Below are 57,671 nucleotides of genomic sequence, written 5' to 3' on the forward strand. Positions count from 1 at the left end.
GCCGCAACGCCCGGGATAACAATGCCAAACATGCCGCTGCGTTCAATGAGTTCGCGCGACCAGGCAGTCTTATCCACCACAATGGCTATGCGTGGTGGCTCAAACTCAACGGGCATTGACCATGCTGCTGCCATCACATTACGGCGTTCTGTCGTCGAGTCCCGACTGGTAATCAAAATGGTTGGGCCGTGATTCAACAGCCGACTGGCATGATGCAATTCAACTGGATGAAAATGACTCATGGCGACTCCTCTGAAAGATAAAAACAGCGTCATAATTAACGGTATTAGCGATTTTGTCATCCCACAACAAGACCCAGCGCACAAAATCGCCGGCGTAAAATTAAAAATGCGTTATAAGTACAACATTGAACAAACAGGAACGCTATATGACGCCTTTTTTAAAAGCCTATTTTTCCCGTATTGGCTGGTCAGGTACGCCAGCAGTCGACATTAACACTTTGAAGAGACTGCATTTACTGCATAACGCCGCTATTCCGTTTGAAAATCTGGATGTGTTGCTACCGCGAGAGATACAGCTCGACGATCTGGCTCTGGAAGAGAAGCTGGTGAACGCTCGTCGTGGCGGGTATTGCTTTGAACAAAACGGAGTACTTGAGCGAGCACTGCGGGAGACAGGTTTTACGGTGCGCAGTTTACTCGGACGTGTGGTACTGGCGAATCCATCAACCCTGCCGCCACGTACTCATCGCCTGCTACTGGTTGAGTTGCAGGGAGAGCAGTGGATTGCCGACGTAGGATTTGGCGGACAAACGCTGACGGCGCCTATTCGGTTGCAGGCTAACCTGGAACAGCAGACACCGCACGGTGAGTATCGCCTGATTCAGGAGGGGGAGGACTGGATCCTGCAGTTCCGACACCATGAACACTGGCAATCAATGTACCACTTTGATCTCGTCATGCAGCACCAGAGCGATTATGTGATGGGCAATTTTTGGTCAGCACACTGGCCACAATCGCATTTTCGTCATCATCTGCTGATGTGCCGCCATCTGCCGGACGGGGGTAAGCTGACGTTAACCAATTTTCACTTTACCCATTACCAGGACGGTCATGCGGTCGAGCAGATGAATGTACCCGATGTCGCCAGCCTGTATATGCTATTGCAGGAACGCTTTGATCTGGGTGTTGACGATGCAAAACACGGATTTACTGAGGCAGAACTGGCCACGGTGATGGCTGCGTTTGATACCCATCCGGAGGCAGGAAAATAGCGCGAAGCGGAATATAGCCGGATGACAGGGTAACACCTTATCCGGCTTATCTGTTTCGTCAGAGATTAATCGCCCATTCGGCATGAAACAGGATCACCGCAGCACCAGAGATAGTCACTTTTTCTGGTTGGTTATCGCGGATGGTCACCGCAATATCGACGATGCCGTCGCGTCCCAGCGCGCGACCCTGATGCCCCTGGACGCGCAATAATTTTCCGTCATGCACCATCAGATTATGATGCACCAGCCATGCTCCCATCGGACCGTTGGCATTGCCCGTCACTGGATCTTCCACAATACCGATCGCGGGTGAAAACATGCGACCATCAGTTTCGTATTTCCCAGGGCGGATCTGGAACGGGAAGAAACCGTTGCAGCCAATTTGCTGGCTGAGTGCTGTTAATGCCGACAGGTTCGGGGACAAGGCATCGATATCGACCTCTGGCTTCAGTGCGATCATTACTTTTGAATGACCAGTGGAGGCCACCTGAACAGGTACCCCTGGCAGCATATCGCTTTCAGTCAGGTGCAGGGCGCTGATGATTGCCGCACGCGTTTCGCCTTCCAGCGGGGGCTCAAAAACCGGCGCACCCTGTTCCAGAGTGATACGGTGATCGCCGCCTTCAGCGTGAATTTCAACCCGATGACGACCGGCCAGAGAAGTCTGCCAGACGGTGGTATTTCCCAGACCGAGCACTTTCGCCCGCACATAGTGAGCCGCGACGGTGGCGTGTCCGCAGATGGGTACTTCGATCGTGGGGGTAAAGTAGCGAATCCGGACATCACTGTCATCGCTGGAGAGCATGAATGCCGTTTCTGAATGGCGCAACTCCCGCGCGATCAGCTGCATCTGCGTATCGCTCAGGCCATCAGCATGCAATACAACCCCCGCCGAATTGCCGCGAAAAGGTTCAGAGGTAAAGGCATCGACGTGATAAATCTGTGGTTTCATTGATGTTCTCCCTGGGATGGAGAAGCATCATAGCGTGCAAAAATTCGTATGGCTAACGTATGCCCGGTTAGTGCAAGCACCACCGGGCATCGCAGAGCATTAGCGGCGAGAACGAACGATCTGATAGCGACGGGTAAAATATTCAACCGGCGCGCTCCACACATGGACCAGACGGGTGAACGGGAACAGCAGGAAGATGGTCATGCCTAATACCAGATGTACACGGAAGATCAATGCGACACCATCCAGATGCGCAGACGCGCCCCCCTGGAAGGTCACCACTGACTGTGCCCAGCCTACCAGTTTCAGCATTTCACTGCCGTCAGGATGTTGAGCGGAGAACGGTATAGTGGTCAGGCCGAGAATACACTGAATCAGCAATACGCACAGGATCAGAATATCGGCTGTGGATGAGGTGGCGCGAATTCGCGAGTTTGTCAGACGACGAACCAGCAAACCAGCTCCACCAACCAGCGTCAGCACACCACAGAGGCCCCCTGCAATCATTGCCATTTGCTGTTTGACTGCAACAGGCAGGAACCAGGCGTACATCCAGTGCGGGGTTAGCATGCCGAACAGATGACCGAAGAAGATCCCCAGAATGCCGATATGGAACAGGTTCGACCAAAGCACCATGCCGCGCTTATCGAGCATCTGGCTGGAGGAGGCGCGCCATGTATATTGCCCGTAGTCGTAGCGTAGCCAACTGCCAAGGATAAACACCGTGCCGCACAGATACGGATAGATGTCGTAAAAAAAGACGTTCAGATACTGTATCATTTCGGGCCTCCCGCACTGACGTCGACATACTGGGGGGCGACGTCCTGGCTAAAGCGTCGTTGATAGTTTTGTAACGGTGAACTGTCACAGGCAGTGGCGTTATCCTCAATGAACTTCACCTGTTCTTCTTCCCAGACCGCATCCAGCGCCTGACGGGTATCATCCCGGGATTCCGCACCCACCTGCTTGGTGACACTGTCACTTGAAAGTGGGCTTCCTGCTAAAGCCAGCAGGGCGTCAAACAGCTGATACCATGGTGCCTCTCGCTGCTTCAGGCGACCGCCAAGCAACGCCAGGATTGGCGCCACATTCTGTAATCCCTCTCTGGCTTCGGCTTCAGGCAAAACGCTTAAATACTCCAGATACAATGGCAGGTGATCCGGCAGTTCCCGACAGTCGAGTTGTAGCCCCACCTTTTCGTACTGAGCCAGCAGGTCAACCATCGCCTGGCCGCGATCGCGAGATTCAGCATGCACATGTTCAAACAGCAAAAGCGAGGTGGCGCGGCCCCGGTCAAACACCTCGCACCATTCAGCTTGTTTATCGAGTAACGGAGCGTTTAGCAGTTCCGTTGTAAACCTGGTAAGCACTGGCGCATCGCTGGCGATCAGTTGTAGAGCATCGTCTTTGCATTCCCATAGCAATTCGTCCGGATACTCCATCAGCAGTCCGATAATCTTAAGGATTTGCATTATTCACCCTCCGCTTTATCGCGCACTTCGGTGATATCGATAGCATCAATGCGGCTGCTGTTGAACAGGTTGAATTTGGTGTCGGAACCGTGACAGCCGTCGCCAAAGGTAAAGCCGCAGCCGTTTTTCTCCGGGAAGGCATCGCGAGCCATTTCACGGTGGCTGGTTGGGATCACGAAGCGGTCTTCATAGTTAGCAATGGCCAGATAGCGATACATCTCTTCGACCTGCTCAACGCTTAAACCCACTTCTTCAATAGCGCGGGTATCCGTTACGCCTTCTACTGTTTGCGAACGCATATAGTGACGCATTGCCATCATACGTTTCAGCGCGCGCAGTACCGGGCCGGTATCTCCGGCGCTGAGGTACTGCACCGGAATACGCAGCGACTCGACGGCCGGCAGAATATTGCCATTGTGCGGCAGGCCACCGGCGTCTGCGACTGACTGAATCGGTGACAACGGCGGCACATACCAGACCATCGGCAGGGTGCGGTATTCAGGGTGCAGCGGCAGTGCCAGCTTCCAGTCCATCGCCATTTTGTAGACCGGTGACCGCTGGGCCGCCTCGATGACGTTGTGCGGGATCCCCTGTTTCAGTGCTTCCTCAATTACCGCCGGATCGTTAGGGTTGAGGAACACATCACACTGGCGTTCATAGAGATCGGTCTCATGTTCAGTGCTGGCCGCCTCTTCAATACGGTCTGCGTCGTAGAGCAGCACGCCGAGATAGCGAATACGTCCGACGCAGGTTTCCGAACATACCGTTGGCTGACCGGATTCAATACGCGGGTAGCAGAAAATGCATTTTTCTGACTTGCCACTTTTCCAGTTAAAGTAGATTTTTTTGTATGGGCAACCGCTGATACACAAGCGCCAGCCGCGACATTTATCCTGGTCGATCAACACAATGCCATCTTCTTCACGCTTGTAAATCGCGCCGCTCGGGCAGGTTGCCACGCAACTGGGGTTCAGACAGTGTTCGCACAGGCGCGGCAGATACATCATGAAGGTGTTTTCAAACTGACCGTACATTTCTTTTTGTATCGCCTTGAAGTTACGGTCACGGGCGCGTTTTTCAAATTCCCCGCCAAGCAGTTCTTCCCAGTTTGGCCCCCAGATAATTTTGTCCATTCGTTTGCCATCAATTAGCGAACGCGGGCGGGCGGTGGGCTGATTTTTGCTCTCTGGCGCGCTATGCAAATGCTGATAGTCGTAGGTGAACGGTTCGTAGTAATCATCGATTTGCGGAATGACAGGGTTGGCGAAGATTTTAGTGATGACGCCCATCTTACCGCCCAGACGCGGTCTTATCTTACCGTTAACGTCGCGAACCCAGCCGCCTTGCCACTCGTCCTGGTCTTCCCAGTTTTTCGGATAACCAATACCCGGTTTGGTTTCGACGTTGTTGAACCACGCATATTCCATACCTTCACGTCCGGTCCAGACGTTTTTACAGGTGACGGAGCAGGTGTGGCAGCCAATGCATTTATCCAGATTAAGAACCATGCCTACCTGTGAGCGTATTTTCATTTTTTCGCCTCCTGTACCTGATCGCGACCTTCATCATCCAGCCAGTTAATATTTTTCATTTTTCGAATCATGATGAACTCATCGCGGTTAGAGCCGACCGTGCCGTAATAGTTGAAGCCGTAAGCCAGTTGCGCATAGCCGCCGATCATGTGCGTGGGTTTCGGGCACACGCGGGTCACGGAGTTATGAATGCCGCCGCGCATTCCGGTAACTTCAGAGCCAGGAATATTCATGATCCGCTCCTGAGCGTGGTACATCATCGTCATCCCGGGCGGCACGCGCTGGCTAACCACCGCGCGGGCAGTCAGTGCACCGTTGGCGTTAAAGGCTTCAATCCAGTCGTTATCCTCAATACCCAGCTCTTTAGCATCGGTTTCACTGATCCAGACAATCGGACCACCGCGCGACAGCGTAAGCATCAACAGGTTTTCACTGTAGGTGGAGTGGATACCCCATTTCTGGTGTGGTGTCAGGAAGTTCAGCGCTTTTTCCGGGAAACCGTTTGGTGGAATTTCGCGCATTTCACTCACGCTGCGGGTGTCGATTGGCGGACGGTAGGCCACCAGACTCTCGCCGAAGGCGCGCATCCACGCGTGATCCTGATACAACTGCTGGCGGCCAGACAGCGTGCGCCACGGGATCAGCTCATGAACGTTGGTATAGCCGGCGTTATAAGAGACATGCTCGCTTTCAAGACCTGACCAGGTCGGGCTGGAGATAATTTTGCGCGGTTGCGCCTGAATGTCGCGAAAACGGATCTTTTCGTCTTCTTTGTTTAGCGCCAGATGCGTATGGTCACGCCCGGTCATTGCGCCCAGCGCTTGCCAGGCTTTCACCGCCACCTGACCATTCGTTTCCGGCGCAAGCGCCAGGATCACTTCGGAAGCATCCAGCGCGGTGTCAATCAGCGGGCGACCTTTTGCCGCGCCTTCACGCTTGGTGTAGTTGAGCTTGACGAGGAAATCGACTTCCGTCTGGGTGTTCCAGGAGATACCTTTTCCGCCGTTACCCAGCTTGTCCATCAATGGCCCAAGCGATGTGAAGCGTTCGTAAGTGGCGGGGTAGTCCCGTTCCACAACGGCAATATTGGGTGCTGTTTTACCCGGAATAAGTTCGCATTCGCCTTTGCGCCAGTCCTGAATATCAAACGGTTGCGACAGTTCTGCCGGGGAGTCATGCAGCAGCGGTTGCAACACCACGTCGGTTTCCTGCCCCAGATGGCCGACACACACCTCTGAGAACACTTTGGCGATGTCCTTATAAATCTCCCAGTCGCTTTTTGATTCCCAGGCGGGATCAACCGCCGCCGACAGCGGGTGAATAAACGGATGCATATCCGAGGTGTTCATATCGTCTTTTTCATACCAGGTGGCGGTAGGCAACACGATGTCTGAAAACAGGCAGGTGCTCGACATCCGGAAATCCAGCGTCACCAACAGATCGAGCTTGCCTTCGATAGCCGCCGATTGCCACTCCACCTCTTCAGGTTTAATACCCTCGCTTGAGCCAAGCGCTTCACCCTGAATACCGCTTTCCGTACCAAGCAGATATTTGAGCATGTATTCATGCCCTTTACCTGAGGAGCCGAGCAGGTTTGAACGCCAGACGAAGAGGTTACGAGGATGGTTTTTACCGCTGTCTGGTTGCTCGCAGGCCATGCGGATATCCCCCGACTTCAGTGCCTGTGCGGTGTAATCCGCAGGTGACAAGCCTGCCTGTTCTGCCTTCGCTTTTACGGTTAACGGATTTAGGTTGAGCTGAGGCGCGGAGGGCAACCAGCCCATGCGCTCGGCGCGTACGTTGAAGTCAATCAGATGTCCGGTAAACTTCGACGCATCAGCCAGCGGGGAGAGCAGTTCCTGAGCAGTGACTTTTTCATAACGCCACTGGCTGGAGTGATTGTAGAAAAACGAGGTGCTGTTCATCTGACGCGGTGGACGGTTCCAGTCCAGTGCAAAAGCCAGGGGGAGCCAGCCGGTTTGCGGACGTAGCTTTTCCTGACCAACGTAGTGCGCCCAGCCACCGCCACTTTGACCGACACAGCCACAAAACACCAGAATGTTAATCATCCCACGGTAGTTCATGTCCATGTGATACCAGTGGTTGACGCCGGCACCGAGGATAATCATCGATCGACCGTGGGTTTTGTGTGCGGTATCCGCAAACTCCCGGGCGATTTGTTCGATATGGCGGGCTGGCACACCGGTAATTTGTTCGCCCCAGGCCGGGGTATAGGCTTTGATTTCGGTGTAATCATGAGCACTGTGAGCGTCATCCAGACCGCGATCGAGGCCGTAATTTGCCAGCACCAAATCGTAAACGCTGACTACCGGACAAAGTGTGCCATCGGCAAGCGTAAGGTGTTTTACCGGCAGCTTACGCACCAGTATCGGCTCCTGCTTGACGCTACGAAAGTGTGGGTTTTCATTACCGCCAAAATAGGGGAAGGCCACCCCGGCAACTTCGTCGTGCTGACCGAGCAACGACAAGGACAGTTCGGTTTCCGTGCCTGCAGCCAGCGCCTCGAGGTTCCACTTACCTTTTTCTCCCCAGCGAAAACCGATCGAACCGTTTGGCACCACCAGTTCACCGGCGCTGTTAAAGGCAACCGTTTTCCATTCCGGGTTATTGCTTTCACCCAGTCCATCGACGAGATCGGAGGCACGCATCATCCGGCCCGGGACATAGCTACCGTCTTCACGGGCATTCAACAGTACCAGCATCGGCATATCGGTATAACGACGGCAGTAATTCAGGAAATAGTCGCTGGGTTTGTCGAGGTGGAATTCTTTCAGGATCACGTGGCCCATCGCCATCGCCAGCGCGCTGTCGGTACCTTGCTTCGGAGCCAGCCACTGGTCGCACAGCTTGGCAACTTCCGAGTAGTCCGGCGTAATAGCAATTGTCTTGGTGCCTTTGTAGCGCACTTCCGTGAAGAAGTGTGCATCTGGCGTACGGGTCTGCGGGACGTTGGAACCCCAGGCGATAATGTAGCTGGAGTTATACCAGTCGGCGGATTCCGGTACATCGGTCTGCTCTCCCCAGGTCATCGGCGATGCGGGAGGCAAATCGCAATACCAGTCGTAGAAGCTCAGACAGGTCCCGCCGATAAGCGAGAGATAGCGCGTTCCGGCTGCGTAAGAAACCATCGACATAGCCGGAATTGGCGAAAACCCAACGACGCGATCCGGGCCGTAAGTTTTCACCGTCCAGACGTTGGCGGCAGCAATAAGCTGATTTAGCTCTTTCCAGTTTGACCGGATAAACCCACCGCGTCCACGTACCTGTTTGTAGCTCTGGCACTTTTGCGGGTCGTTCATAATGGAATCCCAGGCCAGCACTGGATCCGGCTGGCGGGAGAGGGCATCGCGCCACAGTTCAATCAGGCGTTTACGCACCAGTGGGTATTTCAGACGGTTAGCGCTATAGAGATACCAGGAATAACTTGCCCCGCGCGGGCAGCCTCGTGGCTCATGGTTGGGCAGGTCAGGGCGGGTGCGCGGATAGTCGGTCTGTTGTGTTTCCCAGGTGACCAGTCCGTTTTTTACGTAGATTTTCCAGCTGCATGAGCCGGTGCAGTTGACGCCGTGGGTTGAGCGTACGATTTTATCGAACTGCCAGCGCTGGCGATAGCTGTCTTCCCAGTCCCGGTTGCTGTGCATCACTTGTCCGTGACCATCGGCAAACGTATCGCCCTTTTGTTTAAAGTAGCGAAAGCGATCCAACAGTTTACTCATGACATTTCTCCTGCTCCGATAATTTTGCCGACAGTGAACCGAACTGCTAGCCTGATGAGTCGCGAGAGCGTTGCTATCAGGAAATTGCGGGCGGCTAAGGTCTTATCCGGCCGACAAAAGCATTCGATCCTGCGGTATGTACGTTGTTATTTTTTTTGTGATTTGCGGCCATAGACCAGCCAGGTCACCAGCACGCAGACGATGTAAAACACTAAAAATATTTTCATAGCGCCAACGGGAGATCCGGTCAGCGCCAGGGATGAGCCAAACGCTTTTGGGATGAAAAAACCGCCAACCGCACCAATAGCGGAGATAAACCCAAGCGCGGCGGCGGTATCTGTCACCGCTTCACGCTGGGCCTGTTCTTCAGTGCCTCCGCGCAGTTTCACCCGGTAAATTGTGATTTTGCGAAAGATCACCGCAATCATCTGGAAGGTCGATCCGCTCCCCAGTCCTGCGGTCAGGAACAGTCCCATAAACACGAGGTAGAAGGCGGTGAAACTCCCCGATCCTGAACCGGGCAAGGTGAGAAACAGCAGGCCGCTAAACAACGCCATAAACATGAAGTTGATTAATGTCACCCGTACGCCGCCAAATTTGTCAGAAATAACGCCGCCTGCAGAACGCGCCAGAGCGCCGATAAACGGGCCGAAGAACGCCAGCTGCAGAATATTCACGTCGGGGAACTGGGTTTTCGCCAGCATGGCAAATCCTGCTGAAAAGCCGATAAATGACCCGAAGGTGGCGAGGTACAGCAGGCTTAACAGCCAAAGATGAAAGCGCTTGAGGACCGGTAACTGAGAGGCGATAGAAGCCTTTGAGCTGGCGATGTCATTCATCCCCATACCTGCCGCCAGCGTTGAGAGCAGCAGCAATGGAACCCAAATCCACGCTGCGTTAGCTAGCGACAGTAATGAGCCATCAGGCTGTGGTACGCCCTGTACGCCCAAAAAGGTAAAAATGGGCAGAAAAATAACCAGTGGCGCGATCAATTGCATTACGCTGACGCCCAGGTTACCGAGACCGCCGTTAACGCCTAACGCGCTGCCTTGTTTGGCTTTTGGGAAGAAAAAACTAATATTGCCCATGCTGGAGGCAAAGTTGGCGCCAGCAAATCCACACATCAGTGCAATAACAATAAATACGCCAAACGGAGTAGATGTGTTTTGCACGGCAAATCCGAGCCACAGACAAGGAATAACAAGAATTACAGTGCTGAAAATCGTCCAGCGGCGACCACCAAATATAGGCACCATAAAGGAGTAGGGGACGCGTAATATTGCACCAGAGAGGGAAGGTAATGCGGTTAATAAAAAGAGTTGATCGGTAGTGAAATTAAAGCCAATTTTATTTAAATTCACTGCCACGGCGCTAAATAACATCCAGACGCAGAAGGCAAGCAGCAGGCAACTTACTGATATCCAGAGGTTTCTCCGGGCTATATGTTTACCTTTATTATCCCAAAATGCGGGGTTTTCAGGTTTCCAGTCAGTTAAAAGATAACGATTATTTTTCTCATTTTGTAGTGCCATATTGTCCTCACATGCACACGTCGTTCATGAAAAAAAGAAATAGGCAGAGGAAGAGCCGCGCGAGCTCTTTTTAGAAACTATTGAAAAGTTTTAGGAATATTGACTGAAAGAATAGATAAAAAAGTGCAATAGCGCGGTGTGATGGGGAAATAACGCGTTGTTTAAGTGTTACTAATTGTAAACTTAAAAAGATGTATTGTTAACTCATCTATTAATTCAGCTAAATAGTTCCAGAGTTATCATACGATCCAGATGCCGCGTGAAGGCGGGATCGGCCATTTCCGCAATACCCAGCACATACATGCCATCAAGACCACAGACCAGACCGATTAAACGCCAGGCGACGTCAGCGGCATCCGGCACGCGGGAAAATTCGCCGGCCTGCTGGCCGCGGATAATGATAGCCGTTGTCTCTTCGTGCCACATTCGCATCGTCAGTAGATAGGCGCTTTTGATTTCAGGATCTTTATCCGCCAGGATTTGCGCTTCGCGCCAGAGCTTGATGTAAGGCTCGAACCCACCTTCCTCGCTGCCGAGCATCGAATGCAGTCGTTCGCGAAAACTAGCGTCTTCACTCACCAGTTCAGCATCGAGCAGAGTACGAATAAGTCGAACAAAAGCCAGGGATTTGAGTTCACCGGCGGAGGTAAAGTGGTGGTGTAACTGGCCAGTTGCCACGTTAGCCTCTGAGGCTATTCGTCGCACCGTCATGGCAGTAAAACCTTCCTCCAGCGCCACTCGCATGGCTGCCTGCAGGATCACTTCCCGGCGTTCATCTCGATTCAAATAGCTCATACACCCTCCAGTACCTGTGTTGTTCGCAGTCTAACAAAAAAAGTTGGACATGTGTTCAATTTTACGTAGGATCGCCAAAGCTGGACATATGTCCAGTTTCAGTTTGAAGGGATTTTTATGTTTCGTCAGTGGTTAACGTTAGTGATTATTGTGCTGGTCTACATCCCTGTTGCGATTGATGCAACGGTGCTGCACGTTGCCGCGCCCACGCTAAGTATGACGCTGGGTGCCAGTGGTAACGAGCTACTGTGGATCATCGATATTTATTCCCTGGTAATGGCAGGGATGGTCTTGCCGATGGGGGCTCTGGGCGATCGCATCGGTTTTAAACGCCTGCTTCTATTGGGTGGCGGATTATTTGGTCTGGCGTCGCTGGCCGCAGCGTTTGCACCTACTGCCGGCTGGCTCATCGCCACCAGAGCGGTGCTGGCCATCGGTGCGGCGATGATCGTACCGGCGACGCTTGCCGGCATTCGTGCGACCTTTGCCGAGCAACGCCACCGCAATATGGCCCTCGGTGTCTGGGCGGCAGTGGGTTCCGGTGGTGCGGCATTTGGTCCGTTAGTCGGCGGCATGCTGCTGGAGCACTTCTACTGGGGATCTGTATTCTTAATAAATGTCCCGATTGTTCTGGTCGTGATGGCATTGACCGCGCGTTACGTTCCGCGCCAGGCAGGACGTCGCGATCAGTCGCTAAATTTCGGTCATGCGATAATGTTGATTGTCGCTATCTTGTTGCTGGTTTATAGCGCCAAAACTGCGTTAAAAGGACATATCGCGACCGGTGTGATTGTACTGACGTTGTTGGTTGGCGCCCTGTTGCTGATGCAGTTTGTTCGCATCCAGCTTGCTGCTTCGCGCCCAATGATTGATATGCGTCTATTTACGCATCGCATTATCCTTAGCGGCGTTGTGATGGCCATGACCGCGATGATAACGCTGGTAGGTTTTGAGCTGTTGATGGCTCAGGAGTTGCAGTTTGTTCACGGTTTAACACCGTATCAGGCGGGGCTGTTTATGTTGCCGGTGATGCTGGCGAGCGGATTCAGCGGACCGATCGCCGGAATGTTGGTATCACGTCTGGGATTACGCTGCGTAGCAACGGCAGGTATGGCGCTGAGCGCAGTCAGCTTTTACGGCCTGGCAATGACAGATTTCAGCTCCCAGCAGATACAAGCCTGGATTTTAATGGCCTTACTGGGTTTCAGTGCCGCCAGTGCGCTATTGGCTTCAACCGCAGCTATTATGGCGGCAGCCCCGGCTGAAAAAGCGGCAGCAGCAGGGGCGATCGAAACCATGGCCTATGAACTGGGTGCCGGACTGGGGATCGCTATTTTTGGTTTGTTGCTGAGTCGCAGTTTTTCCGCATCGATTCTGCCACCTGCCGGACTTAATCCGCAGGAACTGGAGCGCGCTTCATCATCAATGGGCGAGGCGGTGCAATTAGCGCATTCGCTTCCACCTTCCCTGAGTGACGCGTTGCTTGCAGCTGCCAGAGAAGCGTTTACCTGTGGTCTCACAGCGTGGCATTGAGCAGCGCTGGCAGCATGCTTATCGTGTTAGCGGTAGGGATGTGGTTCAGTCTGGCGAAGGTGAATAGTCAATAACTAGTGGGCTAGATGACAGGGGTAATCCATCTCTTCGACTTCTTTTCCACTCAGACGAGCATATTGCCCCGTCAGTCTCCAGAACGCAGGTTGTGTTTCAGTATAGATTTCTGCCGCTAAAATCAGGCGGCGGCGATCTACCTCGTTAAGTTCGAGTAACGTCCACGGAATAAAATAGCGATCGCTGTCGGTCAGCGTAAACCACAGTGGGCAGCCGCAACCTGAACAGAAAAAACGTTCTCCACGCGTTGAAGAGGGAAAGTGCGAAGGTTCGATTGACTCTGGCGACATCAGCGGATGACCACTGGCTTCCAGATACATGGCGATGCCTCCTGACCACTTCTGGCACAGCGTGCAGTGGCAGGCATAGACATCAAGCATTTCGACGTTAACGGTAAAATGACTTTGTCCGCAAAGACAACGACCTGTGAACGTCTGCACGGCATACTCCTTATGACCGAGTCTACTTCAAGAGAAAAGCCAGCCCGAAGTGGACTGGCTTTGCATTCAGACTACAACAAAATTAGAACTGGTAGTTCAGGCCAACAGCCACAACGTTGTCGGTGCTTACACCAGCAATACGAGTGAAGTTGTTGTCATCCAGCAGGTTGATTTTGTAATCAACGAAGGTGGACATGTTTTTGTTGAAGTAATAGGTAGCACCCAAGTCTACGTATTCAACCAGATCCTGGTCACCGAATACAGCGATGTCTTTACCTTTGGATTTCAGGTAAGCAACGGACGGACGCAGACCGAAGTCGAACTGGTACTGAGCAACAGCTTCAAAGTTCTGAGCTTTTTCAGCGATACCGTTAACATTGGAACCGTAGGTGGTCATGTTGCGGGTTTCAGAGTAGGTGGTTGCCAGGTAGATGTTGTTCGCATCATATTTCAGACCAGCAGCCCATACTTCAGCGTTTTCACCGTTAGCTTTGAAAATGCTGCTACGGTTGTTCTGAAGGTCGGTACGGTCAGATTTTGCATAGGTAGCACCTACGCCAAAACCTTCGTATTCGTAAGTAGTAGACAGACCAAAGCCGTCGCCGTTAGCTTCTTGTACGTTGCTACGGTCGTTTTTGCCCTGGTACTGAGCTGCGAAGTTCAGACCTTCAACCAGACCGAAGAAGTCGGTGTTACGGTAGGTTGCAACGCCGGTAGTACGGCTGGTCATGAATACGTCAGTCTGGGTCCAGGTATCACCACCGAACTCAGGCAGAACGTCGGTCCATGCGCCGATGTCGTACGCTACGCCGTAGTTACGGCCGTAGTCGAAAGAACCGTATTCAGCGAATTTCAGACCAGCGAATGCAAGACGGGTTTTATCGCTGTTAGAACCACCGGTGGATTCAGCACGGTTACCTTTGAATTCATATTCCCACTGACCAAAACCGACCAGCTGGTCATTGATCTGAGTTTCGCCTTTGAAGCCCAGACGCGCATAAGTTTTGTCACCATCGCTTCCGTTATCATCAGAGAAGTAATGCTGAGCGTGAACTTTACCGTACAGATCCAGTTTGTTTGCGTCTTTGTTATAAATCTCAGCTGCGTTTACCGCACCTGCTGCCAACAGGGAAGTCACTGCCACTGCAACTAATTTAAGTTTCATTCTAAATAATCCTTATAATTTTTTCTTGGTGTGATTCCTAAACCATTGCTAAACGAAGGTGTTCGTCAATGGCAAACCATTTTTAAATGACGTTGTGGTATGAGTTCAATAATAAGTTTCATAATATTACGGAATATTTGAATTTGTGTGATCCAGATCTACATAATACAACTGATTGTATTAGTCGATATATGTGACTTGTCTGGATATATATATTTACCTGGGGGACTATTGAGGAGCGTATGGTTTAATTAACGTTAGTTTCGGTTGTGTAATATATGCATGCGAAAGAATATTGTTCATATTGCAATACTTTCGACTATTGATTAATAAATCACATATTTAACATTTAATTAAACAAATGCAAACATTAAATGCAAGCTAAATGAACGTTAATTATCCATAATTTGATTATAGTGTAGCCGGGTTCTGAAAGCCCAGCTTCTTTTTCAGGCGCGACGTGTTGCTAACCAGCAAAGCAAGGAACCAGCACAGACCATCAGTGCGCCTTGCCAGAACGAAAACGAAAGTGGGGCGCTGAGTAACACGGCCGCCAGTGCAGACGACAGTACCGGGGTGAAATATGAACCAACGGCCATCACCGTCACGTTGCCGTGTAAAATACCAATATTCCACGCTGCATAGGCAAATCCTAACGTTAATGCTGCGGTAAACAGCTTAATGGTCACTGGAGTGCTGAAAATCATTTCTGGTTGAGGAGTGATAAAATAATAAACCCACAAACTCGTTGCCGTAAGTAAAACGAACACGGTAATACCATTAAACCCCTTCGCATATTTATTGGTCACTGTGCAATATGTTGCCCAGATAAATGCACCGAGAAAAGCGAGGAAATAACTGAGTGGGCTGGTCGCAACATTGTTGATAATTTCACCAAGTTTGAGTCCATTATCACCACTTAATACCCAACAGACTCCGGTCAATGCGACAATTAATCCAGGGATTACCAACCAGGTTGTTTTTTGACCATTGAACAATATGGCAAACAATATTGTCAGGCTTGGCCAGAGATAATTGACCATTCCTACCTCGATAGCCTGGTGTCGGGTTGCGGCATATCCTAATGCCAGCGCCAGACATATTTCATAGCTGACAAAAAGTACGCTACCGGCGATTAAATAACGAACAGGAATTTTGCGGATATTTGGAAATCCGACAGTAAAAATAAGCAGGAGACCACTTAATGAGAAGATCATCGCGGCACCACCTGCAGGCCCGAGTCCTTCGCTAACCCCACGAATCAGTCCTACCATCGTGCTCCATAACACAATGGCAATGAGCCCAATTAACGTTGCTTTTTGTTTTGTCATGCTGAATTTCAGTCCACGGTACTGGCGAAAATGAAGCTGAAATTTATAGCACCTTTACACTAAAACACGCCAACTAATTACCTTTTGCCTAACCCCTTGGGGGTACGAAGGTTAAACAAACTGCACTATTTAGTAGCGGAACCGTTTCGTTATTGATTTGACGCAAAAAAATTATGGATATAGCTGATAGTTTCGTCGCGAAGTTGTACACGCCATCTTCCTGGTTGCCGCTTTCAGTGCAACTTGAGGATGTCAGTGTACGCATCCCTGCAAAAAAGAGGAAAGCAATGGACGTCAGCCGCAGACAATTCTTTAAAATCTGCGCGGGCGGTATGGCGGGAACAACAGTTGCTGCATTGGGTTTCGCACCCAAGATGGCACTGGCTCAGGCACGAAACTATAAACTGTTACGTGCGAAAGAGATCCGAAACACCTGCACATACTGTTCCGTAGGTTGCGGGCTATTAATGTATAGCCTGGGTGATGGAGCAAAAAACGCCAAAGAGTCGATTTACCATATCGAAGGGGATCCGGATCATCCGGTAAGCCGTGGGGCACTCTGTCCTAAGGGCGCAGGATTGCTGGATTATGTGCACAGCGAGAATCGTCTGCGCTACCCGGAATATCGCGCTCCGGGCTCCGATAAATGGCAACGCATTAGCTGGGATGAAGCATTCTCCCGCATTGCAAAACTAATGAAAGCTGACCGCGACGCCAACTTTATTGAGAAGAATGAGCAGGGCGTAACGGTAAACCGCTGGCTTTCAACCGGGATGCTGTGTGCATCTGCGGCAAGTAATGAAACCGGCATGCTGACGCAAAAATTTGTGCGCTCACTCGGCATGCTGGCTGTAGACAACCAGGCGCGCGTCTGACACGGACCAACGGTAGCAAGTCTTGCTCCAACATTTGGTCGCGGTGCGATGACCAACCACTGGGTTGATATCAAAAACGCTAACGTCGTAATGGTGATGGGCGGTAATGCCGCTGAAGCACATCCGGTGGGATTCCGCTGGGCGATGGAAGCCAAAAACAACAATGATGCCACGCTGATTGTTGTCGATCCCCGTTTTACACGTACAGCCTCGGTTGCGGATATCTATGCGCCGATTCGTTCCGGTACGGACATTACGTTCCTTTCCGGCGTGTTGCTGTACCTGATTGAAAATAACAAAATCAACGCTGAATACGTTAAGCACTACACCAACGCCAGTCTGCTGGTGCGGGATGATTTTGCTTTTGAAGACGGTCTGTTCAGCGGTTACGACGCGAAAAAACGTCAATACGATAAATCGTCCTGGAACTACCAGTTCGATGAAAACGGCTACGCTAAACGTGATGAAACATTAAGCCATCCGCGCTGTGTGTGGAATCTGCTGAAACAGCACGTTTCCCGCTACACGCCTGATGTGGTGGAAAACATCTGCGGAACGCCGAAAGCCGACTTCCTGAAAGTGTGTGAAGTGCTGGCCTCCACCAGTGCAGCCGACCGTACCACGACCTTCCTGTACGCGCTGGGCTGGACGCAGCATACCGTAGGGGCGCAGAACATCCGCACCATGGCGATGATCCAGTTGCTGCTCGGTAACATGGGGATGGCCGGTGGTGGCGTAAACGCCTTACGTGGTCACTCCAATATTCAGGGGTTAACTGACTTAGGTCTGCTCTCTACCAGCCTGCCAGGCTATCTGACGCTGCCGTCAGAGAAGCAGGCGGATCTGCAAACCTATCTGGCGGCGAACACACCAAAAGCAACGCTGGCCGAACAGGTTAACTACTGGGGCAACTATCCGAAGTTCTTCGTCAGCCTGATGAAATCTTTCTACGGCAATGCAGCGCAGAAAGAGAACGACTGGGGCTTTGAGTGGCTGCCGAAGTGGGATCAGTCCTACGACGTCATCAAATACTTCAACATGATGGATAGCGGGAAAGTTACCGGCTATATCTGTCAGGGCTTTAACCCGGTTGCGTCCTTCCCGGACAAAAACAAAGTGGTTCAGTCGCTGAGCAAACTGAAGTATCTGGTGATTATCGATCCGCTGGTAACTGAGACCTCAACGTTCTGGCAAAACCACGGCGATTCTAACGATGTCGATCCGGCATCGATCCAGACCGAAGTGTTCCGTCTGCCATCAACCTGCTTCGCAGAAGAAGACGGCTCAATTGCCAACTCCGGTCGCTGGCTGCAGTGGCACTGGAAAGGTCAGGACGCACCGGGCGAAGCCCGCAATGACGGCGAGATTCTGGCCGGTATTTATCATCGTCTGCGCGAGATGTATCGCACTGAAGGTGGTAAGGGCGTCGAGCCTGTGCTGAAAATGAGCTGGAACTATAAGCAACCGGACGAGCCGCATTCTGAAGAGGTGGCGAAAGAGAATAACGGCTATGCGCTGGAAGATCTTTATGATGCCAACGGCGTGCTGGTTGCGAAGAAAGGTCAGTTGCTCAACAGCTTTGCGCTCCTGCGTGATGATGGTACTACGGCATCCTCCTGCTGGATTTATACCGGTAGCTGGACTGAGCAGGGTAACCAGATGGCTAACCGCGATAATGCCGACCCGTCAGGGCTGGGTAATACGTTGGGTTGGGCATGGGCATGGCCTCTGAACCGTCGCGTACTGTATAACCGCGCCTCGGCGGATCCGCAGGGTAAACCGTGGGATCCAAAACGCATGTTGATCAAGTGGAACGGGACGAAGTGGACAGGCAACGACATCCCTGACTTCAACAACGCAGCACCGGGCAGTGGTACCAATCCGTTTATCATGCAACCGGAAGGGCTGGGTCGTCTGTTCGCCATCGATAAGCTGGCGGAAGGGCCGTTCCCGGAACACTACGAGCCGATGGAAACGCCGCTGGGAACTAACCCGCTGCACCCGAACGTTATCTCCAACCCGGCTGCGCGTCTGTACGAAGCGGATGCGTTGCGTATGGGGAATAAACAGGACTTCCCGTACGTCGGTACGACCTACCGTTTGACCGAACATTTCCACACCTGGACTAAGCATGCCTTGCTGAATGCGATTGCCCAACCAGAGCAGTTTGTGGAAATCAGCGAAACGCTGGCGGCAGCAAAAGGTATTGCCAACGGTGACTATGTGAAGGTCAGCAGCAAACGCGGATTTATTCGTGCAGTTGCGGTAGTCACGCGTCGCCTGCGCACCTTGCATGTTAATGGTCAGCAGGTCGAAACGGTGGGGATCCCAATTCACTGGGGCTTTGAAGGAGTCGCGCGTAAAGGCTTTATCGCCAACACCCTGACGCCGAATGTCGGTGATGCAAACTCGCAAACGCCGGAATACAAAGCGTTTTTAGTTAACATCGAGAAGGCGTAAGGGGGCGAACATATGTCTATGGAAACGCAGGACATCATTAAAAGGTCCGCAACAAACTCCATCACGCCGCCGCCTCAGGCACGTGATTACAAAGCAGAAGTCGCGAAACTGATCGACGTTTCCACCTGTATAGGCTGTAAAGCCTGTCAGGTGGCATGTTCAGAGTGGAACGATATCCGCGACGAAGTGGGTCATTGCGTCGGGGTGTATGACAACCCCGCCGATCTCAGCGCCAAGTCCTGGACGGTGATGCGGTTTACCGAAACTGAACAGAACGGCAAGCTGGAATGGCTGATTCGTAAAGACGGTTGCATGCATTGTGAAGATCCGGGCTGCCTGAAGGCATGCCCGTCTGCCGGAGCAATCATCCAGTACGCCAACGGGATTGTTGATTTCCAGTCAGAGCATTGTATCGGCTGCGGGTACTGTATTGCCGGGTGTCCATTTAATATTCCGCGCCTCAATAAAGAGGATAACCGCGTGTATAAATGTACGCTGTGCGTGGATCGCGTCAGCGTTGGGCAGGAACCTGCCTGCGTGAAGACCTGTCCGACCGGGGCGATACATTTCGGCACCAAGCAAGAGATGCTGGAAATGGCCGAGCAGCGTGTGGAAAAACTGAAAGCACGTGGTTTCGAACATGCTGGTGTCTACAACCCGCAGGGTGTGGGTGGAACACACGTTATGTACGTTCTGCATCACGCCAACCAGCCGGAGTTGTACCACGGTTTGCCGAAGGATCCGCAGATTGATACTTCTATCAACTTGTGGAAAGGTGCGCTGAAACCGCTGGCCGCCGCCGGATTTATCGCCACCTTCGCCGGACTGATTTACCACTACATTGGTATTGGCCCGAATAAGGAAGTGGACGACGACGAGGAGGATCATCATGAGTAAGTCGAAAATGATTGTGCGCACGAAATTTATCGACCGCGCCTGTCACTGGACGGTGGTGATCTGCTTCTTCCTGGTCGCACTGTCGGGGATTTCGTTTTTCTTCCCGACGTTGCAATGGCTGACGCAAACCTTCGGTACGCCGCAGATGGGGCGCATTTTGCACCCGTTCTTCGGTCTGCTGATCTTCGTCGCGTTGATGTTCATGTTCGTTCGTTTTGTTCACCACAACATCCCGGGTAAGAAAGACATTCCGTGGCTGAAAAACATTGTGGAAGTGCTGAAGGGCAATGAACACAAAGTGGCGGACGTCGGTAAGTACAATGCCGGGCAGAAAATGATGTTCTGGTCAATCATGAGCATGATTTTTGTGCTGCTGATCACCGGTATTATTATCTGGCGTCCGTACTTCGCGCAGTTCTTCCCGATGCAGGTTGTGCGCTACAGCCTGCTGATCCACGCCGCGGCAGGCATTATTTTAATGCACGCCATCCTTATCCATATGTACATGGCATTTTGGGTGAAAGGATCGATTAAAGGCATGGTCGAAGGGAAGGTCAGCCGCCGCTGGGCGAAGAAGCATCACCCGCGCTGGTATCGCGAAGTTGAACGCGAAGAGGCGAAAAAAGAGAACGAGGAAGGGTTGAAATAGCCCATTAACGTTCTGCTGATAAAAATGGCGCTACCGATGTAGCGCCATTTTTTTGCCAAAAAAACGTCATGTTTGTGTCATCTGTGAAACGTAAGGTGTTGTCTTTCCAATAATAGAGAGTAAAAGACAATGCTTCTGGTAAAAAAATTACTCGCAGTTAGCCTGTTTCTTTGTGCGTCAGCTCAGGCGCAGAACATCCTTGAATTTCCTCAGCCGGAAAATAACCCGCAAGAGTTTTATGCCGTGACCGAAATCCCGGCAGGTGGGATCATTAAATATGAAACCGATGCCAAAACCGGCTTTATTGTTGCCGATCGATTCCAGTCGATGCCGGTTGCCTATCCGGCTAACTATGGCTCACTTACCCAGTCTCTGGCGGGTGACGGTGACCCACTGGATGTTATTTTCTATACCCGTGCGCCGCTGGCACCGGGAACATTGATTAAGCTGCGTGCCATTGGCGTGTTGAAGATGATCGACGGCGGTGAGAAGGACGACAAAATTGTCGCGGTACCGGCCAGTAAAATTGACCCGACCTATGACGACATCAACGAACTGAGCGATCTGCCAAAAATCGAAGTGCAACGGCTGGAGTCATTCTTCCGCGTGTACAAAGAACTGCCGGAAGGGCGCAAGAAGGTTGAGCTAAACGGTTTTAACGACGCCGCCGCGGCGAGGCAAGAAATCAAACAGGCCTGGGATGCCTGGAAAGAGAAAAAACCTCAGCAATAATGCCATGCCGGATAGCGCAAGCTTATCCGGTCTGCTGTTGCAGCATAAAGCGTGCATTATTGAACGGTAAGCTTGCGCAGACGTGAAATATCAACGCTTTTTTTTGCTTGTGCGAGGCTCCAGGTATTTTGCAGGTTGAGCCACATTTCCGGAGAACTGCCGATCACGACAGAAAGTTTGATCGCCATTTCAGGTGTTAACGTTGCTTTTCCGGTTAACAACCGGCTTGCAGTTGAAGGTGCAATCCCCATTGCTCTGGCAAACTCGCGCAGACTGACGTTCAGCTCGTCCAACGCTTCCTGAATAATATCTCCCGGACGGGGATGATTTGCCATTTTCATCAATGAATAGTCCTCGTAGTTCAGTATGTACGCGTCGCCATTGACGAATTCAAACGTAATGCGCCAGTTGCCTGAAACAGAAATTGCCTATGTTCCACCACGATCGCCCGTCAGGGGATGGAGTCTATAACCGGGCATATTGATGTCTGTAACCCTGCTTGCCGCATCAATAACAGCGAGCCGGTGCCGTAATCGCCGGACATGCTCTGCCATAACGCCTGATGTTCGCCCATGAAGAAACAAGTCGCGCAATCCTTCGTGCCTGAAGTTCACGATCATTCATGCCTTCCTTGTTCCTTCTGGAGGAACGCTATCATTAGTGTTCCATTAAACGCAACATTACGGGGCGCTATTTTGTAAAATAGTGCCGTTAACGGGTTAAAAGGAAAAGCAGGTCAGGGAATATCTGGAAAGCACTACGCAGGAATAACCGGATGGTGGCTTACTGCCTTATCCAGCCTACACGAGCATTTGCGCATGTAAGCCGGATGAGTTTGCTTATCCGGCAATATGTTTACTCAAGTTGTGAATTCAGTCGTTCAATCTCCTTACGCCATTGCGCCTGAAGTTGCGGCTTCTGGTGTTTTGGCTTGCGCGCGAGATCGTCGGCCAGTCGTTGTTCCAGTTCCAGAAGCTGTTCCAGTACAGCATCGCTGTCAGGACTCATTTCTGGCACCACTTTTACCCGGGTTTTACTGGCGCTTATTTCATCAGCGGTTTCCTGAATGCGTGCGCTAATCGCTTCCAGATCGTGCCATTCGCTGAGTTCACCATCATCGATAAACCAAAACCGGTTACAGCTTTGGCTGATAAGGTGACGATCATGACTGACCAGCAACACGCCACCGCTAAAGCTCTGCAGCGTTTTTGCCAGCGCCTCTTTGCCTTCCATGTCCAGATGGTTGGTCGGCTCATCAAGCATCAACAGGCTATAGCGGGCGAGTGTCAGCCCGACAAACAGCAGTCGAGAACGCTCGCCACCGCTTAACGTGCTGACTAACTGCTGGTGACGGATCCACGGAAAGCCCGCACTAATCAACGCCATCTTGCGAACATCAGGCTGTGGGGCAAACGGCTCCAGCGCATCAAACAACGAATCGTCATCCGCGAGCTGATGCAGTGTCTGGTCGTAATACCCCAGCGTGACACGAGGGTGTAACACCAGTGAACGGGACGCCATCTGCGACTGGTATTGCTGCCAGATAAGCCGTAACAGCGATGATTTTCCACAACCGTTACGGCCAACAATCGCCACGCGGTCACCGCTTTTGATTCTGATACCTTCGATAGAAAACAGCGTTGCAGCATCTGGCGCCGGCGAGACCGACAGGTGAGTTATCTCCAGCAAACGGTCTGCACGCAAAGCATCCCCCTGTAATGTTAGTGTCCACTGACTTCCTGCAGTCACTTCCGTCTGACTGTCTTTCAGGCGCAGCACCTGTTTTTCCATCTGTTTGGCTTTGCGGGACAAATCTTCGTTGTCGTAAACCCGTCCCCATGTGGCCAGCCGTTTGGCGCTGGCGGCGACCCGGTCAATCTCTTTTTGCTCAGCTTTATAGCGTAGTGCATCGCTGACGTCCCGGTCGACAAGGGCCTGGCGCGCCGCGCTACAGGGCAGATCAAAAGCGTGCAGGGTGCGATCGCGCAGGATCCAGGTTCCATGGGTAACGGCATCCAGTAACTGCGGATCGTGAGATACCACCACAAAACTACCGGACCACTTCTGTAAGAACTGCTCCAGCCATAGCAATGTCGGTAAATCCAGATGGTTACCCGGTTCATCCAGCAACAGGAGATCAGGATTACGCATCAGCGCACGCGCTAACAGCAGCCGCGTGTGCTGCCCACCACTTAGAGTTCGCGTTGTAAGATGCAAATTGTCCGGCGTAAAGCCCATTTCAGCGAGAAGCGATTCAACCCGCCACTGCTGAGCTGCGCGCTCATGTTCGGGAAGCTGGGCAAGAACCGCCTCCTGTAGCGTTAGCGGGAGAATGTCGTCCGGCAAATGTTGTTCCACGCGGGCTAGATGACAGTGGTTGGCCTGCGCAATTAATCCGCTGGTGGGCGTAATTGTGCCATCCAACAGTTTTAATAACGTGCTTTTGCCACAGCCGTTATAGCCAATTAGCCCAATGCGGTCGCCTTTTTTAAGGGTAAAGGTGAGATCGTCGAAAAGCGCGCCGAATGCCGTATCAACGTGTAAGGATTGTGCGGTTAGTAATGTGCTCATTGTTGCTTACTCAAGAGTTACAGGCGTGAAAACGCCTCGTCAAACATCGCTGACGATAACCCGGTAAGCCCGAGAGAAGGGGATTTAGAAGTTAGCTTCGCTCAAGCAGAAGTTATCGCAGCACGATACCGATAACGCTTGAGCTCTGGCGATCGCCAAATGTATGTGAAGCGATGAAACGTTCACAGTACAGCATAATTACCTCCTTTTATTTTTCAGAATGTTAATCGATGATGAAAGTGTAATCGTAAGTTATGGATTCGCGCAAGCTTTGAACACCCGGCGGCAGGCGCCGCCGGGTAAAACCGTCAAATAGAAGTACGACGGTAGTCGCGATATTCTGCCTGCCAGAAATTCTCGTCAATCGCCTGTTGCAGCGCTTCGGCAGACGTTTTCACCGCCACACCTTGCTGCTGGGCCATTTTCCCGACGGCAAACGCAATAGCGCGAGAAACGGTCTGAATATCTTTCAGCTCCGGCAACACCAGACCTTCGCCGTTCAGTACCAGCGGTGAGTACTGCGCAAGCGTTTCACTGGCAGACATCAGCATTTCATCGGTAATACGCGATGCGCCAGAGGCAATGACGCCAAGACCGATACCCGGGAAGATATAGGCGTTATTACACTGGGCAATTGGGTAGGTCTTATCTTTCCAGACTACCGGAGCAAACGGACTACCGGTGGCGACCAGGGCATTACCTTCAGTCCAGGCAATAATATCCTGCGGCGTGGCTTCCACGCGCGACGTCGGGTTAGAAAGCGGCATGACGATCGGGCGCGGACAATGCTTGTGCATCTCGCGGATAATCTCTTCGGTAAACAGACCCGTTTGCCCGGAAACACCGATCAGAATGTCCGGCTTAACGTTGCGAACCACATCGAGCAGCGACAGCACATCTTCTTGCGTATCCCAATGCTGCAGATTCTCGCGTTTTTGCACCAGTTTGGTCTGGAAGGAAAGCAGGTTCGGCATTTTGTCAGTCAGCAGACCGAAACGGTCAACCATAAATACGCGCTGGCGGGCCGCTTCTTCGCTTAATCCTTCACGCTGGATTTGTGCGATGATCTGTTCGGCAATCCCGCACCCGGCAGAGCCTGCGCCGAGGAACACAATATTTTGTTCACTCAACTGGCTTCCTGCCGCACGGCTGGCGGCAATCAGCGTCCCTACGGTTACCGCCGCGGTACCCTGAATATCATCGTTGAACGAACAAATTTCATCGCGATAGCGGTTCAGCAACGGCATGGCGTTTTTCTGCGCGAAGTCTTCGAACTGCAGCAGCACGTCCGGCCAGCGGTGCTTCACGGCCTGGATGAACTCGTCGACAAATTCGTAGTATTCATCGTCAGTAATACGCGGATTGCGCCAGCCCATATACAGCGGATCGTTCAACAGTTGCTGGTTGTTGGTACCAACATCCAGCACTACCGGCAAAGTGTAGGCCGGGCTAATGCCGCCACAGGCGGTATACAGCGACAGTTTACCGATAGGAATGCCCATCCCGCCGATACCCTGATCGCCAAGACCCAGAATACGTTCCCCGTCAGTAACGACGATGACTTTAATATTGTGGTTTGGGACGTTTTGCAGGATATCGTCCATGTTGTGGCGGTTTTGGTAAGAGATAAATACACCGCGAGAACGGCGATAGATCTCAGAAAAACGCTCACAGGCAGCACCTACCGTTGGGGTGTAGATGACGGGCATCATCTCATCAAGATGGTTATTCACCAGCCGATAGAACAGGGTTTCGTTGGTGTCCTGGATATTGCGCAGGTAGATATGTTTGTCGATTTCCGTTTTGAATCCCTGATATTGGATCCAGGCACGATCGGCTTGTTCTTCAATCGTCTCGACGACTTCCGGCAGTAACCCCAGCAGGTTGAAGTTACGTCGTTCTTCCACACTGAAAGCACTCCCTTTGTTTAGCAGGGGAAACTCCAGCAGTACCGGGCCAGCGTAAGGGATATAAAGGGAACGCAGTTTTTTAGTTTCGTTTTCCATGTCACTCACTCTTTTTTGAATAACCGTCCCTGGCACTCTTTATGATCGTATGTGGCCTGTCTGCCAGGGAAACGGGCGAAGTATAAAGCATTGTGAATGGGTTAAGGGGTTTTATAAGCAAAAACACCACTGCGGTTGCAATGGTGTTTATCTCGTTAATCCGTATGTCGTGCAGGAAATTACTTGCTGTCAGCGCGGCGTTTTCTTCCGGTTGGAGCATTGACCACGCTGGATTTGTCGCCTTCGGTTACGACTTTACGTTGATTGGAGATTTTGTGGTCCAGTCCAAGAATATGACGGGCCTGACGGTTCGATTTCATTCTAACTCCTTAATCCTGTTACTGGTTTCAAGGGCGAGTCCGCGTAAGATCGGACGAAATACAACCTGATAGAAAGCCGATGTATAAAAAAACGGCTTTCTGGATGGTCGGTCATTTTCTCTGAAAGGTCAATGCTTAAGCAGGGAATGCAGAACATTCCAATCAGACACATGCTTTTGCCTCAGCGTCCTATACTTGTAACTCCGACGACAACACAGGAGAGCAGTAATGACTATCCATAAGAAAGGTCAGGCGCACTGGGAAGGCGACATTAAGCGTGGGAAAGGAACCGTGTCTACCGAAAGTGGGGTGCTGAACCAGCAACCCTATGGGTTTAATACGCGATTCGAAGGCGCGAAAGGCACCAACCCGGAAGAACTGATTGGCGCTGCACATGCTGCCTGCTTCTCAATGGCGCTTTCGTTAATGCTGGGCGAAGCGGGTTTTACGCCAGACGCTATTGATACCACTGCCGATGTTTCTCTGGATAAAGTGGATGCGGGTTTTGCGATAACCAAAGTGGCATTACACAGTGAGGTTGCCGTGCCAGGGATCGATGCAGCAACATTTGACGACATCATCCAGAAGGCGAAAGCCGGATGTCCGGTGTCACAGGTTCTGAACGCAGAAATTACCCTGGATTATCAGTTGAAGTCCTGACGGATGCAGGCCGGATGCGACGCCGCATCCGGCATACATAACTTACTGTGCCACCCAACCGCCATCCATATTCCATGCCACACCGCGAACCTGCGCCGCAGCATCTGAACACAAGAACAGCGCGAGCTCACCCAGTTGTTCGGGCGTGACAAACTCACGTGAAGGCTGCTTCTCCGCGAGCAGCGCGTTACGTGCCGCTTCCGGATCTGCGCCTTCGGCAATGCGCTTGTCGATCTGCTGTTGTACCAGCGGGGTCAGGACCCAACCAGGGCACAGCGCATTACAGGTTACGCCAGTCTGCGCCGTTTCCAGTCCTATGGTTTTGGTTAGACCGACTACGCCGTGCTTCGCCGCGACGTAGGCCGATTTTTCTTTTGAGGCCACCAGCCCATGCACCGAGGCGATATTAATAATGCGTCCCCAGTTGCGTTCACGCATACCGGGAAGCGCCAGGCGCGTAGTGTGAAAAACGGAGGACAGGTTGATGGCAATGATTGCATTCCATTTGTCTACAGGGAATGTCTCGACCGGTGAGACATATTGGATCCCGGCGTTATTGACCAGAATATCCACGCCGCCAAACTCGCTTTCGGCGTAGTGCATCATCGCGGCAATTTGCGCTTCATCGCTGAGATCAGCACCATGATACCCTGGTGTTTTGCCATACTGCGCCACGGCGTCTTTTGCCGCCTCAACATCACCAAAGCCGTTGAGAATCAAAGTGGCCCCGGCTTTCGCCAGAACCTGCGCAATACCTAATCCAATACCGCTGGTCGATCCGGTAACCAGGGCTGTTTTTCCCGTTAAGTTCATGGTGATTCTCCTTAAACAATTCCGGTGGTGTAGAAGACGCCGATCACAAACAGCACGGCCAGACTTTTGATCACGGTGATGGCGAAGATCCCGCCATACGCCTGGCGATGGCTCAAGCCTGTGATGGCCAGCAGCGTAATTACCGCGCCGTTATGCGGCAGGGTATCCATGCCACCGCTGGCCATAGAGGCGACGCGGTGAAAGACTTCCAACGGAATGTTGGCAGCATGTGCGGCAGCGATAAAGGTGTCTGACATTGCCGCTAATGCAATGCTCATCCCGCCGGATGCCGAGCCGGTGATCCCGGCGAGGGTGGTAATACTGATGGCTTCATTGAGCAGTGGATCAGGAATGGCCGCCAGCGCTTTGGACAACACCAGAAAACCAGGCAGGGCGGCGATCACAGCGCCAAAACCGTATTCTGATGCGGTATTCATTGCCGCCAGAATCGCGCCGCCGACAGCCGTTCTGCTTCCTTCGGCGAGGCGGCCTTTGATGTTGCGATAACCAAAAATCACTACTAACAGGATCCCTGAAATCAGCGCGGCCTCTACTGCCCAGATAGCGGTAATTTTCCCGACTTCAGTCGTGATTGGCTTGGCCAGGCCAGGAAGCTCCAGCTGATGACTGGTGCCATACCAGACCGGGATCCAACGGGTAAACAGCAGGTTAAATACACCCACCAGAATCAGCGGGGAAATCGCAATGACTGGATTAGGCAGGTTAATGTTATCCGGTGTTTCCGGTTCGTTAAGCAGCTCGGTGCCATAGCCTTCGTTCTTTGTCTGAGCTTTGCGCCGCTGGCGCTCGAGATAGACCAGGCCGACAAAAATGATAAATAGCGAACCTATGAGCCCCAGCCAGGGTGCGGCCCAGGCGTTAGTACCAAAAAAGCTGGTCGGGATAATATTCTGGATCTGCGGCGTACCGGGCAAAGCATCCATAGTGAATGAGAATGCGCCCAGCGCGACGGTTGCCGGGATCAGACGCTTGGGAATATTGCTCTGACGGAACAACTCAGCCGCAAACGGATACACCGCAAAGGCCACTACGAACAGCGACACACCGCCGTAAGTCAGCAACGCACACACCAGTACAATCACCGGAATGGCGTGACGACGGCCCAGAATGTTGATCGCCGCGGCGACGATGGATCGGGAAAAACCAGATAACTCGATTAACTTGCCAAATACTGCTCCCAGTAAGAACACCGGGAAGTAAAGCTTCACAAAACCGACCATTTTTTCCATAAACAGGCCGGTAAAGGCGGGGCCGACGGCGCTCGGTTCGGTGAGCAGGACAGCGCCTAATGCCGCGATGGGGGCAAACAGGATGACACTGTATCCGCGATAGGCTGCCAGCATCAGCAGGCCCAATGCTGCCAGGGCGATTAATACACTCATCATGACTCCTTATTATTATAGTGGGGTACAGAAAGAGACGTTATGGCTTCAGCGCAAAGCGCAGCTGATGTTCCCGGCGTTGCTGGATGTACTCCTTGCGCGAATCATCCCAGCGATAGAATCCCTGACCGCTGCGCAAACCGGTATCACCGCGGGCAACCTTGTCAGCGACAAGTGACATCATGTCACTGCCGGTGGCCAGTTCCGGTAGCAGGTGGCGACAAATGTCCTGCACGGTGGACAGCCCGGTCATATCAGCGGCTTCCAGCGGACCGACCATCGCATAGCGGCGTCCGAGTGAGGCTCGCATTACCTGATCCACTACCTCTGCGCTGGCAATGCCGCTCTTGACGATATGCAGCGCTTCACGCAGTAAGGCAAACTGCAGGCGGTTGCCGACAAAACCTGGCGCAGCACGGTCGAGTACCACAGCCTCAAGCTGCATCGAGACCAGCAGTTGTTGTAATTCGCTGAGATATTCTGTCCTGGTTGCCGAGCCAGGAACGATTTCAACTAAGGGAATAAAGTGCGGTGGGTGCCAGAAATGGGCGATCAGCAATCGCTCCGGGTGAATAAGGTTCTCTGCCAGCGCATCGGGCGGCAGGCCACTGGTGTTACTGGCAATAATGGCATCTGGTGCTATTAGTGCTTCCAGTTGCGCATACAACGCATGCTTGAGTTCAATCCGTTCAGGGATAGCCTCAATCAGTAATCCCGATGCGGCGATATCCTGTAGAGAGGTAGTTCCGTGCAACCGGCTGAGAACCTGCTCTTTGTCATCGGCGGGAAACTGGTCGGTCGCAATGAGCTCATCCAGTATGCCGTTGGCAACAGCGGTAATTTCATTAATCCTGCTGTTATCAGTATCGAAAAGCCAGACATCATGGGAAAAACGGGCGAAGTGGATAGCGATGCCGACACCCATTAAACCGGCACCCAATACGCTGATGTGATTATTCTGCATGCTGTGCTCCTGTCGGACGTTCAACCGTCAGCGCCACACCCTGACCACCGCCGACGCACAGCGTCGCCAGACCTTTGGTCGCATTGCGGCGAGTCATTTCGTGCAGAAGGGTTACCAGAATGCGGCACCCGGATGTGCCAATCGGGTGACCAAGCGCAATTGCGCCACCGTTGACGTTCACTTTGTTACTATCCCAGTTCAGGGATTCGCCGACTGCCAACGCCTGCGCGGCAAATGCTTCGTTGGCTTCGATAAGATCCACGTCATCCAGCGTCCAGCCTGCGCGTTTCAAACACTGCAACGATGCCTCGACTGGACCAATACCCATGATTGACGGATCAACGCCCGAAACGGCATAGCCAGTAACCCTGGCAAGAATCGGAAGGTTCAGTTGCGCGGCTTTGGCTGCACTCATCAGCATCACCGCCGCCGCACCGTCGTTTAAGGATGACGCATTGCCTGCCGTCACCGTGCCATTACCGGGACGAAAAGCCGGTTTAAGCTGCGCCAGTTTGTCGGCCTGGGTATTCGGGCGAGGCTGCTCATCGCTATCTACCAGACGCGGTGTGTTTTTTCCTTGCGGGACGCTGACCGGGGTAATTTCTGCGGTGAAACGACCCGCCTCGATAGCCGCCGCTGCTTTCTGCTGGGAGAGCAGGGCAAAGGCATCTTGCTGCTCACGGCTGATGGCAAATTTATCGGCCAGGTTTTCAGCAGTAATCCCCATGTGATAGTCATTGAACGCATCCCACAGTCCGTCATGCACCACGCTGTCTTTCAGGCTGGCATGGCCGAGACGTAAACCTGCGCGAGCGCCGTCGAGAAAATAGGGGGCATTACTCATGCTTTCCTGGCCTCCGGCGATCACGATTTCCGCATCGCCACAGCGTATGGCCTGTACAGCCTGATGTACCGCTTTCAAACCTGAGCCGCACAGCAGATTAATGGTTATCGCGGGCGTGGTAACTGGCAATCCGGCGCGTAACGCAGTCTGTCTGGCCGGATTCTGACCACAACCTGCGGTCAGTACCTGGCCAAGGATAACTTCGTCAATCTGATCTGGTGCTACGCCGGTTTTCTCCAGCAGGGCACGAATGACGACGGTCCCTAGATCAACGGCAGAAAGCGGAGCCAGCGCGCCATGAAAACTGCCAATCGGCGTACGCGTTGCTGCGACAATAACAACATCCTGCATGGTCAGTTCCTCAGTTAAATTGCATTTCAGGCACGTGATCGGGGACGACCAGTTTGCCTGCGGTTCTGGCGACAATGTCGTCCACGCTGACGCCAGGGGCACGCTCGCGCAGAATGAACGCGCCGTCAGCGATTTCCAGCAGAGCCAGGTCGGTCAGCACGCGTTTAATACAGGCCACGCCGGTCAGCGGCAGGGTACAGGCAGGAAGCAGCTTGGATTCGCCACTTTTGGAAGCATGCGTCATCACGACAATGATGTTTTCTGCGCCAGCCACCAGATCCATCGCGCCGCCCATGCCTTTCACCATTTTTCCGGGGATCATCCATGACGCGATATTGCCGTTGGTATCCACTTCAAATGCACCGAGCACCGTCAGGTCGACATGACCACCGCGGATCATGGCGAAGGATTGCGCCGAGTCGAAAATCGCCGCGCCTTTACGCGCCGTAACAGTCTGTTTCCCGGCATTGATCATGTCGGCATCCAGTTCATCTTCGGTGGGAAACGGCCCCATCCCGAGCAGACCATTCTCCGATTGCAGCATCACGTCCATACCGTCGGGGATGTAATTCGCTACCAGGGTCGGAATACCAATACCCAGATTGACGTAATAGCCGTCGCGCAGCTCGCGGGCGACACGCATCGCCATTTGTTCACGCGTTAACATGGTCAGGCTCCTTTGTGCCGTAGGGTGCGTTGCTCAATGCGTTTTTCAAACTTGCCCTGAATAATGCGGTTAACAAAAATTCCGGGGGTGTGAATTGCCGCGGGATCCAGCTCTCCGGGAGGAACAATCTCTTCAACTTCGACGACTGTGATGCGCCCGGCAGCCGCCATCAACGGATTAAAATTCTGTGCGGTATGGCGGTATATAACGTTGCCGTACCAGTCGGCTTTCCAGCCTTTGACCAGCGCGAAATCTCCGGTTATCGCCTGCTCCATGATGTACGGACGTCCGGCAAACTCGCGAACTTCTTTACCTTCAGCCACGGGAGTACCGTATCCGGTTGCGGTGAAGAAAGCCGGGATCCCCGCGCCGCCCGCGCGTAACTGCTCTGCCAGCGTACCCTGTGGCGTCAGAATCGCTTCCAGCTCACCGCTGAGTACCTGCTTCTCAAACAGCGCATTTTCACCAACGTAGGAAGCCACCACTTTGCGTACCTGGCGGGTTTCGAGCAGTACGCCGAGGCCAAAACCATCTACGCCACAGTTGTTAGAAACGACCGTGAGTCCCTGAACCTCCCGACGACGAACTTCAGCGATCAGATTCTCGGGAATACCACATAAGCCAAACCCGCCAGCCAGCAGCGTCATGTTATCGGTCAGTCCTTCCAGCGCCTCTTGCCAGGTGGCGACCCGTTTATCCAGTCCAGCCATACACTTGCCCCTCCAGTTGTCCTTGCCGACATCATTGGGGGTGAAAAATGATTTGTTAATTTTAAATTTGTGACTCACTCATTGGGTTTTTTTATCAATTTAATGTTAATTAAAGGTATTCAACAAGTTAAGGGAATGAGAAATGAGAATGAGCATCAAACAGTTACGCGCGTTTTTAGCGGTAGCTCACACTCTGAATTTTGCTCATGCCAGCGAACGGCTGAATATGTCACAGCCAGCCTTAAGTCTGGCGATTAAAGGACTGGAGGATTCGCTGGGAGGAGCTTTACTGCTGAGAACTACCCGTAAAGTGACCCTGACGCAGGAGGGAGAAACACTACTGACGATGGGGCGGCAACTGCTTGCAGACTGGGAAAATACGGAAGAAGCGATGTGTCAGCGCTTTACGTTGCAACGTGGCAAAATTTCTATTGCGGCAATGCCATCGTTTGCCACTAATGTGCTGCCACCGGTACTCAAAACCTTTCGTGACTGTTATGGCGGTATCAATGTGACGGTTCACGATGTTATTAACGAGCAGGTCATCGAAATGGTGAGTGAAGGGCGGGTGGAAATGGGGATCGCCTTCGAGCCGGACTATTCAGGTCACCTCCATTTCACGCCGCTCGGTATGGACAGGTTTATCGCTATTGTGCCTCCGACGTGTCGACTTGCAGGCCGGGAGCGAATTACATGGAAGGAACTGCTGACGCTGGATTTCATTACACTGCAACGACCTTCAGCCGTACGTCTGATGCTGGAAGAACAACTGGTACAAAGTGGTCATTCGCTGGAGGTTGCACTGGAGAGCCATCAACTGGTAACTATCGGACGACTGGTGGCGAACGGACTAGGCGGCAGCGCAGTACCCGCGCTCTGCCGCACGCAGATGACTGAACTTGGCGCAACCTGTATTGAGCTGGACAGCCCGGTTATACAACGACGCATCGGCATCCTTCGCTCTGCGCATCATAAATTGTCGACAGCTTCCGAGGTGTTAGTGGACTCGCTGAAAAAAGCGTACCGTGCCTGATATTGTTGTCAGGCATGATACGCGTGGTGGATCTTATGTGGCCCGCCAGCAGCGGACTTCACTTCCGCTTTCACTTTTGAGCAATGACTGCTTCTGTTCACACCCGCTGGTTGCAAGCGGGCACCGGTCGCGGAAATAACATCCCTGGGGTAAGGTACGATTTCCCGGCAGTTCGGTTTTACGTAATAGCAAATCTTCTGCCAGTGGCGCGCCCGTTTTAGGAACTGAATCCAGCAATAAACGGGTGTAAGGGTGGGCCGGATGCGTCAAAACCTGCTGCGCGTCGCCCAGTTCGACAATTTGCCCAAGGTACATTACCGCTACCCGGTCGCTCATATGCCGGATAACTGACACGTTATGTGATATCAGCACAAAGGTCAGCTTTCTGCGCGCCTGTAGGGATACCAGCAGGTTAAGAATTTGCGCTTGTACGGAGATATCCAGCGCCGAGGTGGGTTCATCGAGCACGATCACATCCGGCTTTGATGATAATGCCCTGGCAATGGCAATACGCTGACGCTGTCCACCGGAAAACGCGTGGGGCAGACGGTCCAGATATTCAGGACGGATGCCAACCTGCTGGGCTAAATCTTCGGCAAGCGCGCGGCGTTCTCGTTCGAGACTACGTTTCTGGATCCATACCGGTTCAGTAATGATTCGCCAGACGGGCAGGCGAGGATCCAGCGACGAAAGCGGGTCCTGAAACACCATTTGCATACCGCTGCTTGCGCCAGTTTGTTGCTCCTCGCTGCGGATATATTGCCCCTGAGTCGGCTTGAGCATACCCATTAACAACTGCGCCAGAGTGCTTTTCCCACAGCCTGATTCGCCGACAATACCCAGCGTTTCACCCTGACGGATCTGTAAGTCCATACCGTTGAGCGCATGCACGCGTTCAGTCACCTTACCAAGCCAGTTTTTACGGGCGGGAAAGTTGACATGGACATCCTGTAGTGCCAGTAAAATGTCAGACATGCGTTGCCTCCAGTTGCGGATACCAGCAGGCGGATTGCTGATCTGATAGCCCCTGACTGCGTAACGCAGGGTTCTCATCACACCGTGATCCCGCAGCAAAACAGCGCTCACGGAATGCACATCCTGCGGGTAAACAGGTCAGGTTTGGTACCGTCCCCGGAATAGCGGGTAATAGGGTGCGTGGTTGGCCGTGTTCCGGCGCACATTTCAGCAGACCAATGGAGTAGGGATGTGTTGGATGCTGAATGACGGTTTGCGTCGGGCCGCTTTCGATGACACTTCCGGCGTACATGACGTACAACCTGTCGCACAGTTGCGATACCACCGCCATATCATGGCTGATAAACAGCACAGCCGTGCCGCTGGCCCGCGCTTTATGCCTGAGCAAACGCAGCACTTGCAGTTGTACCGTCACATCCAGCGCTGTCGTTGGTTCATCAGCGATAATCAGATCCGGTTCGCAGGAAAAGGCCAGCGCAATCATCACGCGCTGGCGCATTCCACCGGACAGCTCAAACGGGAAGCGCGACATCACTTCAGGGGCGTCCGGGATTTGCATTTCCTCCAGTAAAGCGATGGCTTTCTGGCGGGCATCACCACGACTGACTGATTGATGATGACGGATCACTTCCACCATTTGCTGACCGATACGCCGGGTCGGATTCAGCGCCGTCATTGGCTCCTGGAAAATCATCGCCACGCGCTCACCGCGCCATTTACGCATTTGCTTCTCAGTGGCGTTCAGAACATCTTCACCGAGCAGCGACACGCGTCCCTGATGAATTCGATAACTTCCCTCCGGCAGCAGGCGCATGGCGAGCATGGCTGTCACTGATTTACCAGAGCCGGACTCACCGACCACGCCGACAATCTCTCCGCGGTTGATATGTAGCGAGACATGGTTTAGTGCATGAACGTCTGCTTTATAACCGGGGAAGCTCAGGTGTAAATTCTCAATTTCCAGTACAGGTCGTGTCATGACTGTTTTCCTCCGGCTTTCGGGTCCAGCAGATCGCGGATACCGTCGCCAAAGAGATTAAAACCGACGGCAGTAATCAATATGGCGGCTCCGGGGAATGCGCAATACCACCATTGATCAAGTACATAGTTGCGACCTATCGCCACCATCGCCCCCCATTCTGCGCTGGGCTGTTGCGCCCCCAAACCGATAAACCCAAGCGTGGCAGCCATCAGGATCGCACTACCTATGTCCAGCGACGCCTGCACGATAAGGGGCGGCAGCGAATTGCGTAATATATGCCAGCTAATCAGATGCCAGCGTGATGCGCCGTAAGTGCGGGCGGCCTGCACATAAGTAAACTGGCGAACCACCAACGTTTGCCCACGGGCCAGTCGGACATAGAAAGGAATACGTACAATCGCAATTGCCAGCATCGCGTTAAACAGGCTGGGTCCCAGGGCGGCGGCCAGCGCCATCGTCAGCACCAGCGAAGGGATCGACAGCATGACATCCATGATGCGCATGATAATCGCATCAGCACGTCCACCCATCACACCCGACAGGCAGCCAACCAGCGAACCGACGCCTCCGGCAATACCCACCACGACCAGTCCGGCGACGATCGATTGCTGGCTTCCCACCAGTACGCGACTGAACAAATCACGGCCCACCTCATCGGTACCAAACCAGTGTGCTGCAGACGGGGGAAGCAGACGTGCAGTCAGGTCGATTGCATTGGGATCGTGAGGCGTGATCCACGGCGACAACACCATCATCAGCAGCATCAACACAATGATCGCGCCACCAATCAGCGTTAGCGGACTGCTTTTCATCATCCAGAACAGTTTTGCCCAGTCAACGCGCTGGCGCGCTGGCGGGGACGGGGCTGGTGTTTCTTGCGTAAGCATCATTCAGCGCCTCCTCGTCCGATTCGCGGATCAATCCACAAATACAGTAAATCCACCACCAGATTCACCAGTACGTAAGCCAAAGAAACCACAACGGCAAATCCCATTACCGCCGGGAAATCAAGCGCCTGAATAGAGGTCACCACCCAGGCCCCCATTCCCGGCCACGCAAAAACCGTTTCGGTTAGTACTGCGCCGTAGAGCAGATCGCCCAGCGCGAGGCCAAGAACGGTTATTGATGGAATAAGGGCATTGGGCAGTGCATAACACAAAATGATGTACCAGCCCGGTAAACCACTGGCGCGGGCGGTGCGAATATAATCTTCGCTAAGCTGTTCCAGCATGGCTGAGCGAATCTGACGGGCGACAATCCCCAGATGTACAAAAGCCAGCGTCAGAGACGGCAGGATCAGGTGCTGGAGAGCATTGAAAAAGACCTCACCATTACCTTCGAGAAGTGCGTCTATCAGGTAGAACCCGGTAACGTGTGTGGGGGGATCCAGCCAGTCATCCAGTCGTCCGCCACCGGGCAAAATCTGCAGATGGCCGTAAAACAGTACGATGACGCCCAGACCCAACCAGAACGCGGGTGTTGATATGCCGGTGATAGCCATCAGGCGTACGATATGGTCGAGCCAGCGGTTACGCCAGACAGCAGATAAAATGCCCAGCGGGATGCCAATAATGAGCGCCAGCAGCAGAGAGCAGAAAGCCAGCTCAAGCGTGGCGGGGAAAAAGACGCGCAGTTCATCCATTACCGGACGCCCGGTACGGATAGATGTCCCTAAATCCCCCTGAAAAATATCACTGACGTAGCGAAAAAATTGTACATACAGCGGCTGATTCAACCCTAATTGCTGGCGAATATTTTCGACAATTTCATCGCTGGCGCGATCGCCTGCCAGCAGCCGCGCGGGGTCCCCCGGGATCAGGTGCGAAATAATAAAAGTGATCACGCAAACACCGGCGACCACCAGGATAAGTCCCCAGCAGCGCTGGCGTAAAATGCTCCAGAAAGTCATTGGCTTCCCCTTGCGGAGCCAATTTGGCTCCGCATAAACATGGCTTATTTACTCATGGTGGAGATATTGAAGACCTGTTCCAGCATGGGGTTGAATACAAATCCTTTGACGTCTTTGTTCATCGCCAGTTGGTAGTTTTTCTGGAATAAATAGACGTAGGCAGCTTCATCAATAACGATGTTTTGCGCCTGCTGATAATCCTTCGTTCTGGCGACCTGATCGGTGGTTGCCAGCGCACTCTGGAGCAGCTTATCGACCTCGCTGTTTTCATAGAATGAACGGTTGCCCGGTAAACCTTTCTTATCTGACTCAAACCAGTAGTTCATGAACATGTACGGATCAGCGAAGTCCGGGCTCCAGTTGCCGATAGCAATGTCGTAATCTCCTTTGCCTACACGGTCACGCATGGTGGCATTCGCCAGCTTTTCGAGCTTCACTTTTATACCCAGCTTGCCGAGGCTGGCTTGTGTGGCGAGGGCAATTGGCTCCCAGTTAGGGTCATTATCAGAGTAGAGAAAACTCAGACTGTCGGGCTTCGTCGCAACTTTATCCCACTCGGCTTTTGCTTTGGCTTCGTCAAAATTGTACTGCATCGCCTTTTCATCAAAGCCCCACATGCCTTCGGGGATCGGGCCGCGCATCTGTTTACCGTTGCCGCTCAAAATGCCTTTCACCATGCCCTTATAATCAGTTGACCAGGAGATAGCACGGCGCAAGTCCACCTGATTGAGCGGCGCTTTACTGTTGTTCAGATACAGATAGGTGACACGCAGAGAAGGGTAATCCGCCACGTTGACCTTTCCTTCCTGTTTTAAGGCGGAAAGCTGGTCAACGGGCAACGCATCGGCAATGTCGATATCGCCGCGCGACAATTGCAGCCGGCGGGAAGCGCTCTCACCGATGATTTTTACTGATACGCGTTTAAACGCTGGCTTGGGACCCGGATAGTGGGGATTCGGAACCAGTACCAGTTGCTGCCCTTTTTGCCAGTTCTTCAACATGAAGGGACCGGAACCCGCTGTGTTTTGCGCCAGGAACCCACGGGCATCATCAGCGGCGTGCTCTTTTAAGATAACCGGGTTGATAATCGACGCGCCGTCATTCGCCAGCGTATAGAGGAATGGCGCGAACGGCTGGCTGAGGATAAATTTCACCGTACTGGCATCAATGGCTTCAATCTTCAGATCTTTCGGGAATGCCTCAGCAGGTCCCTGACCAATTTTGAGTAAACGCTCAAAGGATTGCTTCACCGCCTCAGCCGTAACGGGAGTACCGTCGGCAAATTTAGCGTCGTTTTTCAGGGTAAACGTCCATTCTTTATGATCGTCAGATGCTTTCCAGTTGCTGGCCAAATCACCTTCAACCTCTGTGGAACCTTTGCCACCTGCGGTTTTGTACTGGACCAGACGCTGATAAGAGGGATAGGTGACCGTCCAGTCGTTGTTATCTATCGTCACGGCGGGATCCAGCGTTTGTGGGTCGGCTGCTTTACCAATGACCAGCATGTCCTTAGGTACGGCGGCCTGGGCGGCGGGCAAGGCCACCGACAGTGCGACGGCAATCAGAGCGGGGCGAAAAAACGATCTCAATGCAGGTGTAGTCTTCATAACCAGGCTCCAGAATCAAAGGGGATGTTGTGTTGTTATTTGTGGGGCAGTAAAACAGGAAAAATAATCATCAAGCAGCGGATAGCGTGCGGCATTGGGCAATTCAAAATGCCACCACTCGCTGCTTATCCCGACAAAACCGCCGCCAGACATAATGGCGTTGAGCAACAGTCGGTTACGTTGCGCTTTCGGGGGCACAGAAGGATGCCAGGCATGGGAACGATCGTGCATTTCATCAAAACCAGCTCCCATATCGAGGACATTGCCGCGTTCATCCATCAGCGTGACGTCGATGGCCGTTCCACGGCTATGATTGGAACCAATCGCCACGTCCACGACATATTGAGGATCGGGACAGGCATTCCACAGTAGCGCCTGAGCCTGCTGCGGGCGATACGCGTCGTATACCACCAGGGATAACCCCGCCAGTTGCGCAATGCTGATGCTTTTGGCCAGCCCAGCGACCGCATCGCTGTGTAACAGGCAACGCGCTTCCCGATAGATAGGCGCGCCGGTAATGTTATCGGTCGTGGCATATTTGAGATCGATATGCAGTGACGGGAATATCACTGACAGATCGACCAGTTCTGGGGTCTCTGACATAGCACGGTTCCTGTTTATTGTTCGAATTGACCAAATTGTTGTTGTAACTGACGATTGGCTTGCAGGCGCTCCGCCAGGGAGTCGCCCAGTTGCGCCACCACTGCGGAGAGTAATAAGTTGAACAGACAACTTACCGGGGCAAGGGAATCCCAGAAGTGTCCGGTGTCGGTTTTTACCTGTATTAAATCAATGGCATAGTCTCTGGCCCAGGGGCACCAGACATCGGTTATTAGTGCGATCGGGATGCCGCGTTCGCTGGCTACCCGGCAATATTGTCGCGACATTGCGGCGTAGGCACGCGTATCGGTTATCACCACATAAGGCCGTTTGAACCCTGAATTCAGCGACTCAACCCAACTTCCGGAAAGCCCTTCGGAGTAACTCACTTTTGGGCGCAGGTATTCCAGATGACTAAAAAAGGCATTGGCGATCCCTCTGGTGGACTGGATCCCGAGGATATACACGGCTTCTGCATGGGCCAGTTGCTGTGCAATGCGTAAAAATGTTTCGCTTTGCGCCAACTGGTAAACATGGGTAATGGCGTCAATCTCAAGCAGCAGCGACTGATGTACGCGATCGGGAAGGCTTTGCTGTTGATGCCAGGAATCCAGGCGTTCATTCATTCCCCAGGGTTGATAGGGGATTAGTGGCAACTCTCGTAGACTGGTTTTGGCATCTTCCAGGTTGCGAAAACCCAGTTTGCGTAGATAGCGACCTACGGTGATGCCGCTGGTTCCTGTCGCTTTTGCGATACCATCAGCCGTCTCAAAAGGGATCTGTGCTGCGTGCGCTAACAGCCAGCCGGCAACGCGCTTTTCACTGGGCGTTAGCTGACTAAACGTCTGTTCAATACGGGCAAATAACTCAGGTTTTGATGTCATCACCGTCTCGCTGTTAGTTGTTTGTCAGATGCTGTTTCGTTGTTACTTGATTAACAATGCAGGATGCGTGCCATGTCAGCGACAACGGTACGCTGCGTTTTTTTGTTAAAAAACACTTATATTTATTAACCAATGATCAACATTTGTGCAGCGTAGTTCAGTTTTGGTGCAAAGGCAGGGGAAGTGGGGGATCAATCTGTTGATTTCGTCGGAACGATCACATTGTGCGCAACATTTTCCTCCAGACATCAGAATTAGTAATGTGAAATATAAATTTCAGCCATATCAATGATGACCATCTTTATTCTTCTAACGGTAGGGGTATTATTTTTTGCGAACTACATTAACGGTTTAAAGCGCAAGTGTAGATATTATCTATATTATAAATGGAGTACTACAATGAATAAATTCTCCCTTTCTACAGCAGGTGTTCTGGTCGCAGCGCTGTTAACCAGTGTAAGCGTCAATGCAGCAACTGATAACGCTAAAACTGAAGTGACTCCGAAAGGCATGAGCTGCCAGGAGTTTATTGATTTGAACCCGCAAACTATGGCTCCGGTTGCCTTCTGGGTACTGAATGAAGATGAAGACTTCAAAGGCGGTGACTTCGTCGACTATAACGAGACTATCACCACTGCGGTGCCTCTGACCGTTGAACTTTGCAAAAAACATCCGCAAAGTGAATTAAGCAAAATAAAAGAAGAAATCAAAAAAGAATTATCTAAATAAGATTAAGCATGTATTAAAGCCCAGCCAAAGTGCTGGGTTTTGCTATTCGTGACAACGTCACTAATTTGTTTTGTAATACTTAAGAAAACTTTATAAAGATATAAACTCCTGTGCCGATACTGGGTAAAAGTTAGCCTTTTACAGAAGGAGTTTGTATGGCCTGGTATCCTACTCGTATTTCAACGCGCTTAACCATTGGTGGCATTCTGCTGCTTGCAGTTACCACTTTGGTTATTGTTGCGATTATGCTCTGGCGCGGTCAGCCGCGCGTCGTTGAAATCAACACCGACTTGATCGAAGAAACGGGGCAAGGTTTAACCCGTCAATTGAGTACCGTTCTCTCTCGTATCGAGGGCGAAACCGTCAGTCTGTCACGGCTGGCTGAAGTTCTGCCCAACGATGAATCTCTGTATCAACGTGTCGTACCGCACCTGATTGGTGAAGATAACAATTCTATTATTACCGGCGGAGGGATTTGGCCAGAACCTGATGCGTTTACCGCTGGCGTGGAGAAGCGTAGCTTTTTCTGGGCGCGAAACGCTGAGGGTAAACTGGATTTTTCCAATGATTATAATGCAGAAGGATCTGCTGGTTATCACAATGAAAGCTGGTACCAACATGCGAAAGGTCATTCGCAAAACAGTTGCCTGTGGTCTGATGTTTATCAGGATTCAAGTTCTGGTGTAAATATGGTGACCTGTAGTATCCCGTACCAACTGTCGGGCAAGTTCGCCGGGGTGGCTACCACCGATATTCGTCTGGATAACGTCGCCACGTTTATGCAACAGCAGGGAAACAGCACTGGCGGTTATGCGTTCGTGGTGGATAAGCAAGGGCAGATCCTCTACTTCCCACAAGCTGATAATTCGAAATTTAAAACTTTCAGCGAGCTGGCGCGCAGTGCGGAATGGCTCGCGCCGGTGGAAAATGGTCTGAAGTCACTTCGCGCGGCTGACGGCGTGAAGACCATTACGCTTGAAAACGATAACGTGCTGAATACACCATCACGGGTGATGCTGTTTCCAATGGCAGATACCGGTTGGGTTGTCGGTCTGGTGACGCCGGAATCACGTATTGTTGGTTTAGCCAAAGTGATGATGCAGGACGTGCTGGAGGTATTGATCCCTGTTATGACGATCCTGTTGGCAGGATCCTGGCTGGTGGTTCGCAGGCTGATCTCGCGTCTGGATGATACCCGCCGTGCGCTTGATGACATTGCACAAGGGGAAGGTGATCTGACCCGCCGACTGGATGTCCGCGGTAAAGATGAGATATCGGCTATCGCAGAGGCGTTTAATCTGTTTGTTGATAAAATTTCAGCCATCCTGATCACCGTCAGAAGCAGTAGCGTGGTGGTGGCAAATAATGCGGTCAGCCTCGCGGACAGCAATATGGAACTCTCTTCACGTGTGACGCAGCAGGCTGCGGCACTGGAAGAAAGCTCTGCCGCGATGGAACAACTTAATGCGACCGTTCATCAAAATGCAAGCAACACACAACTGGCAGATGAGTTATCTGATAGCACCGCGCAAACGGCTAACCGCTGCGGAGATGTCATGCAGGGAGTTATCTCTACTATGGATAATGTCAGCAACTCTTCAGGACGAATGGTGGAAATTGTCGCGGTCATAGACAGTATTGCATTCCAGACAAACATTCTTGCTTTGAATGCCGCAGTCGAGGCAGCCCGGGCAGGCGATGCGGGCAGAGGATTTGCCGTTGTTGCATCGGAAGTTCGCACGCTGGCGCAGCGCAGCGCGACAGCCGCCCAGGAGATTAAGGCGTTGATTGATGAGTCGGTTTCTCATGTTGGCAGCGGTAGTCAGCAAATCCATAATGCCGGTGAGCGTCTGGAAGAACTGGTCAATAATGTACGTCAGGTGCGGCAATTGATGGGTGAAATTCGTGTCGCAGGCGAAGAGCAGCGAAAAGGGGTTTCCGAAGTCACGCTCGCCGTTACCGAAATGGACAGCACCGTCCAGCAAAACGCATCGTTGATTGATGATGCTGCCGCACGAACTCAGGTACTGAAAGAAGAGGCGGAACAGCTGGCCACGCTGGTTTCTTCGTTCAGATTGCCCGAGCCGGTAATTGCCTGATAACGACAATAAAAACGCTCTTTCGAGGGCGTTTTTATTTTATGGCACGCCAGCATAGTTAAATCCTTTATAACGTTGCTTAATCTGCCGGATGGGCGGGCTGCTTTTGCGACCCGCCGGTTTGACCGTCAGCAGGAGATGCGTATTCCTATGCAAAGTCTGGCGGCACTTACCGGAGCCAATTACCAGATACCTGGCGCTCTCGATGACCGGAGCTTTTTACGTGCGACCCAAATTTGCACCAATGATGTCCGGGAGAAAGCAAAAGCCTTTGAACGGGGTGTCTTCAATGTGGCATTCAACAACCGGGACGATCATCCGAAAAACTTTGCTTATTTGATGTCGACAGATGGCAACTGGACCCTGGCTCCGGCGTACGATGTTACATACTGTGAAGGACCAGGTGGCTATCATCAAATGGATGTGATGGGAGAGGCGCTGGATATTGAAAGAAAACAACTCCAGAGACTTGGTGAAAAAGAAGCCGAACTATCTACCGAAAGAGTGAACTAGATTATCGACAGGGTCAGTGAGTATGACGCGGCATGGAGTGACACAGCCAAAGACAAATTCCCTGAGCAGATCACACCGGCCACCCTGAAGACTATTCAGAAACAAATTAATGAAATTATCCGCCGCTTAACGGTGTAGCGCCAGCGACGGACAACACCTAACGCCCCCAGCGGTCGCGAATATAGGTGACCGCATCCTGGGTTTGCGGCTGGTTAAGGTAATCTTCTCTGAACAGGATCGTGCCGTTAATGTGCGGGTCAGACTCGTTTAAATCGAGTTGTTTCTTCAACTCCGGTACGCCACCTTTCACAGCCCAGTCTGGCTCTTTCGATGACCGTTCTCCGACTTTATACAGTGCTACCCCAATATACAGACGCGTATTGGTTGATTTCACGACATCAGCCCACCATTTTGCCAGCACATCATAACGCGCTGCATCGCGGGCGAAAGGCCAGTAAAGCTGTGGTGCGATGTAATCCAGCAATCCTTGTTGCACCCATCGGCGCGTATCGGCATAAGACTCATCATATGCAGCTGCACCCCGTGTGTCGGAACCTGCCGGATCGTGCGAACGGTTGCGCCATACACCTGCCGGACTGACGCCAAATTCCACTTCAGGTTTCAGTTTTTTGATAGTCTGCGAAACCTGCTCGATTAACCGTTGCGTGTTATACCGCCGCCAGTCGGCTTTAGAGTCAAATCCCTGGCCATACTTTCTGAAAGTCTGAGTGTCGTTAAGCGCAGAGCCAGGTGACTCGGTGTAGAAATAGTCATCGAACTGCACGCCATCGACGGGGTAGTTCTCAACGACTTCCGCCACGATACCGGTGATCCAGTCCCGTACTTCCGGAATACCTGGGTCCAGTACAAAACGTTCGCCAGACGTGCGGATCCAGTCCCGGTGCAGGATATAGACGCTGGATGGATGTTGGGTCAACGTCCGGTTTAATTCTGCTACCGTTGCGGGTTTGGTGTTGACGGATACGCGATAGGGGTTAAACCAGGCATGCACTTTCATGCCGCGTTTATGCGCTTCGTCGAGCATAAACTGCAGCGGATCGTAACCAGGATCCTCACCAATATTCCCTGTCAGAGTGTCTGACCAGGGCAAGATTTTAGATTTCCAGAGCGCGGTGGCGTCCGGTTTTACCTGGAAAAAGACGGTATTGATCCCGAGGCGTTTCAGATTATCCAGCTTATCCGTCAGGGCTTTCTGCTGCTGACTAATGCGCACAGCTGGTGAACTAATGTTTACCGAGGATATCGGCGGCCAGTCCAGACGGGAAACGGTCGCCAGCCAGATGCCGCGCACGGGTTCCTGGCTGCGTTGCGGTGTTGTCACCGGAGGTTGCAGAGTGGTTTTCTTCCCGGGAGGTTCTGAAGAACAACTGCCGAGTAAAAGCATACTGCCAACGAGCGCAGCAAACCATTTTGCGTTGGATACCGGTAGCATATTGCGAGAACGGGCGATGAGTGTCGCCAGCTTTTTTTGATGATTACCTGAAAAAAAACCGGGTGCTGACATCTGATATGGCTCTTATTTCTTATTAATACGGCTGTTAGCCCAGGGATCGATAGCAGGCGCTGTGGTGTTTTTTGGGGCTACATCGTGTAAGGAATCAAGATACAGCGCTTCAACTTCAGCGCGGGCCCACGGCGTACGACGCAGGAATTTTAAACTGGATTTAACGCTCGGCTCGTTTTTAAAACAGTTGATATTAATAAGTTGGCTCAACTCAGCCCAACCAAAGCGCTCAACCAGCGCATTAACCTGCATTTCAAGCGTTACGCCATGTAAAGGGTCTTTAGATAGATGAGCATTCATATGAAGTCCAGTTCAGTAGTTCCAGATTGAGTGATTAGCGCAGCAGGCTTGCGAAGCGAAAGGTTACAAGAAAGCCGGGCAACCAGCAATGGCATAAACAGGCATGGTGCTTGCTAATGAACACCATGCCTCCTTACGCTTAATCAATACTCTTTAAATGCCAGTTCCAGGCGGGCGATCAGCGGTTTGAACAGATAGCTTAAAAATGTCCGCTCTCCGGTTTTTATCGTCACGCTGGCGGGCATCCCCGCTTTAATTTTGTAATCGCCCAACAATCGCGCACCTTCAGAAGAAACCTGCACTTCTGCAAGATAATAGGGCTGCTGAGTGGCTTCATCGATTAGTCGATCAGCCGAGATGGTCAGAACACGGGCAGGCACTGACGGCAAAAGTGCATGGTTAAGGGCAGGGAACAGAACATCCACTGTTAATCCCGGTGCCAGCTTATCAATGGCATGCACCGGTATTTTGGCATCGATTTGCATCGGTTGTCCGGCGGCGACAATATCCATCAGATGTTCGCCAGGTTGAATAACTCCTCCGACGGTACTGACTTTAACGTCCAGCACGATACCGTTAATCGGGGAGCGAATTTCCGTGTTATCCAGCTCATGTCGGGTTGAAACCAGTTCATCTTCCAGCATGGCCACTTCTTTCTGATTCTCGGTAAGTTCAGACTCTACTTCCCGCAGATATTGATGACGCACCTGATAGGCTTTAATTTTCAATTCATTTTGTTGTGATTTGAGCCTGGCAATGTTCAGAATGTCTTCTGAGACACTACTGGATATTTCAGCGGCCTCGCGCTCAAGCACCAGCAATTGCGCTTTGGGATAATAATTTTTTTCACTCAGCGCACGAATAGCGCCTAATTCCCGGCTAATCAGATTGAACTGGCGATCGCGATAGCCTTTTATTTTATTTAAATTATCCGTTTGTCCCACCAGGCCATCGAGAGTTTCCTGAATCATCGATAATTCATCCTGGATTGTTTTACGTCGCGTATCAAAGAGTTTGGCTTGCAGGTTTCTGACATCAGCCAGACGTTTATTGCCGGAAAATTGTTGTGTCAGTGCCTCATTAAAAGCGATCGCCTCCAGACCATCTCTTTCTGCCAGTAACCGGTCTTCAATACTTTTTGCTGAAATATATTGGGCATTTAATGCGCTGAAGCGCATATCAAGCTGCATTTTATCCAGACGCACTAACACCTGGTTCTTTTTAACGACGTCACCTTCCTTAATAAAAATATCGGTTACCCGTCCGCCGCTCAGATGTTGAATTGTCTTCCTGTTGCTCGAGACCGTCACCGTGCCGTCCGCGACCACACCAGCATCAAGAGGAGCTTGAATCGCCCACAGTAAGAAGCCACCTACACCGAGGGCAATGACAATTATCCCGCGAATAATCGGCGTCCAGATATTAGTATCAACACCAGCAGCGTCAGTATGGTCAGCAATTTTGTCTTTATTTTTCATCTTCATGCCTCGCGTTTTTGTTCATTGTTGGATGAAGAAGACGTTGCAACCGGTTTTAATATATTGGCCTGCCGTAGATTGGCAAAAACCTGGTCGCGGGTACCAAATTCCTGGATGGCTCCGTCATTAAGAAGCAATACCTTATTGACCACGCCGAGTAGTGTGGGTCTGTGTGAAATAATGACGGTGGTTTGCCCTTGTGTACGCAAGGTATTAATAGCTTTGACGAGGGCGAATTCACCGGCGTCGTCAAGATTGGCATTCGGCTCATCAAGTACAATAAATGCAGGGTTATTGTAGACTGCGCGCGCCAGCCCAATGCGCTGGCGTTGACCGCCAGAGAGCTGGTGCCCGCCAGCGCCCAGTAACGTGTCGTACCCCTGGGGCAGACGCAGGATCATCTCGTGTACACCTGCCAGTTGCGCCGCAGCGACAATCAGTTCGCTATCATTTTTCGTGAAGCGGGCGATATTTTGCGCAATAGAGCCATCAAACAGTTCAACATCCTGTGGAAGATAGCCAATCGAGGGGCCGAGCAATTCTTTGTCCCACTGGCAGATATCTGCGCCATCCAGCCTGACTTTTCCCGATAACGGTTTCCAGACGCCAACCAGAACTTTAGCCAGCGATGTTTTTCCTGATGCCGAGGGGCCAATAATCCCCAGCACTTCCCCTTGTTCGAGCTGAAATGAGATATTACGCAATAGCGGAGCATGCTGGCCTGGTGCCGCTGCGAATACGCTCTCAACGCTGATATTCCCTTTGGGTCGCGGCAGGGGCAGTACGTCTTTGGGCGCCGGGTATTCTTTAAGCAGGTTTGATAACTGGTGCCACGCACTGCGAAATTGCACGAACTGTTTCCAGCTTCCGATAACCTGTTCGACCGGGTTCAGGACTCGCCCAAGAATAATGGACGCGGCAATCATCAGGCCCGGAGTAATATGGCCGCCGATGACCAGTAAGGCACCGGCACCCAGCGCAATAGATTGCAGCAGTACCCGAACAAAACGACTCAGACTGCTTAATCCCGCCGTTTTATCTGCTATCTGTGTTTGCAGTACCAGTACTTTATTATGCTGCTCCTGCCAGTTGGATTTCAGGGTGGAGAGCATTCCCATAGCTTCGATAGCATCGGAGTTTTGCAACTGTTTATTCAGTTTACTGGCATTAGTGATAGTTAACGCATGGGCTTGCTGGATAGGGCGTTTGGTGGCAATTTCTGATACCAGCGTCAGAATAAATAACAGGGTTATTCCACCGAGCGAAAGATATCCCAACAGGGGATGGACAATAAAAGCGATAAATAGATAAATCGGCGTCCAGGGAATATCCAGTAACGCAAACAAGCTATTGCCGGAGAGAAATTGCCGGATCTGGTCAAGCTCCGCTAAAGACTGCGCGGGGTTGTTGTCACCGGTGGCAACTTTTCGTTTAAAGGCCGAATTAAAAATCAGTTGGCTCAATTTCACATCAAGCCGGTTACCCAATCTAACCATAACCTTTGAACGGGCAGATTCGATCATGGCAATGATGATGTATAAGCCGACAATCAATAAGGTTAACATTAACAATGTGGTGGTGTTTTTACTCACCAGAACACGGTCGTAAACCTGTAGCATATAAATTGCCGGCGCCAGCATAAGCATATTAATCACACAACTAAAAAATAACAGTACAAGAAAAGTGGGTTTCGTTCCTTTTAATGCATCATTCAGTTCTGTTGGCGTATGCTGGCGCGACATGGTCTTCTCCTTATACGATCAATGAACTATTGCCGTTATTACTGGCAAGTGTGGTTGGGAGTTCCAGGTAAAAATCACCGATATTAACGGTGGTTGAATTCACGCCCACTAACGTAATGGTGTCAGCGCCGATGGTCACGATGGTGTTGCCATTGCTTCCGGTGATGGCAACGCTGCTGGCAAAATTACCCGCGTTGATACCAAGGAATACCAGATCAAGATAGTCCTGGCCGCCATTTGGGTTACTGTCAAAGCCGGTAATGCGGTCTTGCCCAAAGTTTGATCCGAAGGCAAAAATGTCATTTCCGGCACCGCCATCCAGATTGTCATTTCCTTCCTGGCCATTGAGGATATCGTCGCCGTTCCCACCGGAGAGCGTATCGGCACCGGCACCGCCAATCATGACGTCGTTACCGTTTCCACCCTGCAGGTTATCGGCGCCATCTCCACCATCAAGGAAGTCATTTCCGACGCCACCAAACAACTGGTCGTTGCCCCCCATACCAAACAGTTGGTCATTACCGGCCCCACCTGTGATGATGTTGGCAATCCCGTTCCCCGTACCGATAAAACTGCCGGTTCCGGTAAATACCAGTTCTTCAACGTTATCGCTCAGGTCATAACTGCTCAGACTGGTTCGGACAACATCCGTCCCGCCATTAATACCTTCGATAACTACGTCACCAAAATCATCGACGATATAGGTGTCATCTCCGGATCCGCCCGTCATGCTGTCTGCACCCAGACCACCATCAAGCATGTCGTTTCCTGCATCACCTTGCAGCGTGTCTTGTCCTGCTTCACCAGAGAGCGTGTCGTTACCAGCCCCGCCAACTAACAGGTCATCACCCGCACGTCCAAGCAGGGTGTCATTACCGCCTTCACCGCGCAGAATGTCACTCCATGCAGTACCTGTCAGTGTGTTACCGGCGTTAGTTCCCACAATGAGGTCGCCAACAGGCTGAGTAGTTGTTGATGTCAGAACAACAGGGGGGTTACCTTCGTCATCAATGACGGTGACAACCACTTGTAACGTCCGTCCAACCATCGCCTGACCGGGGGTGTAGGTGGCCGATGTCGCGCCGATAATATTGACGAATCCGGTCGGGGAACTCATTCTCCATTGGTAGGTGAAATTGCCTCCGCTCAGGCCGTCGGCATCAGCGATGCCTGATACCACGGCGGTAAGCGTCAGGCTTTCAGTCGGCGTCAGGTCATTAATCACTGGCACGCCGGTTGTCGCCTGATTGCGTGGCATGATCGCCTGGGTTTGCGCTGATACTAAGGTTTCAGCATCGCCCATCCGATCGTTGAAACTGGCGACGACGCGCAGCGGAGCACCCTGAATAGATCCCGGCACTCTGAACTCCACCCCGGTTGCCTGATCCCGCCACTGGCCGTTAACAAATGCCTGCCATGTCATCGTGATTGCCACATCCGCCGCGAGGCCGTTACCATCTAACAAGTTCGCCAGATTAACGCGCAGTAAGTCGCCCACAGAAGGTACAGCATTATTGATTGCAAGGTCGCCAGTCGCTTTTTGCGCCGTTACCCATAACTGTTCGCCGTTACCAAACTCCAGTTTTTCGATGTTCAGTAAACGGTCAATACCATCATTAAGATTTAAGGCGGCATCTGGTGTTGCGTGGTCGACCCGGAGGCTTCCATCTGCCATACGGGTAAAGGCATAGTTGCTGCTAATGTCACGGTACACCGCAACATCCGTTTCTGTGCCATCACCGTCATGCAAGATTTCACGCACAATTGACAGTTGATTCGGTTTCAACGTTCCAGCCAGCATGTAAGATTTCAATTCGGCCATACTCTCGGCACTGGTGAGACCTGCCATACCGGTTACGGCAATGCGCACATTCAGCCAGGCATCGCCATCGATAATGTCATTACCAGCCTTACCGGTTATACGGTCGCTGCCGCCGCCACCGAGTAAAATGTCGCTACCATCATCAGGATTCAGCAGAACCGTATCAGGGTTAGCGGAACGCTCTACGCCCAGGATAGCCTGTAGACCGTCAATTCTGTCCGCACCTTCCTGAGTCAGGTTGTTGGAAAGAGGAACACCCTGAACCGGGGCCGTACCGATGGGCTGTTCAGTGCCGGTTAACACATCGTTATGTTTCCATCCTGATAGCCCTTCAACCAGGTCAAAACGGTCACGCAGAATAAATTCCTGCTGGTTCACGAAAATAGGGATCCCGAGGTCAGAGTTAGCGCCGTTCGGATCGCCTTTATGGATGGCCCAGTCAAAACCCGCCATACCATTATTTCGTTGAATGCCCGCGCCCTGAACCATTATGTCGTCACCGGCTTCACCATCGTAGTCAGTGTCGTTACCCTGACCGTTCAGGACATCATGACCAATAATAGTGCTGTTGAAGAACAACTCAGAGTTATCACCAGCGAGCGTGTCAAACCCGTCACCGCCTTCCAGCCAGTCGTCGCCTTCATTACCCAGCAGGAAGTCGCCACCCGATCCTCCCAGCGCAAAGTCGTTATCCTGCCCAGAGAAGACTTCCTGTGCATCTTCGCCTACCACCACGAAGTCACTGCCAGTGCCGCCAAAGACCAGATCGTTACCGTTGCCGGAGAAAATAACATCGTGCCCGGCATCCCCATGCAGGAAGTCGGCATCGCCAACGGGCGTACCGGTGTCTGTAATGATGTCATTACCGTCACCGCCGTGGACCACATCCGCTTCATCGCCACCGTCAAGACGGTCATCACCGCCGTCACCCCACAGGCTGTCGATACCTTTACCACCGATTAACGTATCGTTTCCGGCGGTACCACCGAGCACGACGTGTCCGTCCCCGGTATATTTAAGGTAACCACCATCCGCAAAACCATCACCGTTCACATCGGCACCGGGATCACGACGTACCAGTAAAGGTGAAAGCAAATCTTTCAGTGGGTTACCCCATTTAGGATCTATTTCCGTTTGCAGTACACGGTTCACCTCGAAGATATGATCTGGCGTCTGGAAGAGGTTGGCGGGGAGGTGAGAGGAACCGTTTTCACCGAGGTCGCTGTTACGCATCACCAGGGCGGAAAAAGAGTTCGCCTCCAGTTCATTGAGCAAGTTAAGCCCCTGAACGCGGCTCAAATAGTAGAAACGGTCGCCGTCCTGCAACATTTCCATTTGTGTTTCAAAAACAAAGTTGAAGGTCGAACCGAGCATCCCGCCAAATTCGTTTTTACGTTCCGCCAGACCACCGATCCAGAAGTCGACCATATTCAGGCCAGATTCTTTGGTGGCCCATGCACCGGTACTGTTGAAGAAGTCCATTGCGTCAGCTGGCGGGGAGTTGTTGGCATCACCAAACAACAAAAAGTTTACCGCCGCGCGTTTACCTTCAAGGGTGGTGGCGTTAAGAATCAACTCATGCTGGCCGTAGGCCGCCATAAAGTTGATGATTGAAGCGGGGTTTTTCAGGTACGTCGTAAAATCAGCCCAGCTGGTATATGGCCGTAGCTGAGAGTCTCCGCTTAATTCAAAGAACTGCTCGCGGGCCTGGTTTAATGTCGGCATTGCCGTATCCCGGCCACGGGCAATGTTAAGCGCACCTAAATCAAGTGGCAGCCCAATCAGGTTATTACGCAGGGCATCAGTAATAAACTCATCAATTTCGTTGCCAACCTGCCGCGTCATGCCACGCACAATTGCGCCGATCGCCTGATCGTCAGTAACGGTGACACCGTTAATTTCATTAAATGCAACCGGGTTTAGGAACGCGGCAATCAGGCCGATATCCCCGCTTTGCATATCGATGTCGGTACGGGCCACGGTTTCTGTGAGCATCGAATGTCCAAAACGGTAAACCACATGCGCAAACTCAGCAAAAATCAGTGGATTAATATCCGCCGTATTAGAGAAGACAAACGGATCGACAGCGGGTTGTACGGTACGCGCAAACTCCTCAAAAACGAGGTGCTGATACTGCATTTCCGTGGAGAAGCGCCCCGCCTGGAATAGATACTCACCATTCCATACCAGGGTACTGGTATCTGCCGGTAGCTCAGTAATTTGGTGTGACGGCATCAGCCACTGGTTAATAAGATCAATATCACCCGTTTCCAGCAGGGTAGTTTTATATTGTTCAACCAGGCGGTTATGTTCGCTGTGAAATACTGCGTGTACAGCGGTTAAACCAATGTTCTCGTTACCACGTCCGTCTCCGGTGATAAAGTGGCGGTCGAGCAGTTCGTTATCATAGGTGCCGGCAGGTTGTTCACCCCCAATGGCATTATCACTATCAGCCACAAGACCTGATTTTGGCGCGGCAGTATGTGCAATATCATCGAGAAAAGCATGCCCGGTTCGGAGCGTTCCATCCGGTAATAGACCACCGTTAGCTTCGACTAACCCGCCAGTGGTAACAATCTGTACTTTACCATTTTCACTTAAAATCAAATTACCGTAGCGGTCAGTCGCCAGAAGTGGAACATTAAAAACATCTTGATCGGTGAGTTTAATTCCCAGCAAACTTTCGGCCTGGTTTTTAACATCAGCCCAGGTTGCCAGTCCGCCATTAACTCCGCCTAATAAATTACCAGTAGGTTCCGGTTTACCGTCGATTAATACGTACTCACGGATAAAAATCTGATGCGAAGGGTGGGAGGTATAGGTTTGGTTTTGATCAATGAATGGAGTGGTGAGGTTTACAGTTTCATGGTTTTCATCAACTTGTGCCCGAGTTAATACCATGAAATTTGTCGGCGATCCTTTTACGTATAAAGGATCGTCGGGTTGCAACGGAATGAAGACAATGCCATTTCCTCCTTTTGGTATTAAGTCCAGCCCATGGTCAAAAAACTGACCAAAAAAGGTCATCCAGCCATTAAAAGCAGGCGAGAGACCAATATCTGGAGACTGGTTTGGAATGGACAAACTGCCATTTTCCGAAGTGGTTCCTCCTCCGGGAGCATTTTTTAATGAGTTGTAAACTTCCAACGCAGCCGGGTTAGATGCCGTTTGGTCAGATATTAAATTACTGATAACCCGAGGGTCAGCATCAATAACCGTCCCGCCGATTTGGGTGTAACTGGTCATTTGATCTGCGTCCTGCCAGTTCAGTGCTGTTAACCGCGGCATAGTCTGATCGGCTGAACCGTATAGCTCCTGACCCGGCAGTAGGTTATTCCATGAACCATCAACAGTGCGTAGCCCATACGGTAACAATGGGCTGGAGACTAACTCACGAAGTTCATCACCATTGATGGTGCCGTCAGGGTTAGTTGCGGCTTCTGATATTTTGATCTGCTTGAGAATAAAAGCGAGATCGTGCAGTGTGACAGTAAAGTCATATTGTGAGGCCATAATAATTACCCCTATCTTTACCTTAATTTAGCTATCATCACTCAATTCTTCTGTTTACAAATTGACATGAGAATGAGTCGTATTTGATGCTTAATTGTTATTACGTCTTTTAAGTCCATTTATTTAATGACTAAAAATATTAACTACGTAATTAGAGGTATTCTCCTGAGCTTTATACCGGTCGCAATAATACATTCACCTCACTTATGAATTCAGTTTCAGCGAGTTGCAGGCAGCCCTGACCCATTGAATCTGCAGGCATATTCAAGGCACAGGGGGTGAAGAAGACGATGTCTTGCAATGTTTAAATTTGTTGGGGTTTTTATCTCACATTACATTTTTGTTATGATCATAACTATGGATTTTCCTGGACCGACTTCACTCATACTTTATTATGAATAAGATTAAATTTTCATTTCTTTACATTTCAATTGATGTCAAATTATTTTTACACTGAATCGGGCTTAAAAAGAAAATAAAAAATGAAACAGCAGACTGTAATAAACGTCTGTACTGTTGAAGGCTTTTTTTAAAAGGGAAGGGATTATGTGAAAAAGGAGAGAACCTCCTGCCAAATCAATAAATCGGGAAATTTAACGATTTGACAGAAGGTTAACCTGAAAGATTAAGCAACGTTTCGTGTGTGGCCGGCAAGGACCGCCAGCGCATCGCTGTTCTCGATAGTGATATATTTGCCTTTTACCGCCAACATGCCACTTTTCTGGAATCGACCCAACAGACGACTGATAGTTTCGACCGTCAATCCAAGGTAATTACCAATATCGCCACGAGTCATTGTCAGACGGAATTCGCGAGGTGAGAAGCCACGTTGTGCGAAACGACGGGACAGATTGTAGATAAAGGCCGCCAAACGCTCTTCCGCATTTTTCTTTGACAACAACAGGATCATGTCCTGATCGCCTTTGATCTCGCCGCTCATCAGACGCATCATCTGCTGACGCAGGTTAGGCATCTTACCGGACAGATCGTCGAGAGTTTCGAACGGAATTTCGCATACCATTGAGGTTTCAAGCGCCTGGGCAAAACTTGGGTGATGGCCGCTGCCAATGGCATCGAAACCAACCAGGTCGCCAGCCAGATGAAAGCCGGTAATTTGCTCATCGCCCTGTTCGGTAATGGTGTAACTTTTTATCGTACCGGAGCGGATCGCATAGAGTGATTTAAGCTCATCACCTGCTTTAAAAAGCGTCTGTCCTTTTTGGATAGGCTTTTTGCGCTCGATGATGTTGTCGAGCTGGTCAAGCTCATGCTCGTTAAGTGTGAACGGGATGCAAAGCTGGCTGATGCTGCAATCCTGGCAATGGATAGCACAACCGCCAGACTGAATGCGCCGTATAATTCGCTTTTCCGGGATCATAGGTCTGCTCAAGCCGTAATTGATATTTGTCAATTTTAACATCTTTTTGGTGAGCACGTAAGCCTGAGCTACTCCCAATAGAGAATAATTCAGGCATAAGCTGGTTGAATGTTTGTATCTATCTGATTAACCGCATTTTATTTGAGGGTGTTATATGTGGAAGTGTGATGAATAAGGCATTTATTGCCTGGATCCTAGAGAAGCAAATAGCCTTCGTGGCGCAACAGCCACTCTTTTCGCTGCACACCACCAGCATATCCTGTCATTGTGCCGTTACGTCCAATAACGCGATGGCAGGGGACAACGATACTCACCGGATTAGAACCATTCGCGGCACCAACGGCTCTGGCTGCGCCAGGACGCCCCAACTTCTCTGCCAGTTGTCCATAATGCATCACCTGTCCGCACGGGATTGTGCGTAGTGCTTGCCATACTTCCCGCTGGAAAGGTGTTCCTGCGGTCGCGGTTTCAAGTGAGTCAATGATGCTAAGGTTTCCTGCAAAATAGTCTGACAGCTTGTCGCTCAACCCGCCGGGATTTTTGACGGCACTACGCCGATAACCCTCAGTACGATAATGAATATCCAGCAGTTGTTCCATGCGATCACGGTGCTGGTCCCATTCCACGGCGCGCAGGCGAAACTGCTCGTCACAAATAACCCACAGTGGCCCCAGTGGCGTTGCGATAGTGTCTTCAAGTAAATTCAGCATCCGTTTCTCTCATTACAGGCGCGGCAATTCAGCGGGATCACACAATATCACGCCATTGATATACACAGCTATACCCCCTTAGATCCACTATTGAACTCCTCGTTATCTATGCGAATTATTGGAAATTACCGTAAACCGTTGTCCGTGTAATACTGCGCGGTTATGATAATGGCCGTCGCAAAAACGCTGGAGGATGAAACATGAACCTTGATGATGCATCGCTGTTTCTTGAGGCAATGGGGGATGTTGAACCTCTGAAAGGCTGCGCTGATGTTCACTGGCAACCTGTACGTAACCTGCGCGCTCCGGCACGTATCGATACACTGCAATTAGATAATTACCTCTCGACAGGCTTCCTCGATATCGTACCTCTAAGCGTACCACTGGAGTTTCGTCGCGAAGGTTTGCAGCATGGCGTTATCGACAAGTTGCGTACCGGAAAATATCCTCAGCAGGCGAGCCTCAACCTTCTGCGTCAGCCCGTCGAAAAATGCCGTCAGATGCTATTCAGCTTTATACTCCAGGCACAACAGGATGGTTTGCGTAACGTACTGGTTATTCATGGCAAGGGACGTGACGATAATTCCCATGCCAATATTGTACGCAGCTACGTGGCGCGCTGGTTGACGGAGTTTGAAGATGTGCAGGCCTATTGCACCGCACTGCCGCATCATGGTGGCAGTGGAGCGTGCTATGTTGCGTTACGTAAAACGGCGCAGGCAAAACAGGATAACTGGGAACGTCACGCGAAACGTAGCCGCTAACTGATTCAACCTCAGGCTGCCAGCACTCTGTTCCTGCCTTCATTCTTGGCTTTATATAGCGCGTCGTCCACGCGCTTGAATAACTCATCAATGCTTTCGTTAGCTTCGTGACGTGCCACGCCGATGCTCACGGTAAAGCGGGGCAGACCAGGAAGAGTGACCCTGGCTACCGTCGCGCGTATCACCTCAGCAAGATTAATGGCGACATCCAGAGACGTACGAGGCAGCAGCAAGACAAACTCTTCACCACCCCAGCGAAAAATCAAATCGTCTTTTCTCGCGCAAGATTCCAGCGTGCGAGCCAGAGCGCAAAGCACTTCATCTCCTTTTAAATGACCGAAGAGATCGTTAATGCTCTTAAACCGATCGGTGTCGATCAGCAGCAGGC

Annotated in this window: 46 protein-coding genes and 3 pseudogenes (2 of these 49 running past the window's edge); 12 read left to right on the forward strand and 37 right to left on the reverse strand. The window is 51.6% G+C overall.

Features of this window, described 5'->3' with window-relative positions; all coding sequences use genetic code 11:
• A protein-coding gene (locus tag OH663_RS05850; RefSeq protein WP_200010810.1) for a flavin reductase family protein crosses the window boundary here: on the reverse strand, window positions 1-242 show its 5' portion. Its footprint begins 331 nt before the window's first position; the window shows 242 of its 573 coding nt (coding positions 1-242); it begins with the start codon at window positions 240-242; its stop codon lies beyond the left edge, outside the window.
• 146 nt (window positions 243-388) lie between these two features.
• Between OH663_RS05850 and nhoA the strand changes: the two genes are divergently transcribed.
• Window positions 389-1,234, forward strand: coding sequence for an N-hydroxyarylamine O-acetyltransferase (nhoA, locus tag OH663_RS05855; protein ID WP_045443015.1), 846 nt, complete (start codon window positions 389-391; stop codon window positions 1,232-1,234).
• A 58-nt stretch (window positions 1,235-1,292) separates the two neighbouring features.
• On the opposite strand, the gene OH663_RS05860 is transcribed toward nhoA, so the two are convergent.
• The 7 genes from OH663_RS05860 to OH663_RS05890 form a co-directional block, all read right to left on the reverse strand.
• On the reverse strand, window positions 1,293-2,186 hold the full coding sequence (locus OH663_RS05860) for a PhzF family isomerase (RefSeq protein ID WP_048221430.1): 894 nt from the start codon (window positions 2,184-2,186) through the stop codon (window positions 1,293-1,295).
• A 99-nt stretch (window positions 2,187-2,285) separates the two neighbouring features.
• Complete coding sequence (gene narI / locus OH663_RS05865) at window positions 2,286-2,966, reverse strand: respiratory nitrate reductase subunit gamma (RefSeq protein ID WP_045443008.1); 681 nt, start codon at window positions 2,964-2,966, stop codon at window positions 2,286-2,288.
• Entirely contained in the window at window positions 2,963-3,658 is a 696-nt protein-coding gene (narW, locus tag OH663_RS05870) for a nitrate reductase molybdenum cofactor assembly chaperone (RefSeq protein WP_200010807.1), read from the reverse strand. The genes narI and narW overlap by 4 nt, the downstream gene beginning before the upstream one ends.
• Window positions 3,658-5,190 (reverse strand): nitrate reductase subunit beta, encoded by a 1,533-nt coding sequence (narH, locus tag OH663_RS05875; protein WP_263525699.1) that lies wholly within the window; start codon window positions 5,188-5,190, stop codon window positions 3,658-3,660. Before narH ends, narW begins: the two co-directional genes overlap by 1 nt.
• Window positions 5,187-8,927 carry a nitrate reductase subunit alpha gene (locus tag OH663_RS05880; RefSeq protein WP_200013365.1) on the reverse strand — a complete coding sequence of 1,247 codons (3,741 nt, stop codon included), beginning with the start codon at window positions 8,925-8,927 and terminating at the stop codon, window positions 5,187-5,189. The genes narH and OH663_RS05880 overlap by 4 nt, the downstream gene beginning before the upstream one ends.
• Window positions 8,928-9,073: 146 nt before the next feature.
• On the reverse strand, window positions 9,074-10,459 hold the full coding sequence (locus tag OH663_RS05885) for a NarK family nitrate/nitrite MFS transporter (protein WP_045442996.1): 1,386 nt from the start codon (window positions 10,457-10,459) through the stop codon (window positions 9,074-9,076).
• Between the two features lie 216 nt (window positions 10,460-10,675).
• Complete coding sequence (locus OH663_RS05890; RefSeq protein ID WP_200013366.1) at window positions 10,676-11,254, reverse strand: TetR family transcriptional regulator; 579 nt, start codon at window positions 11,252-11,254, stop codon at window positions 10,676-10,678.
• A 117-nt stretch (window positions 11,255-11,371) separates the two neighbouring features.
• Between OH663_RS05890 and OH663_RS05895 the strand changes: the two are divergent.
• Window positions 11,372-12,861, forward strand: a pseudogene (locus tag OH663_RS05895) (SmvA family efflux MFS transporter).
• Here OH663_RS05895 and OH663_RS05900 read toward each other — a convergent pair.
• The 3 genes from OH663_RS05900 to yddG form a co-directional block, all read right to left on the reverse strand.
• Window positions 12,862-13,302, reverse strand: coding sequence for a GFA family protein (locus tag OH663_RS05900; RefSeq protein ID WP_045442987.1), 441 nt, complete (start codon window positions 13,300-13,302; stop codon window positions 12,862-12,864). It lies immediately after the preceding pseudogene.
• An 82-nt stretch (window positions 13,303-13,384) separates the two neighbouring features.
• Complete coding sequence (gene ompC, locus OH663_RS05905; RefSeq protein ID WP_045442984.1) at window positions 13,385-14,467, reverse strand: porin OmpC; 1,083 nt, start codon at window positions 14,465-14,467, stop codon at window positions 13,385-13,387.
• Between the two features lie 449 nt (window positions 14,468-14,916).
• Entirely contained in the window at window positions 14,917-15,798 is an 882-nt protein-coding gene (gene yddG, locus OH663_RS05910) for an aromatic amino acid efflux DMT transporter YddG (protein ID WP_200042242.1), read from the reverse strand.
• Between the two features lie 287 nt (window positions 15,799-16,085).
• On the opposite strand from yddG, the gene fdnG reads away from it, so the two are divergent.
• The 4 genes from fdnG to OH663_RS05930 all read left to right on the forward strand — a co-directional run bounded on the left by fdnG (window position 16,086) and on the right by OH663_RS05930 (window position 21,411).
• Window positions 16,086-19,133, forward strand: coding sequence for a formate dehydrogenase-N subunit alpha (gene fdnG, locus OH663_RS05915; RefSeq protein WP_136345514.1), 3,048 nt, complete (start codon window positions 16,086-16,088; stop codon window positions 19,131-19,133).
• 12 nt (window positions 19,134-19,145) lie between these two features.
• A complete protein-coding gene (gene fdnH, locus OH663_RS05920; protein ID WP_045442976.1) occupies window positions 19,146-20,030 on the forward strand; it encodes a formate dehydrogenase N subunit beta in 885 nt (294 codons plus the stop codon).
• Complete coding sequence (gene fdnI, locus OH663_RS05925) at window positions 20,023-20,679, forward strand: formate dehydrogenase-N subunit gamma (RefSeq protein ID WP_200013288.1); 657 nt, start codon at window positions 20,023-20,025, stop codon at window positions 20,677-20,679. Before fdnH ends, fdnI begins: the two co-directional genes overlap by 8 nt.
• A 129-nt stretch (window positions 20,680-20,808) precedes the next feature.
• On the forward strand, window positions 20,809-21,411 hold the full coding sequence (locus OH663_RS05930) for an inorganic diphosphatase (RefSeq protein ID WP_045442970.1): 603 nt from the start codon (window positions 20,809-20,811) through the stop codon (window positions 21,409-21,411).
• Between the two features lie 56 nt (window positions 21,412-21,467).
• On the opposite strand, the gene OH663_RS05935 is transcribed toward OH663_RS05930, so the two are convergent.
• From OH663_RS05935 to sra, 5 genes and pseudogenes are all read right to left on the reverse strand, one after another.
• On the reverse strand, window positions 21,468-21,752 hold the full coding sequence (locus OH663_RS05935; protein ID WP_045442967.1) for a HigA family addiction module antitoxin: 285 nt from the start codon (window positions 21,750-21,752) through the stop codon (window positions 21,468-21,470).
• 6 nt (window positions 21,753-21,758) lie between these two features.
• Window positions 21,759-22,031, reverse strand: a pseudogene (locus tag OH663_RS05940) (type II toxin-antitoxin system RelE/ParE family toxin); the annotation flags it as partial.
• 235 nt (window positions 22,032-22,266) lie between these two features.
• Window positions 22,267-23,982 (reverse strand): ABC-F family ATP-binding cassette domain-containing protein, encoded by a 1,716-nt coding sequence (locus OH663_RS05945; protein WP_200013286.1) that lies wholly within the window; start codon window positions 23,980-23,982, stop codon window positions 22,267-22,269.
• 308 nt (window positions 23,983-24,290) lie between these two features.
• Window positions 24,291-25,988: a malate dehydrogenase gene (gene maeA / locus OH663_RS05950; RefSeq protein WP_048221435.1), complete on the reverse strand. Its 1,698-nt coding sequence runs from the start codon at window positions 25,986-25,988 to the stop codon at window positions 24,291-24,293.
• Window positions 25,989-26,167: 179 nt separating this feature from the next.
• Window positions 26,168-26,308 (reverse strand): stationary-phase-induced ribosome-associated protein, encoded by a 141-nt coding sequence (gene sra / locus OH663_RS05955; protein WP_045442952.1) that lies wholly within the window; start codon window positions 26,306-26,308, stop codon window positions 26,168-26,170.
• A 228-nt stretch (window positions 26,309-26,536) separates the two neighbouring features.
• Here sra and osmC point away from each other — a divergent pair, with 228 nt between their 5' ends.
• On the forward strand, window positions 26,537-26,968 hold the full coding sequence (gene osmC / locus OH663_RS05960; protein WP_045442949.1) for a peroxiredoxin OsmC: 432 nt from the start codon (window positions 26,537-26,539) through the stop codon (window positions 26,966-26,968).
• 42 nt (window positions 26,969-27,010) lie between these two features.
• Here osmC and OH663_RS05965 read toward each other — a convergent pair whose 3' ends face one another.
• The 6 genes from OH663_RS05965 to OH663_RS05990 are packed head-to-tail and all read right to left on the reverse strand — an operon-like array spanning window position 27,011 to window position 32,720.
• Window positions 27,011-27,781: a 3-hydroxybutyrate dehydrogenase gene (locus OH663_RS05965; protein WP_136345509.1), complete on the reverse strand. Its 771-nt coding sequence runs from the start codon at window positions 27,779-27,781 to the stop codon at window positions 27,011-27,013.
• 11 nt (window positions 27,782-27,792) lie between these two features.
• Entirely contained in the window at window positions 27,793-29,187 is a 1,395-nt protein-coding gene (locus OH663_RS05970; RefSeq protein ID WP_200013285.1) for a GntP family permease, read from the reverse strand.
• Between the two features lie 37 nt (window positions 29,188-29,224).
• Window positions 29,225-30,148, reverse strand: a complete 924-nt coding sequence (locus OH663_RS05975) for a 3-hydroxyacyl-CoA dehydrogenase family protein (protein ID WP_200013284.1) — start codon at window positions 30,146-30,148, stop codon at window positions 29,225-29,227.
• Window positions 30,138-31,343 (reverse strand): acetyl-CoA C-acetyltransferase, encoded by a 1,206-nt coding sequence (locus tag OH663_RS05980; protein ID WP_200013283.1) that lies wholly within the window; start codon window positions 31,341-31,343, stop codon window positions 30,138-30,140. The genes OH663_RS05975 and OH663_RS05980 overlap by 11 nt, the downstream gene beginning before the upstream one ends.
• 10 nt (window positions 31,344-31,353) lie before the next feature.
• Window positions 31,354-32,010 carry a CoA transferase subunit B gene (locus OH663_RS05985; protein ID WP_045442935.1) on the reverse strand — a complete coding sequence of 219 codons (657 nt, stop codon included), beginning with the start codon at window positions 32,008-32,010 and terminating at the stop codon, window positions 31,354-31,356.
• Window positions 32,011-32,012: 2 nt separating this feature from the next.
• Window positions 32,013-32,720, reverse strand: coding sequence for a CoA transferase subunit A (locus OH663_RS05990; protein WP_048221441.1), 708 nt, complete (start codon window positions 32,718-32,720; stop codon window positions 32,013-32,015).
• Between the two features lie 142 nt (window positions 32,721-32,862).
• Between OH663_RS05990 and OH663_RS05995 the strand changes: the two genes are divergently transcribed.
• Window positions 32,863-33,753, forward strand: coding sequence for a LysR family transcriptional regulator (locus OH663_RS05995; RefSeq protein WP_200013281.1), 891 nt, complete (start codon window positions 32,863-32,865; stop codon window positions 33,751-33,753).
• 33 nt (window positions 33,754-33,786) lie between these two features.
• Here the strand turns inward: OH663_RS05995 and OH663_RS06000 are convergent, their stop codons facing one another.
• From OH663_RS06000 to OH663_RS06030, 7 genes are read right to left on the reverse strand one after another with little or no spacing between them, the layout of a single operon-like run.
• Window positions 33,787-34,728, reverse strand: a complete 942-nt coding sequence (locus tag OH663_RS06000; protein WP_200013280.1) for an oligopeptide/dipeptide ABC transporter ATP-binding protein — start codon at window positions 34,726-34,728, stop codon at window positions 33,787-33,789.
• Window positions 34,721-35,707, reverse strand: coding sequence for an ABC transporter ATP-binding protein (locus tag OH663_RS06005; protein WP_045442923.1), 987 nt, complete (start codon window positions 35,705-35,707; stop codon window positions 34,721-34,723). Before OH663_RS06005 ends, OH663_RS06000 begins: the two co-directional genes overlap by 8 nt.
• Window positions 35,704-36,600: a D,D-dipeptide ABC transporter permease gene (gene ddpC, locus OH663_RS06010; RefSeq protein WP_045442920.1), complete on the reverse strand. Its 897-nt coding sequence runs from the start codon at window positions 36,598-36,600 to the stop codon at window positions 35,704-35,706. Before ddpC ends, OH663_RS06005 begins: the two co-directional genes overlap by 4 nt.
• The gene (locus tag OH663_RS06015; RefSeq protein WP_048221443.1) at window positions 36,597-37,619 is read right to left on the reverse strand and encodes an ABC transporter permease; all 1,023 of its coding nucleotides are present in this window, start codon (window positions 37,617-37,619) and stop codon (window positions 36,597-36,599) included. The genes ddpC and OH663_RS06015 overlap by 4 nt, the downstream gene beginning before the upstream one ends.
• A 44-nt stretch (window positions 37,620-37,663) precedes the next feature.
• A complete protein-coding gene (locus tag OH663_RS06020; RefSeq protein WP_200013279.1) occupies window positions 37,664-39,226 on the reverse strand; it encodes an ABC transporter substrate-binding protein in 1,563 nt (520 codons plus the stop codon).
• A gap of 15 nt (window positions 39,227-39,241) precedes the next feature.
• Window positions 39,242-39,829 carry a D-alanyl-D-alanine dipeptidase gene (gene ddpX, locus OH663_RS06025; RefSeq protein ID WP_045442911.1) on the reverse strand — a complete coding sequence of 196 codons (588 nt, stop codon included), beginning with the start codon at window positions 39,827-39,829 and terminating at the stop codon, window positions 39,242-39,244.
• Window positions 39,830-39,843: 14 nt separating this feature from the next.
• On the reverse strand, window positions 39,844-40,710 hold the full coding sequence (locus OH663_RS06030) for a MurR/RpiR family transcriptional regulator (RefSeq protein ID WP_045442908.1): 867 nt from the start codon (window positions 40,708-40,710) through the stop codon (window positions 39,844-39,846).
• A gap of 399 nt (window positions 40,711-41,109) precedes the next feature.
• On the opposite strand from OH663_RS06030, the gene hdeB reads away from it, so the two are divergent.
• The 3 genes and pseudogenes from hdeB to OH663_RS06045 form a co-directional block, all read left to right on the forward strand.
• Window positions 41,110-41,439: an acid-activated periplasmic chaperone HdeB gene (hdeB, locus tag OH663_RS06035; protein WP_045442905.1), complete on the forward strand. Its 330-nt coding sequence runs from the start codon at window positions 41,110-41,112 to the stop codon at window positions 41,437-41,439.
• Between the two features lie 155 nt (window positions 41,440-41,594).
• The gene (locus OH663_RS06040) at window positions 41,595-43,538 is read left to right on the forward strand and encodes a methyl-accepting chemotaxis protein (protein WP_200013278.1); all 1,944 of its coding nucleotides are present in this window, start codon (window positions 41,595-41,597) and stop codon (window positions 43,536-43,538) included.
• Window positions 43,539-43,619: 81 nt separating this feature from the next.
• Window positions 43,620-44,189: pseudogene (locus OH663_RS06045) on the forward strand (type II toxin-antitoxin system HipA family toxin); the annotation flags it as partial.
• Between the two features lie 19 nt (window positions 44,190-44,208).
• Here OH663_RS06045 and OH663_RS06050 read toward each other — a convergent pair.
• The 7 genes from OH663_RS06050 to ogt form a co-directional block, all read right to left on the reverse strand.
• A complete protein-coding gene (locus tag OH663_RS06050; protein WP_200013277.1) occupies window positions 44,209-45,576 on the reverse strand; it encodes a glycoside hydrolase family 10-like protein in 1,368 nt (455 codons plus the stop codon).
• 12 nt (window positions 45,577-45,588) lie between these two features.
• Window positions 45,589-45,876, reverse strand: coding sequence for a VF530 family protein (locus tag OH663_RS06055; protein WP_045442897.1), 288 nt, complete (start codon window positions 45,874-45,876; stop codon window positions 45,589-45,591).
• Window positions 45,877-46,019: 143 nt separating this feature from the next.
• Window positions 46,020-47,354, reverse strand: a complete 1,335-nt coding sequence (locus OH663_RS06060; protein WP_052369278.1) for an HlyD family type I secretion periplasmic adaptor subunit — start codon at window positions 47,352-47,354, stop codon at window positions 46,020-46,022.
• Between the two features lie 2 nt (window positions 47,355-47,356).
• Complete coding sequence (locus tag OH663_RS06065; RefSeq protein WP_200013276.1) at window positions 47,357-49,096, reverse strand: type I secretion system permease/ATPase; 1,740 nt, start codon at window positions 49,094-49,096, stop codon at window positions 47,357-47,359.
• Window positions 49,097-49,106: 10 nt separating this feature from the next.
• Complete coding sequence (locus OH663_RS06070; protein ID WP_200042235.1) at window positions 49,107-54,431, reverse strand: peroxidase family protein; 5,325 nt, start codon at window positions 54,429-54,431, stop codon at window positions 49,107-49,109.
• 625 nt (window positions 54,432-55,056) lie between these two features.
• On the reverse strand, window positions 55,057-55,809 hold the full coding sequence (gene fnr, locus OH663_RS06075) for a fumarate/nitrate reduction transcriptional regulator Fnr (protein WP_003020397.1): 753 nt from the start codon (window positions 55,807-55,809) through the stop codon (window positions 55,057-55,059).
• A 194-nt stretch (window positions 55,810-56,003) separates the two neighbouring features.
• The gene (ogt, locus tag OH663_RS06080) at window positions 56,004-56,519 is read right to left on the reverse strand and encodes a methylated-DNA--[protein]-cysteine S-methyltransferase (protein WP_045442884.1); all 516 of its coding nucleotides are present in this window, start codon (window positions 56,517-56,519) and stop codon (window positions 56,004-56,006) included.
• 200 nt (window positions 56,520-56,719) lie between these two features.
• Here ogt and smrA point away from each other — a divergent pair, with 200 nt between their 5' ends.
• A complete protein-coding gene (smrA, locus tag OH663_RS06085; RefSeq protein ID WP_200013274.1) occupies window positions 56,720-57,283 on the forward strand; it encodes a DNA endonuclease SmrA in 564 nt (187 codons plus the stop codon).
• A gap of 11 nt (window positions 57,284-57,294) precedes the next feature.
• On the opposite strand, the gene OH663_RS06090 is transcribed toward smrA, so the two are convergent.
• On the reverse strand, window positions 57,295-57,671 hold the end of the coding sequence (locus tag OH663_RS06090; protein ID WP_048221451.1) for a GGDEF domain-containing protein. It continues 856 nt past the right edge of the window; 377 of the gene's 1,233 nt are visible here — the last part of the coding sequence; its start codon lies off the right edge, out of view — the gene reads right to left on this strand; it ends in the stop codon at window positions 57,295-57,297.

Source organism: Citrobacter sp. Marseille-Q5395 (assembly GCF_947057495.1).
GTDB lineage: Bacteria > Pseudomonadota > Gammaproteobacteria > Enterobacterales > Enterobacteriaceae > Citrobacter > Citrobacter murliniae.

What these genes read in the sequence shown, in the direction of transcription:
- nhoA (WP_045443015.1), top strand. Translation starts at nt 389, where the DNA reads ATGACGCCTTTTTTAAAAGCCTATTTTTCCCGTATTGGCTGGTCAGGT.
- OH663_RS05860 (WP_048221430.1), bottom strand. Translation starts at nt 2,186, where the DNA reads ATGAAACCACAGATTTATCACGTCGATGCCTTTACCTCTGAACCTTTT.
- narI (WP_045443008.1), bottom strand. Translation starts at nt 2,966, where the DNA reads ATGATACAGTATCTGAACGTCTTTTTTTACGACATCTATCCGTATCTG.
- narW (WP_200010807.1), bottom strand. Translation starts at nt 3,658, where the DNA reads ATGCAAATCCTTAAGATTATCGGACTGCTGATGGAGTATCCGGACGAA.
- narH (WP_263525699.1), bottom strand. Translation starts at nt 5,190, where the DNA reads ATGAAAATACGCTCACAGGTAGGCATGGTTCTTAATCTGGATAAATGC.
- OH663_RS05880 (WP_200013365.1), bottom strand. Translation starts at nt 8,927, where the DNA reads ATGAGTAAACTGTTGGATCGCTTTCGCTACTTTAAACAAAAGGGCGAT.
- OH663_RS05885 (WP_045442996.1), bottom strand. Translation starts at nt 10,459, where the DNA reads ATGGCACTACAAAATGAGAAAAATAATCGTTATCTTTTAACTGACTGG.
- OH663_RS05890 (WP_200013366.1), bottom strand. Translation starts at nt 11,254, where the DNA reads ATGAGCTATTTGAATCGAGATGAACGCCGGGAAGTGATCCTGCAGGCA.
- ompC (WP_045442984.1), bottom strand. Translation starts at nt 14,467, where the DNA reads ATGAAACTTAAATTAGTTGCAGTGGCAGTGACTTCCCTGTTGGCAGCA.
- yddG (WP_200042242.1), bottom strand. Translation starts at nt 15,798, where the DNA reads ATGACAAAACAAAAAGCAACGTTAATTGGGCTCATTGCCATTGTGTTA.
- fdnH (WP_045442976.1), top strand. Translation starts at nt 19,146, where the DNA reads ATGTCTATGGAAACGCAGGACATCATTAAAAGGTCCGCAACAAACTCC.
- fdnI (WP_200013288.1), top strand. Translation starts at nt 20,023, where the DNA reads ATGAGTAAGTCGAAAATGATTGTGCGCACGAAATTTATCGACCGCGCC.
- OH663_RS05930 (WP_045442970.1), top strand. Translation starts at nt 20,809, where the DNA reads ATGCTTCTGGTAAAAAAATTACTCGCAGTTAGCCTGTTTCTTTGTGCG.
- OH663_RS05935 (WP_045442967.1), bottom strand. Translation starts at nt 21,752, where the DNA reads ATGAAAATGGCAAATCATCCCCGTCCGGGAGATATTATTCAGGAAGCG.
- OH663_RS05945 (WP_200013286.1), bottom strand. Translation starts at nt 23,982, where the DNA reads ATGAGCACATTACTAACCGCACAATCCTTACACGTTGATACGGCATTC.
- maeA (WP_048221435.1), bottom strand. Translation starts at nt 25,988, where the DNA reads ATGGAAAACGAAACTAAAAAACTGCGTTCCCTTTATATCCCTTACGCT.
- sra (WP_045442952.1), bottom strand. Translation starts at nt 26,308, where the DNA reads ATGAAATCGAACCGTCAGGCCCGTCATATTCTTGGACTGGACCACAAA.
- osmC (WP_045442949.1), top strand. Translation starts at nt 26,537, where the DNA reads ATGACTATCCATAAGAAAGGTCAGGCGCACTGGGAAGGCGACATTAAG.
- OH663_RS05965 (WP_136345509.1), bottom strand. Translation starts at nt 27,781, where the DNA reads ATGAACTTAACGGGAAAAACAGCCCTGGTTACCGGATCGACCAGCGGT.
- OH663_RS05970 (WP_200013285.1), bottom strand. Translation starts at nt 29,187, where the DNA reads ATGATGAGTGTATTAATCGCCCTGGCAGCATTGGGCCTGCTGATGCTG.
- OH663_RS05975 (WP_200013284.1), bottom strand. Translation starts at nt 30,148, where the DNA reads ATGCAGAATAATCACATCAGCGTATTGGGTGCCGGTTTAATGGGTGTC.
- OH663_RS05980 (WP_200013283.1), bottom strand. Translation starts at nt 31,343, where the DNA reads ATGCAGGATGTTGTTATTGTCGCAGCAACGCGTACGCCGATTGGCAGT.
- OH663_RS05985 (WP_045442935.1), bottom strand. Translation starts at nt 32,010, where the DNA reads ATGTTAACGCGTGAACAAATGGCGATGCGTGTCGCCCGCGAGCTGCGC.
- OH663_RS05990 (WP_048221441.1), bottom strand. Translation starts at nt 32,720, where the DNA reads ATGGCTGGACTGGATAAACGGGTCGCCACCTGGCAAGAGGCGCTGGAA.
- OH663_RS05995 (WP_200013281.1), top strand. Translation starts at nt 32,863, where the DNA reads ATGAGAATGAGCATCAAACAGTTACGCGCGTTTTTAGCGGTAGCTCAC.
- OH663_RS06000 (WP_200013280.1), bottom strand. Translation starts at nt 34,728, where the DNA reads ATGTCTGACATTTTACTGGCACTACAGGATGTCCATGTCAACTTTCCC.
- OH663_RS06005 (WP_045442923.1), bottom strand. Translation starts at nt 35,707, where the DNA reads ATGACACGACCTGTACTGGAAATTGAGAATTTACACCTGAGCTTCCCC.
- ddpC (WP_045442920.1), bottom strand. Translation starts at nt 36,600, where the DNA reads ATGATGCTTACGCAAGAAACACCAGCCCCGTCCCCGCCAGCGCGCCAG.
- OH663_RS06015 (WP_048221443.1), bottom strand. Translation starts at nt 37,619, where the DNA reads ATGACTTTCTGGAGCATTTTACGCCAGCGCTGCTGGGGACTTATCCTG.
- OH663_RS06020 (WP_200013279.1), bottom strand. Translation starts at nt 39,226, where the DNA reads ATGAAGACTACACCTGCATTGAGATCGTTTTTTCGCCCCGCTCTGATT.
- ddpX (WP_045442911.1), bottom strand. Translation starts at nt 39,829, where the DNA reads ATGTCAGAGACCCCAGAACTGGTCGATCTGTCAGTGATATTCCCGTCA.
- OH663_RS06030 (WP_045442908.1), bottom strand. Translation starts at nt 40,710, where the DNA reads ATGACATCAAAACCTGAGTTATTTGCCCGTATTGAACAGACGTTTAGT.
- hdeB (WP_045442905.1), top strand. Translation starts at nt 41,110, where the DNA reads ATGAATAAATTCTCCCTTTCTACAGCAGGTGTTCTGGTCGCAGCGCTG.
- OH663_RS06040 (WP_200013278.1), top strand. Translation starts at nt 41,595, where the DNA reads ATGGCCTGGTATCCTACTCGTATTTCAACGCGCTTAACCATTGGTGGC.
- OH663_RS06050 (WP_200013277.1), bottom strand. Translation starts at nt 45,576, where the DNA reads ATGTCAGCACCCGGTTTTTTTTCAGGTAATCATCAAAAAAAGCTGGCG.
- OH663_RS06055 (WP_045442897.1), bottom strand. Translation starts at nt 45,876, where the DNA reads ATGAATGCTCATCTATCTAAAGACCCTTTACATGGCGTAACGCTTGAA.
- OH663_RS06060 (WP_052369278.1), bottom strand. Translation starts at nt 47,354, where the DNA reads ATGAAAAATAAAGACAAAATTGCTGACCATACTGACGCTGCTGGTGTT.
- OH663_RS06065 (WP_200013276.1), bottom strand. Translation starts at nt 49,096, where the DNA reads ATGTCGCGCCAGCATACGCCAACAGAACTGAATGATGCATTAAAAGGA.
- OH663_RS06070 (WP_200042235.1), bottom strand. Translation starts at nt 54,431, where the DNA reads ATGGCCTCACAATATGACTTTACTGTCACACTGCACGATCTCGCTTTT.
- fnr (WP_003020397.1), bottom strand. Translation starts at nt 55,809, where the DNA reads ATGATCCCGGAAAAGCGAATTATACGGCGCATTCAGTCTGGCGGTTGT.
- ogt (WP_045442884.1), bottom strand. Translation starts at nt 56,519, where the DNA reads ATGCTGAATTTACTTGAAGACACTATCGCAACGCCACTGGGGCCACTG.
- smrA (WP_200013274.1), top strand. Translation starts at nt 56,720, where the DNA reads ATGAACCTTGATGATGCATCGCTGTTTCTTGAGGCAATGGGGGATGTT.